Source organism: Brevundimonas sp. SORGH_AS_0993 (assembly GCF_030818545.1).
Taxonomy (GTDB): Bacteria; Pseudomonadota; Alphaproteobacteria; order Caulobacterales; family Caulobacteraceae; genus Brevundimonas.
The window spans coordinates 2,472,652-2,528,145 of record NZ_JAUTAH010000001.1 but is presented as its reverse complement, the minus strand read 5'-3'; the positions used below and the strand labels follow the sequence as shown (position 1 = coordinate 2,528,145).

Genomic DNA, 55,494 nt, shown 5'->3' with positions numbered 1-55,494 from the left:
CATCCGTTGACAGAGCGACTGTCGAAAAGCCGCTGCGAAAGGTTCACGAACGGCAAAGCTGGCGTTAAACCTCGTGGGCTAGACCTTACCGGCTTTGAGGTGGGGACCGCGATGCCGCTGATCGGTGATTTCGTCGACTTGATCGCGCCGGTGGCCCCGACCGCCTCGGGCGCCGAGGTGTTCGAACGATTTCAGGCCGAACCCAACACCCTGGCCCTGGCCGTGGTCGCCGACGACGGCAGGCCGCTGGGGCTGATCGAGCGCAACGCCTTCACCCTGCGCATGGCGGCCGAGTTCGGGCGCGCCCTGTATGCGCGCAAGCCCGCCGACAGCCTGATGGACCGCAACGCCCCCGTGGCCGAGGCCGCCACCAGCGCCGAGACCTTCTTCCACGCCTATGGCACGGCCGAACTGGGCGCCTTGCTGGGCGGGTTCATCGTGGTGTCGGAGGGACGCTACATCGGCGTCGGCACAGCCCTGCAGGTCGTTCAGGCCGGCGCCGCCCTGCACCGCCAGCGGGCCGAGGAGATGGGGGCCCTGGCCCGCGATCTGGCCGCCGCCGAGGCCGAGGCCGTCGCCTCCAGCCGCGCCAAGTCCGAGTTCCTGGCGGTGATGAGTCACGAGATCCGCACCCCCCTGAACGGCGTGCTGGGCGTCGCCGCCCTGATGGACAGGAAGCTGGAGCAGCAGGAACTGCGCCCCTACGTCCGCACCATCATCGATTCGGGCCAGAGCCTGCTGCGCCTGCTGACCGACGCCCTGGACATGTCGCGCGCCTCGGCCGGCATGCTGACCCTGGAGGAGGAGCCGCTGGACCTGGCGGCCGTCGCCTTCGACATCGACGCCCTGTGGCGCGCCCGCGCCGAGGAAAAGGGCCTGGCCCTGCGCGTCGAACCGCGCCTGGCCGCCCCGTGGGTGCAGGCGGACGGGATGCGACTGAAGCAACTGCTGAACAATCTGATCGGCAACGCCCTGAAGTTCACCACGCAAGGCGAGGTCGTGGCCCGTATCGAAAGCCGGGCGGACGGTCAGGTCGTCCTGACCATCGACGACAGCGGCCCCGGCGTGCCCGAGGCGGCGGCGGCCGGCATCTTCGACCCCTTCAACACCGGCAAGGCGGGTCGGGAAGGCGCAGGCGCGGGCCTGGGCCTGGCCATCTGCCGTCAGATCGCCGAGCGGATGGGCGGCGCCATCGGCCTGTCGACCTCGCCCCAGGGCGGCGCGCGGTTCCAGGTGCGGCTGCCCCTGCGGCCCGCCGCCTCCCCGACCGCCGTGGCGACGCCGCCGGCCCCGCCCACGCCCCACGACACCCTTCATGTTCTGGTGGTCGACGACAACGTCACCAACCGCTTCGTCGCGGCCCGGGTGCTGGAGATGTTCGGCTGCACCCTGGAGACGGCCGAGAACGGCCGACAGGCGCTGGAGGCCGTCGCCGCCCGCCCCTTCGACCTGGTGCTGATGGACATCAACATGCCGGTCATGGACGGCATCGCCGCCACCCGCGCCATCCGCGCCCTGTCCGGTCCGGCGGCGCATCTGCCGATCCTGGCCCTGACCGCCAACGCCGACGAACATGACGCCCTGGACTATCGCGCCGCCGGCATGGACGGCGTGGCGCAAAAGCCGATCCAGCCGGACGCCCTTCTGAACGCCATCCGTCAGATCATGACCGCGGCCGCAGCCGAAGCCGCCTCGGCCCCTTGCGCCGCATAAGGTCGATCACCCCTCCAGGGCGTCCGTAAGGACGAACGCGGAACGCCGACGCACGACGACGCGACGCCCCGACAACGAAGAACGCCCGCCCCGGCGAAGCCGGAGCGGGCGTCAGTCTTGTTCGCCATGCGCGTGATGCGGTCGTTCGCGGCTTGAGCGACGCCGGCGCGATCCGGCTTAGGCCAGGGCGGCGCGGACCTTGTCGGCGATGGCCTTGAAGCCGGCGCCGTCGGCAGCGATGGCGGCCAGAACCTTGCGGTCCAATTCGATGCCGGCCTTGTTCAGGCCGTTGATGAACTGGCTGTAGGTGAAGCCTTCGACACGGGCGGCGGCGTTGATGCGCTGGATCCACAGGGCGCGGAAGTTGCGCTTCTTGGCGCGACGGTCGCGATAGGCGTATTGCCCGGCGCGGTCGACGGCGGCCTTGGCCGTGCGGATGGTGTTCTTGCGACGGCCCTGGAAGCCCTTGGCCTGCTCCAGAACCTTCTTGTGCTTGGCGTGCGAAGTTACGCCACGTTTGACGCGAGCCATGATGTTTTTCCCTTTGGGAAGTCCCTATCGCGCGCCGCGCGGCGGCTTGCTGCTTGAGGGACTGTTGTTCAAATTCAGTGCGGAAGATCGTCTGTGAACCCGGCGCCGATCAGGCGTAGGGCATGTAGGACTTGATCTTCTTGGCGTCGGCGTCGGACATCGTCTCGGTGCCGCGGTTCTGGCGGATGTATTTCGAGTTGTGGCTGATCAAGCGGTGACGCTTGCCCGCAACCCCGGCCTTCACCTTGCCCGTGGCCGTGAATTTGAAGCGCTTCTTGGCGCCCGACTTCGTCTTCAGTTTCGGCATTTCAGTCTCCTTTTTGAGGGGCTACCGCTCTTAGAGCTGCTTGAGCCCGTCTTTCGGTGTTTCCTCAGAGTTTAAGAACCGCCCAGGCATGCCTGTTCGCCCGGCGGTTCGGTACGCGAAGGCGCGGCTTCTACGCGAAGACCGCATCCGGCGCAAGATGAGTCTCAGGACGGGGATTGCGAGAGCGCCGCATCGGTCTTCCGGCCGCGCTGGATCGCCCGGCCCGCATTGATCGCCATCACCGCCGCCGGAATCGTCAAGAGGGCGCCGACCAGGAAGGGCCAGTCGTGTCCCAGGCCCGAGAACAGGGCGCCGGCGACCATGGGGCCGAAGATGCGCGCGATGGAGCTGGAGGCCATGTTCAGCCCCAGCATGGCGCCCTGGCGGTCGGGCGGAGAGGCGCGGCTGATCATGGCCGAGATATTGGGCATGGCCAGCGACATGCCGCAGGCCCCCACCGCCATCACGATCGGAACGATCCAGCCCTGCACGACCGGGATCGTCAGGGCGCCGATCTCCAGCCGCATGGCCGGAAACCAGGCGACGGGCGCCACGACCTGCAGCACCAGCGACGTCCCGAACAGCAGCATCCCCGTCGCCAGCACGCGCGATTCCCCGAACCGCCGCGCCAGCCGCCCGGCCAGGAACCCCTGGTTCAGCACCGAGACGAGGCCCACGATCATGAAGCTGAGCCCCACCTCGCGCGCCCCCCACGCATAGCGCTGCTCGGCCCACAGGCCGAAGACGCTCTCCATGGCCGAAAAGCCGGCCATGTAGATCAGGGTCACGACCAGCACACGCGACACCACCGGATTGGTCCGTGCGTCGCGCAGACCGGACAGGAAGGCCGGGCGCGGCGCGGCCGGATCGGCCTTGGCCCGGCTTTCGCGCAGGAAGACGATCACCCCCAGCGCGGCCAGGGCCGCCAGAGCCGCCGCCAGGAAGATGGGCAGTTGGTATCCGATATGGCCCAACTGCGGCTGGGTCAGCAGCCCGCCCAGCCCCGGCCCGACGATGAAGCCCAGGCCGAAGGCGGCCCCGATCAGACCCATCCGTCCGGCCCTCTGCTCGGGCGGGGTCACATCGGCGACATAGCCCTGGACCGTCGAGATGTTTCCCGCGCCCAGGCCGGTGAACAGCCGCACCGCGATCGCCAGCCAGATGTTGGGCGCGAAGGCCAGCATCACATAGCCGACCGCATTGGCCGTCAGGGTCGCCAGCAGCACCGGCTTGCGCCCGATCCGGTCCGACAGCCGCCCCCAGAACGGCTCGGCGAAGAACTGCCCCAGCGAATAGGCCGAGAACATCAGGGTGATCTGCCACGCCTCGGCCTTCAGGCTCTGGGCGAAGAAGGGCAAGAGCGGCACCACCAGCCCGAACCCGACCAGATTGATGAACACCACCGAAAACAGCACCGCCAGCACGGGGGCGCGGACCTTGGGCGAACCAGGAGACGTCGTCATGCCGATGATCTAGCCCGACGCCGGCCGACTAGCGAGGCGGATTGTTCGCTTCCAGAAAGCGCACTGTCTCGCGCAGGGCTCTCAGCCGGGTCTCGGCCCGCGACATCCAGTGGTCCTCGCCCGTCAGCTCGATCAGCTCCACCGGCTTTGCGGCGCGCCGCATCGCTTCGGCCATGACGCGGCTCTGCTCGATAGGCACGACGGTGTCGTCGCGGCCGTGAATCAGCAGCAGGGGCTTGTCCACCGTCTCGGCCAGAAAGGCGGGCGACAGGGCGTCCACCGCCCGGTCGTTCAGGCGGGCCGCGCCCATGAATCGGTTCCAGTAGCGCACCGTCTGATTGTCGCGCCGTTCCTGTTGCCGGGCTTCCCAGTTGACCATGCGCCGTAGGTCGGAAACCCCGGCGTAGGACACCGCGCAACGATAGACGCCGCGATCCAGCGTCAGACCGGCCATGGCGGCGTAACCGCCATAGCTGGCGCCGACGATGCAGACGCGCTCGGGGTCGATCATCCCCTGGCCCGCCAGCCACCGGACGCCGTCCGACAGGTCGGTCTGCATCTTGCGGCCCCATTCGCCATAGCCGGCTTCCAGGAAGGTGCGGCCGTAGCCTGTGGAGCCGCGGAAATTGGCCTGCAGGACCGCATAGCCGCGCGAGGCCAGGGCCTGGGCCTGCCAGTCGAAGCCCGACACGTCGCGCGACGCCGGCCCGCCGTGCGCCAGGACGATCAGCGGCAGATTATCGGCCGTCTCGACACCGGGCGGCAGGGTCAGATAGCCGGAAATCTCAAGACCATCGGCGGCGGCGTACCGGATCGGACGCACGGCGCCGACCTGCTGGGGCGTGATCGTCGGATAGGCCTCGGCCAGCACGTCGGCGACGCCGCGGTCGAAATCGACCAGTTGATACAGGCCGGAGTCTTCCGTGTCGGTGAAGATCAGGATGCGTCTCAGGTCGTCGCTCCACGACACCAGACGGGCCGGCTTGCCCTGCAACGCACGCTGGATCGAACGCCAGCGGCTTGCCGCCGTCGGTTCAATGAACTCATAGTGTTCGCCGTCCTCCTCGACGCGAGCGGCGCCGATCAACAGACGGGTCTCAGGGTGGTGCAACAGCTGGTCGGGATCGTGCTCGAACGGTAGGCGGGTCCATTCCCCGGTATCGACATTCACCTCGAACAGCACCGCGCCTTCGGCCTCGGGGTCGCTGCCGGTCAGGTCCGGTCGATCCGCCCCGACCACCACCGTGCGGGGCGAGCGGCCCATGCCCAGGAATTGCGGCGTGTCGATCGGCTCCGTCACGGACCAGGCGTCGCGGAACCGGCCGTCGCGCGGCAACTGCATCGTCCACACACGGCTTCTCTCGACATAGCGCGCCCGCGCCAGCAAAGCTCCGGTGCGGTCCAGCACATAGTCGCCCGTCTCCCGATCCATCGGCTGCACCGCCCGGCCTCGGCCGTTTCTGAGGTCGATCCGGTAGAGGTCGATCGCATCGGAGGTGACGGTCACGCCGCGCACGAACACGGTCTCGCCCGCGTCGGCTTTTCGCACCGAAGCCGGCCCGTAAAGCACGGGCAGGACATCCTCGGTCCGGTCCAGCACGCGGACCAGCTTGCCGGTGGCTAGGTCCGCGATGACGCCGAAGTAAAGCTCCGATTTCGGCACGCCCAGCATGGGAATGGCGCGCGTTTCGGACGCCACGACCAGCACCCGTTCCTCTCCGATCCAGGCCAGGTCGCGCACCTTGGAGTCGCCCAGGGTCGCGGTGAACAGAAGTTGGCCCGTGTCCAGATGGGTGACGGCGATCACCCGCTCCTCACCCGCCACGGCGACCCGCGCGACCCGCTTTCCGCTGGGCGACAGCGCCATCAGATCGACGGCGGGCGAGGCGGCGTAAGCCTCAAGCTCGGGAGCCTCAAGCGCGGGCGGCGCGGGCTGGTCGGGCGCGGGGTCCGCCTGGGCGGGGCGTCCGACGACGCAAAGGACCAACAGCCCGCCCAACGCCGCAAGCCGTCTGGCCCGCCCGAACTTCCGCATCGACGCCCCCATCTCCACGGTCAAGCTCAACCAGAAGACGAAGGATCAGACAACCCGTTGCGTCCGAAAAACAAAAAACGCCCCGGTCTTTCGACCAGGGCGTTCGATGTTCAGCGAGGGATCGCGATCAGCGCGGGGCCAGGATCATGATCATCTGGCGGCCTTCCATTTTGGGCGCGAACTCGACCTTGGCGACCTCGTCGAAGTCGGCCTGGACCTTGTTCAGCAGCTTCATGCCCAGTTCGGGGTGCGCCATTTCACGACCGCGGAAGCGCAAAGTGACCTTCACCTTGTCGCCCTCGTCGAAGAAGCGGTGCATGGCCTTGGCCTTCACCTCATAGTCGTGGGTGTCGATGTTGGGCCGGAGCTTGATTTCCTTCAGCTCGACGACCTTCTGGCGCTTGCGCTGCTCGGCCTTCTTCTTCTGCTCCTGGAAACGGTGCTTGCCGTAATCGAGGATCTTGGCCACCGGCGGTTCGGAGGTGGAGACGATCTCGACCAGATCCATTCCGGCCTCTTCGGCGGCTTCCAGCGCGGCGGAGGTCGGCATGACGCCCTGCTTCTCGCCGTTCTGATCAATGAGCAGAACGCGGGGCGAGCGGATATCCTGGTTCATACGCGGCCCGTCCTTCACGGGCGGCGCTTGCATGGGACGGCGAATGGGCGTCGTTTCCTTATGTGGTCAGATAAAGCGTGTGTCGTGATGAGCGGAATGGCGCGGCCTGCGCCACGTTCCCCTCAAGCCCGGCAATATGCGCGCGAAGCCCCGGTTTTTCAAGGCGTCGCAGGCGTTTCGCCGATGTAGGCGTCATGCAGGGCCAGGACCGCCTCGAACACATGATCGACGGTCAGGGCCTCGATCGGGGCGAACTGACCCCGCGTCTCGTTCGAGGCGACGGTGCGCGTCTTCGGGCCCCACGGACCGTACAGCCACCATTCCGTCGGCCCGAACAGGCCCAACGTCGGTCGGCCCAACGCCGCCGACACATGCATCAGGCCGGAATCATTGCCGACGAACAGGTCGGCCCGGTCGATGGCGGCGGCCGAGGCCAGAATGTCGCCCTTGCCGACGAAGTCGATCCCGCGCGGCCCTGCGGCTTCGAGCGCCGGCGTGGCGGGCGGCCGGTCCCCCGGCCCGCCCACGGGCATGAAGCGCCAACCATCGAACCGCGGCTCGGCCTTCAACTTCTCGACCAACGCGCCCCAACGGTCGGCGGGCCAGCTCTTGCCCGGCTGATGCGCGATGGGCGCCAGGGCCATGATACGGGTGGCGATGATCGGGCCGGGCCCGGCGCCCTCCGCCAGCTGCGAATCGATAACGGCGGCGGCCTCGGCCCGCGCCTGATCGTCCAGGAAGATTTCGGGATCCAGCGGCGTCGGCGAGCCCATCAGCCGCGACACCATCTCGACCTTGCGCAGGCCCGTCTCCCACGAGCGGTTATAGACGATGCGCCGCTTCGCCGGGATCAGATAGGCCAGGGCCGAGCCCCGGATGTCGATCACCAGGTCCCAGCGCGTCCCCGCCACCTGCCGCCACAGGTCCAGCCAGTGTCCGGCCATTTTCTTCTTGTCGAGCACGATGGTCCGCACCACGCCGGGCGCCGAACGGAAGAAGGGGGCGGGCGGACGCCCGCAGGCCACGGTGATCTGCGCCCCCGGAACCTGACGCGCGATCTCGCGGATCACGCCCGACGAGATGACGCAGTCGCCGATGCGGTTGGAGGTGACGAACAGGACTTGAGGCGATTTCGGGGGCGCGGACACTTATTCCTCCGTCATCCTCGGGCTTGACCCGAGGATCGGCGGCGCCGCGCGAGAACTGCGGGCGCAGGGTTACGGCCGGGGCCGCCTTCAGTCGTCCGTGTGCGTCACGCCCGATCCTCGGGTCAAGCCCGAGGATGACGAACCGGGTCAAGGCCGAGGATGACGCAAGAGAAAAGTCGAGGCACAAGACCGTCCATGACCGACATCCAGCACCTGTCCCGCCCCGACGGCGAAACCCTGGCCTATCGCCGCATCGACGGCTCCGGCCCGACTGTGATCTGGTTCGGCGGCTTCCGCTCGGACATGGAGGGGACCAAGGCCCTGGCCCTGGACGCGGCGGCGCGCGAACGCGGCTGGAACTACGTCCGCTACGATCATTTCGCCCATGGCCAATCCTCCGGCGACTGGAGACAGGCCACCATCGGCCGCTGGCGCGAGGACGCCGTCGCCCTGATCGACAGCCTGCCCGGCCCGATCATCCCGGTCGGCTCCTCGATGGGCGGCTGGGTTTCGCTGCTGGCCGCCCTCGCGCGGCCCGAACGGATCAAGGGCCTGGTCCTGGTCAATCCGGCCCAGGACTTCACCGAAAGGCTGATGTGGCCTGGCCTGGCCGATCATGAGCGCCAGGCCATCCTGCGCGAGGGCGAGACCCTGATCGTCGAGGACGGTCTGGGCGAATACGTCCTGACGCGGCGCATGTTCGAGGAGGCTCAGCCCTGGCTGCTGCTGTACGGCCCCATCTCCATCGCCGCCCCCGTCCACATCCTGCAAGGCCGCGCCGACGATGTCGTGCCCTGGCGCCATCAGGTCGAACTGGTCGAGCGCCTGACCGGCGGCGACGTGCGCCTGGACCTGATCGAAGGCGGCGACCACCGGCTGTCGTCGCCCGCCGACCTGGACCGGCTGGTCACGGCGGTGGAGTCGATGCGTCCCTAAAATCCTCCCCCGCTGACGCGGAGGAGGATCAGGTCAGCGCCCGCCCGTCAGCGCCCCATACAGGTCCGTCCGACGATCCCGGAAAAAGCCCCAGGCCGCGCGATACCGATCCAGTTCGTCCAGGTCGAAGCGGTGGACCAGCACCCCCTCTTCCTCGGCGCCCAACTGTTCGACCAGCGCCCCCTGCTGATCGGCGATGAAGGAATGGCCGTAGAAGGTCTGGCCCACGTCCGTCACCGTCTCATGCCCGATCCGGTTCGCCCCGACCACGGGCACGGCGTTGGACACCGCATGGCCCTGCATGGCCCGGCGCCACGGCTCGGCCGTATGCAGGGTCGCGTCGTGCGGCTCGGTGCCGATGGCGGTCGGATACATCAGGACGTCGGCGCCCATCAGCATCATGGCCCGCGCGCATTCCGGGAACCACTGGTCCCAGCAGATGCCGACCCCCACCTTGCCGAAGCGCGTCTTCCAGACCTTGAAGCCCGTGTCGCCGGGCCGGAAATAGTATTTCTCCTGATAGCCGGGGCCGTCGGGAATATGGCTCTTCCTATAGACGCCCAGCGCCTCTCCGTCCGCGTCCAGCATGACCAGGGAGTTGTAATACTGCGGCCCGTCCTTCTCGAAGATCGAGACCGGAATCGCCACGCCCAGGTCCTTGGCCACCGACGTCAGGGCCGTGACGCAAGGATGCTCGCGCCACTCATAGGCGTGGCTGAACCAATGCTCCTCCTGCGACACGCAGAAATACGGCCCCTGGAACAGTTCCGACGGCAGGATCACCTGCGCACCCCTGCCCGCCGCCTCGCGCACGAAGGCGATGGTCTTGGCGATATTGGCCTGCATGTCCTCGCCATAAGAGGTCTGGATGCCGGCGACGGTGATGGTTCTCGGAGTGGCGAGTGGCGAGTGGCGAGTGGCGAGGGAAGTCATTTCGTGCGCTCCTCGAGCTTGGAGATGAGGCCGGAAAGCATACGGCTGATTTCGTCGGCGGCTTCGAGCAACCGCGTGAGTGCGGCCTCCTCGATATAGGCCAGCCTCTGGGCAAGGATGAGCTGGGTTTCCACCTCGGCCAGAGAGCCGCGGGCGATGGAAAGGAAGCGCAGAAACTCGGGCGTGCTGCGACGCGCGCAACCTTCGGCAATGTTGGACGGCACGGACACAGCCGCGCGCCTGACCTGACTGATCAGGCCGAACCGCTCGTCGGATGGCCAACTGCGGCTGTCCGCATAAACAAGCTCAACCCACGTCAGGGCTTTTTGCCAGACCAGCAGGTCGCGGTAGTGGCGGACCTCGCCACTCGCCACTCGCCACTCGCCACTCATTCCGGCTCCTGCTGGGAGATGCAGTGGAACGAGCCGCCGCCCGTCAGGATGGCGTTGGACCGCAGGGGAACGATCTCGCGGTCGGGGAAGACGTCGGCCAGGGCGGCGCAGGCGAACCGGGCGGCTTGGTCGTCGCCATAGGTCGGCACGATCACGGCGCCGTTGGCGATCAGGAAGTTCATGTGGCTGGCCGGGATCGGGCGTTCGTCCTCGTCCAGAACCAGGCCCGGAGACGGGATGCGCACGACCTTCAGCCTGCGCCCGGCAGCGTCCACGACCGCCGCCAGATCGCGCGCCGTGGCGTCATAGACCTCGGCGTTCGGATCGTCCTTGCCCCAGGCGATCGGGCAGGCCGCCACGCCCGGTGCGACGAACCGCGCCAGGTTATCGACGTGCCCGTCCGTGTGGTCGTTCAGCAGGCCGTCGCCCAGCCAGACCACGACCTTGGCGCCGACGGCCTTTTCCAGGGCGGCGGTCGCCACGGCCTCGTCCTGGTTCCAGGCCGGGTTGCGGTTGGGGTTCAGCAGGCACTGGCGGGTGGTCAGGACCGTCCCCTCCCCGTCGTGATCCAGCGACCCGCCCTCCATGACGAAGTCGTTCCAGGTCAGTTCGACGCCTGAATGTTCGCCGATCTGGCCAGCGACCCGATCATCGCCGGGCATGTCGTATTTGCCGCCCCAGCCGTTGAACCGGAACGCCGCCGCCGTCTTCGAACCCGCGCCGAAGATCGGCCCGGTGTCACGCAGCCAGACGTCGCCGAAGGTTCCCGCGACGACCTCGACGTTCTCGACGCCGGCAAAGCGGGCCTGGGCGTCGGCCAGAACCTCGCCCTTGCCGACCATCAGCCTGACCTGCTCGCGGCCCGGCCCGGCCAGCGCCCGCACCAGCCCCTCGACCTCGTCCTGCGCCTGTTCCAGCGCCTCGAACCAGTATTCCGCATGGCTGGGCCACCCCACCCACATGGCGCGGTGCGGCGCCCATTCTGCGGGGATGGCGGCGGGAATGGCGGCGGGGCTGGGAGCGGTCATCGGCGAACGGATCCTGTCTGTGCGGCCCAAGGCGTCCGCGGGCGAAACGCGAGCCGCGCCATATGGCCCCAAGCGCCCCCGACTTCAACGCCGGGCCGCATCATCTCCCGAGGCAAGAAAAAGGGCGGCCCGCGAACGGACCGCCCCTTCCATTGTCGATATGGACGTCAGATCAGAAGGCGTAAGTGACCGTCGCTTGGATAGTGCGCGGGGCGCCACGGTAAGCATAGGTAGATTTGGTAGCGTCCGTCGCACCAGAAATGGAACCGAAGTATTTCTCGTCGAACAGGTTCACAACATTCAGTTCAAGACTGGAGTTCTTGTACCCGAAGTAACCCAAATCGAACTTGGCATCGGCATTAACAACCGTATACGCATCCGTATACAGGTCATTGACGTCAGTTACCCAACGCTCGCCGGTGTACTTGACCTGAGCGCCCAGTTGCAGCGGGCCGGTTTCGTACTGGACGCGACCACCGAAGGTCCAATCCGGCGTCTCGGTCAGCGACTTGCCGCCCGTTTTGATCAGGTTCGTGCCGTCGAGATAGTCGTTGGCGATTTCCGAGTCCGTGTACGAAGCCGTGGCGTACAGCGACAGACCTTCCATCGGCGACCAGCCGACCTGCGAGTCGAAGCCGTACAGCTTGACGTCACCGACGTTCGAGTCGAACGAAACGCCCAGATCCTGGTCGTAGCGCGACACGATGCGGTTCTTGAACTCGGTGTACCACACGTTGGCCGAGGCGATCAGGGTCCCCGTCTGGTAACGGTAGCCCAGGTCGTAGGTCGTGGTCTTTTCCGGCGCGGTGATCGGCGAGGTGATTGCACCCTTAGCGTCGAAGAAGACGGTGTACAGGTTGTCGGTGCGCGGCAGGGTCAGCGACTGAGCGAAAGAGGCGTAGACCGACTGAGCGCCAGAGAAGTTCCAGCTGACGTTCACGTTCGGCAGGACGTCATCGAACTTCACGTCACGCGAATATGGAGCAATGTAGCTCTGCGTGCGCGTGCCGACTTTGTAGGTGCCGTCCGTCTGTTTGACCGCAGTTTCGGTCGTGCAGACAACCGCGCTGCTCTTGGACTGCGAGTAGCAGTTCTGGTTCATCTCGCGCTTGAAGTACGGCACGCGCAGCCCGACGTTCACGCGCACGGTGTCTTCCAAGAAGCGGCCAGCATATTCCAAGGCGAACTGGTTCAGTATGGCGTAGGATAGACGGTCGCGCGCGCGCAGTTCGTAGCCATCTAGGTTGACGATGCGATGAGCATCGTCATGCAAGCCGGCGAACGGATCGAAGAAGCGCGGCTCAGACGGGTTCGAGAAATCAATCCGACCATAGAGGCCGGTCTGACGGTGGCGGGCGTCGTCCAGCGTATAGGCGGCGCGCAGGGTCTGCGTGTCCGACAGCTTCCAGATCAGCGAGGAGCTGATGCCGTAACGCTGAGTATGCGTCACGTTGGTTGAGTGAATGCGGACGCTGTCCAGCGTGTCGCCGTCACCGTTCAGGTCAACGCCGCCCGTGGTCTTGGAGCCGCGGATCAAACGGTCAATTTCCGACAGGACGAACTGACCCGATCCACCGGTCGCCAGCGTGTACTGGAACGACGGGTCGAAGGTGAAGATCAGGTTGTCGAGCAGGGTGAAGCGCGACTGGGCGCGAAGGTTGCCGGTGTCCGAGGGATTCTGACGCAGAGCCCAGAAACGGTTGCCGTTGCCGTCGACATCGGCCTGGCCGTTGCGATAGGTCGGAGCCGTGTAGTTCGTGTCGAAGTCGCTGTTCCAGGTCAAACCATTGGCCAGGCTGGCCGAACCGTCAGCGTTGCGTTGCAGTTGCAGGTCCGCATAGTTGTTGTTGCGGTTGCGGTTCCAGTGACCGGCCAGCGAGACGAAGTCGCCGTTGTCGCGGATCGGCTGGAAGATCTTGAAGTTGTACTGCGTCTTGTTCAGGTCACCCCGACCCTTGTACTTGTCGTACGACTGGTCCGAATAGGCCAGCCAGGCACGAGTGCCGAAGGGACCGACTTCGCCCGTGTTCAATTGAGCGAAGACCCGACGGTAATCGCTGTCGCCCAGCGAGCCCTTGATGCGGCCTCCAAACTCGGACGGAACAGCGATCGAAGACATGTTGATGGTGCCGCCCGAAGCCGAGGCGGTCGGGGAATCGACGTCGGTCGTGCCGGTGTTGACCGAAGCGGAACCGATCAGTTCGCTGTCGAGCATCTGGTTGGTATAGAGCGAATAGTTGCCAGAGTCGTTTAGCGGCATGCCGTCGAAGGTCTGGGCGATGCGAGGACCGTCGAAGCCGTGCAGGCGAATATTGCCGCCCGACGAACCATAGGCGTCGTTGTTGGTGAAGCTCATCCCCGGAACCAGGTTCAGAATTTCGTTGATGCTCTGACCGGCGGCTTGAGTTTCGATGAATTCCTGCGTGACCGTCGAGCGCGACTTGCCGACGCTTTCCGCAACGATGGCGCCGTCGATGGTGCGCGGTCCGCGCGTGCCGGTGACGACCACTTCTTGGACTTCCGTCGCCTGAGTGCCGGTGGACTGGGCCGAGGCGGCGCCGACGAAGACGAGCGAACTGGCAAGAGCGGTGGTCGCCCAGATGAGGCGCTTACGGTTGGTCATTGCATCTATCCCCAGATGGAAAGGCGTGAAGGTGGCAAGTGTGAGTCACCTGCCTCTATGCTGCCCCCTCTACGTCCTATGTCCGAATGTCGGACGACAGTTATGTGACATTGATATGACAGCACAGAGGGGTGGTGCGGGCGCCACACCCGGTGACGGTCAATCGCTGGCTCGCTCGAACACGGCGGCGACGCCGGCGGCGGTGCGCGGAATGGCGCGCGGCTCGTGGAAGTTTCCGTTCACCTGGCTCTGGGCGATCACATGGGCGCGGAAGCGGGCGAACAGGGCGGCGTCCGGCGCCTGGGGCGCGCTCCAGAAGGCGTCCAGGGGCTTCTGATCCGTGAGCCCTTCGAAATCGAAGAAGGCGTCGCCCAGCACCTTGACCGGCGTGTGGAAGCCCAGGGCCGACAGGGCCGCGCTGGAATTGTTGACGATCATGCCGCGCGAGGCCCGGCACAGGGCCGCCAGATTGCCGCCGTCGATGAAGTCGACCCGATCCTCCACGCCCCGCTCGGCCGCCAGACGGCGCGTCACCGCCTCCAGATCCACAAGACCTGGGTCCAGCGGGTGGTTTTTCACGATCAGTCGATCTTCGGGTCGCGCCTGCCGTGCGAAACTGGTGATGACGGTCGCCAGGAAGGCCGTATTGTCGGCATAACGCGAATAGCGCAGCAGTTGAGCGTCGCCCTCGCGCTGGAGACAGGCGATGAAGAAGGGACCGCGCGCGGCGATCAACTCCGTCTCGCAGGATTTCCGCGAACGGAAGGCCAGGCCCAGATACCGCCGGACATGGCCCAGACACTGGGTCAGCGGCGAGGCGGTGTAATAGTTCACATAGCGCGGGAACAGGACGGCGCCGAGCGCCTGGGCCACATGATAGGCGCTGATGTTCACGACGTGATGCGGCAGAATCTTGCCGACCGACATAGGCTCGACCAACGGCGGCGCAGGCGCCGGATAGCCCTGGGCGAACCGGGGCAGGGCGCTGGAGCCGTTGACGCCATTGCGCTCGACCGTGATCCAGTCGGGTCGGAAATAGCCGTTTTCCATCACCCATATGCGCGCGTCCAAACGGTCGCCGGCCGTGACCACCGCGCGATTGTAGGCGCCGCCTTCTCCGAACAGGACGATATCCGTGAAATCCTGGGCGATGCGCCCAAGACGCTCTCCCCAGGCCTGGGCGCAGCCTCTGAAGACGATCCCGCCGCGTCGGCGCCAGTTCATGGCGTCGCCGGCGTTGAAGATCATCCGATTGACCGAGGCGCCTCGGGCCTCGAGCACGTCCGCCAGAGCGCCCGAAAAGGGACCGAAGGGCGCCGTGACGATCAGAAACCGGCGCCCGGCCAGGGCGACGGCGCCCAGATCGACCTTTGAAGGCGCGCTCGCCAGGAGGGGCGATACAGCCGGCGCTCTTGCCCGCGACGGCGCCCTGACGGCGGCTTCGGCGCGGAGCCGATAACGGCCCCGACGACGCCCGTGAAAGGCCCCGGAGGACTGGCGGACATCGGCCATCAGAACGAAGACCCCGTGTCGACGCTCGCATCCGTCATGCAATCAGCACGTTTGTAACCCTTGGCCATCAGGGGGATTATCTCGCCCGCCAGGTCGCGGCGATCAACCGGAAAAGCCCCAGCCCTGCACGGCGTCGCACAAGTGATGCAGAATAAAAACACACCGGCTCCGGCAAAAGAAAACCGCCCCGCCCTCTCGGGTATCGGAGCGGTTCTCCACCTTATCGACCTTCTTGGTCCCGTTTGGATGTCCGGCCCGGAAGGGCTCCGGGCCGGATGTCGTTGGGGTTTTAGAAGTTGATGTCGACGGTCGCGCGACGGTTGAGCGGTTCGCGCACGCCGTCGGCGGTCGGCTTGGCCAGGTTGGTCTCGCCCTTGCCGTCCAGGGCGATGACGCCCCGCCGTTGACGCCTTGAGCGACCAGGGCGTCGGCCACGGTGCGGGCGCGACGGTTGGACAGGCCCAGGTTATAGGCGGCCGAACCCGAGGTGTCGGTGTAGCCGACGATCAGCACGCGGGTTGGGCTGCCCGACTTGGCGTAGTTGGCGGCCTGGGTCACGACCGAGCGGGCTTCCGCCGTCAGGTCCGAACGATCCCAGTCGAAATAGACCACGAACTGACGCGCGGCCGGCTTCTGCACCACCGGCGGCGGCGGGGGAGGCGGCGGCGGGGGCGGGGGAGGCGGCGGGGGAGGCGGCGGGGGCGGAGGCGGCGGGGCCTCTTCGGCGCCGAAGCTGTAGCGCAGACCCAGGGTCACGGTGTGCGACTGATCGTAGTCGCCGTCCCAGGTGCCGAAGCTGGTCGCGCCGGCGCCCGTGCCGACCGTGCTCGAATCCCACGAGGCGTCGCCCGTCAGATAGCGATAGGTCAGGTCGATGTTGGCGCGGTCGCTGATCGCCCAGGCCAGACCGGCGATCGCCTGAGCGGCGAACTTGGTCGAGGTGTCGTCCGCAGCGAAGCTGGCGCCGCGGTTGGCGCGGAGCGCGCCGACCGTATCGACCTTCACGCGGTTCACGCCGGCGCCCAGGCCGACGAACGGACGCACGCCCCAGGCTTCGTAACCGAAGTCATAGATGACGTTCGCCATCAGGGTGGCCGATTCGATGTCGCCTTCGGGCGAGAAGCAGCCGCCGGTGGCCGGCGTCAGGTTGCACAGGCCCTGCGTGCCCGAAACGGCGCGCACGGTGCCGATGTCGCCCGAGCGATAGCCGCCTTCCAGTTCGACGCGCCAGTTCGGGTTGAAGCGATAGCCCAGGCGCGCAAACGCGGCCCAGCCGTCGTTCACTTCCCAGTTCCAGTTGGCGCCCGTCGTCGACGACTCGGCGTTGATCTTGTCGATCCACTGATAACCGGCGTCGACCGCGCCGTACCAGCCGTTCGGTTCCGCCGACGCCGCACCAGCTGCGAACAGCCCGACGGTTGCGACGGAGGCGAGAAGAAGGTTCTTCATATGCATCCTCACTCAATGAAAATTTGCCCGAAGCCGAGCTGTTGCACGGCGTTCCCGAGCCGAACGGCGTCAGCGAGGGGCGGTTCCCGCTTATAGCGACGATTGTGGCGACTGTGGCGCCATTCCAACACAATAAACGGCAGTGGAACGCCAAAATGACGAAGACCGGCGATGTTTCGGCCGCGCTTGCCTTGGTTAAGACCTTGCCTTGACGCGGGGTGAGGGGCCTAGGGTTCGAAAGGCACAGCCGACGCCGCATTCAAGCGGCGCGAACAGGAAGGAAGCCCCATGCGCGAAGCCGTCATCGTCTCCACCGCCCGCACACCCATCGGCCGCGCCTATCGCGGGGCCTTCAACGACACCCAGCCCCAGCAGCTGGGCGCCCACGCCGTGCGCCACGCGGTCCAGCGCGCCGGCGTCGATCCGGCCGAGATCGAGGACGTCGTCATGGGCGCGGCGCTGCAACAGGGCGGAACAGGCACGAACGTGGCGCGCCAGATCGCCCTGGCCGCTGGCCTGCCCGCCAGCGTTCCGGGCATGAGCCTGGATCGCCAGTGCGCCTCGGGTCTGATGGGCGTCGCCACGGCGGCCAAACAGGTCCTCTTCGACCAGCAGAAGATGGCGGTCGGCGGCGGGCTGGAGAGCGTCTCCCTGGTGCAGAACCAGAACATGAACCTCTATCGCATGAAGGACGAGGCGCTGCTGAAGCTGTCGCCCCACATCTATATGTCGATGCTGGAGACGGCCGAGGTCGTCGCCCGACGCTATGGGATCAGCCGCGACGCCCAGGACGAATACGCCCTGCAGTCCCAGCAGCGCACGGCCGCCGCGCAGGAGGCCGGACGGTTCGACGCCGAGATCGTGCCGATGACCACCTCCATGCTGGTGATGGACAAGGCCACGGGCCAGACCGCATCGAAGCCGATCACCCTGTCCAGGGACGAAGGCAACCGCCCCGACACCACCCTGGAGGGCCTCAGGGCGCTGAGGCCCGTGTTCGGCGGCGGCGAGGAGATTCAGCAGGGCGCGTTCGTCACCGCCGGCAATGCGTCCCAACTGTCGGACGGCGCCTCGGCCTGCGTGGTCATGGAGGCCGGCGAGGCGGTCAAGCGCAACCTTCAGCCCCTGGGCGCCTATCGCGGCATGGCCGTCGCGGGCTGCGAGCCGGACGAGATGGGCGTCGGCCCGGTCCATGCCGTGCCCAAGCTGCTGAAGCGCCACGGCCTGACCATCGACGACATCGGCATCTGGGAGCTGAACGAGGCGTTCGCGGTGCAGGTCCTGTATTGCCGCGACACCCTGGGCATTCCCGACGACCGGCTGAACGTCTCGGGCGGCGCCATCTCCATCGGCCACCCCTATGGCATGTCCGGCGCGCGCATGACCGGCCACGTCCTGATCGAAGGCAAACGGCGCGGCGCCCGATACGGCGTCGTCACCATGTGCGTCGGCGGGGGCATGGGCGCGGCCGGGCTGTTCGAGATTTACTGAGGCGAGTCGTTCGCTCCCTACCGCGTCATCCCAGGGCTTGTCCCTGGGATCCAGACGCCCGGCGTTCGAAGGCGACGCACTCTGCGGACGCACCGAGTAGGAATCCTCGCCACGAGGGCGAGGATGACGAAAGAAAGAAGGGCGACCGCCTTCAAACCTTCTCGCTGATCCTGATCGCAGCCTTGCAGCCGACCTTGATCACGCTGGACAGCAGGCGATAGGCGGGCGCCTCGCGGCTGCCGTGCGCGATGGCGTGGTCGTGGTGGGCCAGTTCCTCTTCGCGGAACTGTTTCAGCTCGGCCGCCAGGGCCGGGTCGCGCTCGCCGATCTCGGCGATCTGATCGGCGTAGTGTTTCTCGATCACGCTCTCGACCGCCTCGGTGCAGGCGTGGGCCGCCTTTTCCCCCATCAGGGCCGTGCCGGCGCCCAGGGCCGAGGCCGCCAGCCGCCACAGGGGCGTCATCGCCGTGGGGCGCACCCGCCGCGCGTTCAGCAGCCGGTCGAACCGGGCCAGATGGACGGCCTCCTGATCCTGCATCTCGGCCAGGTCGTGGACGACGCCGTCCCGGCCCTTTCGCCCCTCGAACACGGCGCGCTGGGCGCGATAGATCAGGACGGCGGCGTATTCCCCGGCATGATCGACGCGCAGAATCTCGTCCATCCGGGCCTTGTCGGCGCCGGCGCCGGGGCGCGGCAGAGGGATGTGGGCGGCGTCGCTCATGCGGCTCAGCTCTTTTCGATACGGGGTGCGCGGGCGTCCTTGGGGCGTTTGGCGGCCAACAGGCTGAACACCGCCAGCGCGGCCGAGATCAGAGCGTTCCATCCGGCCATCGACAGGCCCCAGCGCCAGGCCACGTCGCTGCAGCCGATGACCTTGACGGCCGGCCCCGTGCCCAGGGCCAGGGCCGTCAGACTGTCCAGATCGACCTTGCCGCCGACCGAAGCGCAGGTCGCCGGCAGCGCCCACCAGCCATATTCCCCGCCCATGTGGAAGACGGCCGTGATCGTTCCGGTGGCGAAGACGGCGGCCAGCAGGAAGGCGGCGATCCGGGGCGTGCCCCGCCGTCCGCCGCTGAACAGGGTCCAGCCCGTGGCCAGGGCCGCCACGGCGACCGCGCCCCAATAGACCTCGCGCTGTTTCAGGCACAGGTTGCACGGCGCCAGTCCGCCGAACTGCTCGAACGCATGGGCCGCGCCCAGCATGGCCAGCGACGCCGCCAGGGCGAAGGCGGTCCACCAGCGGGTGAGAAGGCGATACAGGTCTCTCATCGTGTGCCGGTCATACTCCGCCGCCGCCCCGCCGTCGACTTACAGAAGCTTCAACAGCAGGAAACCGCCGATCAGAAGCACCAGCCCGATCACGAACGACAGGGCCAGGCGGCGCTCCACGATCTTCAGCATCGGCGGCCCCCAGGTCTTCAGGATCCAGGCTTCCAGGAAGAACCGCCCCGACCGGGTGATCGCCACCGCCAGGATGAACAGGCCCAGATGGAAATGCGCCATCCCCGCCGCCACCGTCACCAGTTTGAACGGCACCGGCGTCAGCCCCTTGGCCAGGATGACCAGAAACCCGTTCGAGGCGAACCACGACTGATAGACGGCCATGTCCACGCCGTGGCCGAAGATGTCCAGCAGCCGCACCGCCACCGGCTCCAGGAACACCCCGATGGCGTAGCCCAACAGCCCGCCCAGCAGCGAGGCGATGGAGCAGACCGCCGCATAGCGATAGGCGCGCTCTGGCCGCGACAGGATCATGGGCGCCAGCATGACGTCCGGCGGTATGGGAAAGAACGACGCCTCGGCGAAGGACACCGCCGCCATGGTCCGCTCCGCATAGGGCCTGCGCGCCTGTTCGAAGACCCAGTCGTAGAGTTTGCGAAGCATGCATGTCCCTGTGGCGGCGCGGGTCCGTCTAAACCGATCAGGCTCTAGCAACGCGCGGCGCCGACGTCACGGCGTCGTGACGCCTCAGACGCGCTTTCCGAAGGGGCGGCTGGGCGCCACGCCCGGATCATAGGCCGGCCGCTCCCATCCCGCGATCGCCCCATGGCCGTGCCCAGAAGGCGGCCCCGAAGCCGTTCCCCAAGTCGTTCCCGAGACGGGCGACGCGGCGACGGCGCTCTGGCTCAGACCGCGACGGGCCTCTTCGAACAGGGCCTCCAACCGCGCCTCGTCCAGGGCCAGGCCCGAGGCTGGGGCCAGGCCCGCCGACGGCGCCAGGGTCAGACGGCGCGGATCCGGCCCGAAGCGGTTGTCACCCGCCGAGCCGGGCAAAAGGGTCAGGATGAAAAGGATCAGGCCGCACACCTGCGCCAGCAGGGCCATCACCCCGGCGCCGCCCAGGGCGGCCAGAAAGGCCGGCGCGGCCTCGCGGGCGTCCACGCCCTGGACCGCATGCTGGATCGCCCCGCCGAACGCGCCCGCCGCCAGAACCACGGTCAGGACATGAGGCGCCAACAGCATCAGACACCAGGCCGACTTTCCGCTGTCATGCAGGCGACGTGTCAGAACCGCCCAGTTCGGGATCAACAGCCCCACGGCCATCAGGCCCAACAGGCCCAGCCCGCCCGACAGCGCCAGAACCGCCAGTCCGCCGCCCAGCCCGCCCCCGTGGCCGTCCTCGCCCCGGATCGCGCCGACCATCAGCGCCAGCACCAGGCCCGCGACCATATACTGCAACAGCATGAAGCCGAAATACTCGCGGCGCGAGGCCCGCCCCTGGAAATCGGCGTAGCGGAGAAGAGGACGAAACAGGATCGACATGGCGGCTCATAAAGGTCTGGACGTCGCGCCATTTAGAAGAACGCCGATCAACCAAGACTGAAGCATCACGGTTAATCTTCCGGGCCTGCGCTTATCGTCGGACTTCGGGCGCGACCACGTCGACTGCGGGACGATGCGGAACCTGCGTAGGGTCGCCCGCAGGCCCGATGTGACCGTGCCGAACCTCAAGGGGCGGGCCGCCCGAGCCCCGATCATCACGTCCCTGTGGCTGCGTCTTGGCTCCGTCGTCTTCTGTGACTAGGTTCCGCGCCAGTCGGCGGCCCCCGTTCGGGTTCGGTCGCCTCAAAAGCCACGCGGGAGACGCGCCATGAACGACATGACCCAGGTCCAGACCGAGGGCCAGCCGACGGCCCGGCAGATCGACCAGGACAATCCCCTGGGCGTCGACGGCTTCGAATTCGTTGAATTCACCGGCCCCGAACCCGAGGCCATGATTTCGCGCCTGGAGCTGATGGGATTCACCCAGACCCATGTGAACCCGACCACCGACGTCGTGCGCCTGAAGCAGGGCGACATCACCCTGCTGGTCCACCGTTCGCCCCAGGGCCAGGCGGCGGACTTCGCCCGCGACCACGGCCCCTCGGCCAACGGCATGGCCTTCCGCGTCGCCGACGCCAAGGCCGCCTACGAAGGCGCCCTGGCCCGCGGCGCCGTGGCCGCGACCGATGCGAAGGGCGGGGCCCTGGGAAGCGGGGTCCTGGGAAGCGGGGAATCGGGCCGGGACTATCCCTATATCCTGCAAGGCATCGGCGGCAGCCTGCTCTATGTCGTCGACCAATATGGCGACGCCGGCTCCCTCTATGACGCCTGGGACGAGATCGAGGGCTGGGAAGAGGCCGAGCGCAAGAATTCGATGGGGCTGGAGGTGCTGGATCACCTGACCCACAACGTCCGTCGCGGCCAGATGCGGACCTGGTCGGGCTTCTACGGCTCGGTCTTCAACTTCGAGGAGCAGAAGTATTTCGACATCAAGGGCAAGGCGACCGGCCTGTTCTCCCAGGCCATGATCGCGCCCGACCGCGCCATCCGCATCCCCCTGAACGAAAGCCAGGACGAGAACTCCCAGATCGAGGAATTCATCCGCCGCTACAACGGCGAGGGCATCCAGCACATCGCCCTGACGACCGAGAACATCTTCGAGACGGTGGAGGCCATGCGCGAACGCGGCGTGGAATTCCAGGACACCATCGAGACCTATTTCGAGCTGATCGACAAACGCCTGCCCAACCACGGCGAAGACGTGGAGCGGATGCGCAAGAACCGCATCCTGATCGACGGATCGGACGAAGAGGGCCTGCTGCTGCAGATCTTCACCCAGGACACCTTCGGCCCGATCTTCTTCGAAATCATCCAGAGGAAGGGCAACGAGGGCTTCGGCAACGGCAACTTCCAGGCCCTGTTCGATTCCATCGAGTTGGACCAGATTCGTCGCGGCGTCATCAAGGTCGACGCCTGAATGCGGATGCGGCCGCCCGCCTGGCTGCCCTGGCTCGGCCCGGTCCTGGCGGCCGGCGCCGGGGCCCTAGCCGGCGAATACTGGCTGGGCGGCGGCTTCTGGATGGTCCTGATCGCCGCCCTCCTCTGCGGCTTCACCCCCATCGTCGGCTATCAGGTGTGGAAGCGGCTGCATCACCGGGGGTGATGCGCGCCCTCTGGCGTCAGCGGAGCGGGGTGTAGCGACAGGTGAAGCTCGGATCGCCGGACATCGGACGCGGCGTCAGGTGGATATGCATCCGCCGGGCCTGGGCGGCGGCATCCAGCGCGAAAGCCTGCTCCGCCTCGTACATCTCGTCGCGATGGGCGTCGCTCCAGCCCGACGCCAACTTTATGGCGCGTGACTTGGCGGACTGAACCGTGGCGGCGACGACGAAGACGTTGCGGTGCTGCTCGGCGAAGGACACGCCGTCGTAACCGCCCAGGTTCACATAATAGAGCTTTTCCTCACCGGCGTAGGGCTCGGGACGCAGGCTGACGTCATAGCCGTCCGCGTGCGAAACCTCCGACCAGCAGTCGATGTGCAGACTGCCTGTCTTGCCCCACCATTGCGCACGCAAGGTGTCGTAGGTGGCCTCTATCGAGGGGGCGGCGATGAAGCGCATGTCATGCACTTCGATGTTGGCGCCGAGGTGCTCCCCGCCGATGTAGATCGCAAACAGCTTCATCAGGTCTCGCTTCAGGCCGCCGAGGCGGCGGGATGGGGCGTTCGCTTGTCGCCTTCGACCACCAACGCCAGCCTGCGCCCCACGATCCCCCCCATTTCAAAGGAACTGGTGATCCCCTGGGCGAAGGGGTGGCGGCCCATCAGGAACGGCAGCGTCAGACAAAAGAGTCTATCCGGCGGCAAAGGCGCATCGACGGGCCGAAAGACCTCGTCGACGGCGATGCCACGGACCACGTCGGGGGCGTCATTGGCGATCTCGTCGCGAACGATGCCCTGTTCCAGCAGCGAAAGGAACGGAAACTGGATCGCGGCCAAGGCTTGCTGACCCGTCGCTTCGATGAACACCGGAAAACGCCGGGTGCGTCCGGCGATCGTGACGTCGGCCCCGCTTGGGGGATTGTGGGTGTCGATGTCGTAGTCTTCGCCTAGGGCCAGCACTTCCAGCTTGTCGGCCTGGTGCAAGGCCAGCATCCGCTCGATCGATTCGTGCGGGACGCCGGCGTAGACGTCGACGAAGATCGGTTTGAACACGCGATTGAAGCGGTCGAACTGCGCCGCATCCAGATGGGGCACGATCACGGCGACCACCTCATGCATGCGAAGGATGGCGTCGCGCCACGCCACGGTGATCTTGGAGGCGTGATTGGCCCGCGCCTCCTCGAGGTTAAGCGCGGCCCAGATGAACGGGTCGCTGGTCGCCCGCCGCGCGAAATAGGCCTGGGCGAACGTCTCCAGCGTCGCCTCGCCCAGCCCGGTCTGTGCGGCGTAGTCGGGATCGACATGGATCAACTCACGCCGAAACAGGTCGAACACCTGGTCCAGCAGCTGGCCCGTGTTCTGGTCCGTCAGGGCCGCGACCGCCTCTGGGGTGCAGATTTCGAGCGGCGCGTGCGGAAGCGGAAAATAGAAGTCCGCTTCCGGCAGGATGCCCTTGCGCGACATCATGGTCAGGCGGAAGGGCTGGGCGTCCGGCGCGGGCTCGTAAACCAGCCGTCCTCCGCGTCGCACGAACGCGCCGTGCGATCCCGCCAGTGCGACGGCGGTGTCGATGGCCGTCAGGGACGAGCCGCGGATGCCGATATCTGTCGCCGGAACGTCCGCCAGCGCGGAGGCCGGCCACGGGCTGAGGAAATAGCCGGGTCGTCTCTGCTGGCGCGATGGCCACTGGTGGCCGGTGGCCAGCACCACATGGTCGAAGACCGCCTTGGTCGCGCGAAGCGAGGGCGGCGAGACGAACGTCAGTTCGATTCCGTCGCGCGTATTGGCGGCGTCGACGACGCGACAGTCGGTCATGACCTCGATGGCGACGCCGTCGGCCCGCGCCCGCTTCACGATGGCCGCGAACTGGTCCTCGAAATAGCGGCCCAGTGCGATACGGGGCACGAAGCTGCGCTCGTCCAGCGAGGCGGCGTCCACATCAAGCGCCTTCAGCTCGGACCGGGTGCGCGAAGCCAGCCATTCCGCCAGGGTTTCAGTCACGGGAGGAATCTCTACGCTGGCGATGTTCGAAAGCATCGCGCGGTCGTTCCATTCAGCGCTATAGGGGCTGCCCGCTCCTGCGGAGCTACGCGCCTCGATCACGGTGATCCGCGCCGGGACGGCGCCTTGGGACAGCAGCGCGTGAAGGGCGTAGAGGGTGGTAGGTCCCGCGCCTACAAAGGCGATTGATGGCGTCATGGCCCCACAATGCGCAACACGCCCAAAGGCGCCACGACGAGCGGTTTTTCCAGCGCGAACAGCCACCTCGGGCCAGCCAGCGCGTCCGATCTGCGCGATATCGCACACGGAATGTCGCCAAGGCCGCGTAGGCGTCATCGTCGCCGATCCGCTTTTTCTTTGCGTGATCGGCCTGACACGGACGAACCTTGGGCTACAGTGGCGAGACCACGTCCTGCCGACGACGGGCGCCCCGCGCCCTGCTCGGGCGCCCGGAGGAGTTTCGTGATGCGCGCGGCCATCTCCCTGCTGACTGCACTCTTTGCGCTGTGTTTTGCATCGGCCCAGGCGCAGGAGACGCCGCGCTGGTCGCTGGCCATCCACGGCGGGGCGGGCGTGATCGAGCGGCCCAGCCTGACGCCCGAGCAGGACGCGGCCTATCGCGCGGCGCTGCAAGGCGCGCTGGACGCGGGTTCGGCGGTGTTGAAAGGCGGCGGCTCGGCGCTGGATGCGGTCCAGGCCGCCGTCCAGGTCATGGAGGACGACCCCCTGTTCAACGCCGGGCGCGGGGCGGTCTTCACCGCAGCGGGTCGTAACGAGCTGGACGCGGCCGTCATGAACGGGTCGGACCTGACCGCCGGGTCCGTCGCCGGCCTGACCACCACCCGTCACCCCGTCGCCGCCGCCCGCGCAGTGATGGAGCGTTCGCCCCACGTCATGCTGATCGGCCCCGGCGCCGACGCCTTCGCCGCCTCGGTCGGGCTGGAGCAGGTCGATCCGGCCTTCTTCTTCACCGAGCGGCGCTGGCAGTGCCTGGTCAAGGCCCTGACCGAGGCCGGCCAGCCCATCCCCGACCGCCCCGCCGGCGCCCCCTCACCCCACGATCAGGGCGCCGAAATCGCCCCGCCCCTGAACGAGAAGAAGTTCGGCACGGTCGGCGCCGTGGCGCTGGACACCCAGGGCCGCCTCGCCGCCGCCACCTCGACCGGCGGCATGACCGCCAAACGCTGGGGCCGGGTCGGGGACGTGCCGATCATCGGCGCGGGGACCTACGCCTCCAACCGCGACGGCTGCGCCGTGTCCGCCACCGGCGACGGCGAATATTTCATCCGCGCCACCGTCGCCCGCGACATCTGCGCGCGGATTGCGGGAGGCGCGGCGACGCAAGCCGCAGGTCAGGCGGAGATCGCCGACGCCGACAGTCTGGGCGGCAAGGGCGGCGCCATCGTCATGAGCCTGGATGGCCGCCCCGCCTTCGCCATGTCCACCTCGGGCATGTATCGCGGCGCCATCTCCTCAACCGACCCCGCCCGCGTCGCCATCTATGCCGATGAACCCTGAGCGCCCGTTCAGACAATTAGACGAATTAGACTCTCTTTTTCCCCAGACCGAGACCCATGCCTGCATCCGACGACGAACTGACCGTGATGGCCAACGAGGAGCTGGACGCCGCCTGCGCCATGCCCTTCGTCGAGGTCAGAAAGATCACCCCCTGGGGCGACAGCTATGAGGGGTTCGCCCCCTCGGGTCGCACGGTCGAGGTCGAGCGCCGCTACCTGTGGGCTGTCGAGCCCGAGGGCGGCGTCATCGTCGAGGTCGAGGTCCGCGACCGCGCCGCCCGCACCGGCGCCGAGGCCCGCGCCCTGCTGACGCCCGCCGCGTGAGCGGCGTGTGATCGCCGCTCAGTTTCCAACCGCATCAAATCCGTCTAGGCCCAAGTCATGAAACTCGCCTCGCTCAAGCACGGCCGCGACGGCCGCCTCGTGGTCGTCTCAAAGGACCTGAACTGGTTCACCGACGCCTTTCTGATCGCCCCCACCCTGCAGGCGGCGCTGGACGACTGGGACGATTGCGGTCCCCGGCTTCTGGCCCTGGCCGAGAGCCTGGAGCACGAGGGCGTGCCGCGCGGCCGCTTCCACGAGCGCGACGCCGCGTCCCCCCTGCCCCGCGCCTATCAGTGGGCCGACGGCTCGGCCTATGTGAACCATGTCGAGCTTGTGCGTCGCGCGCGCGGCGCCGAAATGCCCGACAGCTTCTGGACCGATCCGCTGATGTATCAGGGCGGATCGGACGGCTTCCTGTCGCCGCGCGATCCCATCCCCCTGGCGGACGAAAGCTGGGGCTGCGACCTGGAGGCCGAGATCGTGGTCGTGACCGGCGACGTGCCGCAAGGGGCGACGCGCGAGGAGGCCCTGGCCGCCATCCGCCTGGTCGGCCTGGTCAACGACGTGTCGCTCAGGAACCTGATCCCGGCCGAACTGGCCAAGGGGTTCGGCTTCGTCCAGTCCAAGCCCGCCAGCGCCCTGTCGCCGGTCTTCGTCACGCCCGACGCCCTGGGCGACCGCTGGCGCGACGGCAGGCTGCACGGGACGCTGTCGGTCCAGTTGAACGGCCAGGACTTCGGCCGCGCCGACGCCGGGGTCGACATGACCTTCGACTTCGGAACCCTGATCGCCCACCTGGCCAAGACCCGGTCGCTGGTCGCCGGGACCATCATCGGTTCGGGCACCGTCTCCAACAAGGACGCCGACGGCGGCCCCGGCAAGCCCGTTTCGGAAGGCGGCCTGGGTTATTCCTGCATCGCCGAGGTCCGCACGGTCGAGACCATCCTGCGCGGCGCGGCCGAGACGCCCTTCCTGAAACACGGCGACACTGTGCGGATCGAAATGCTGGACGACCGCCACCACACGATCTTCGGCGCCATCGAACAGACCGTGGCCCCGCTTTCCAGCGCGGGTTGACGGCGCTACGCTGATCGCCGCGGCCGTGGGGGGGCCGACCCGGTCTTTGGGGAGAGACGACGTGCCGCCTGAAAAACTGATCCCGCTGCTCATGATCCCGATCATGCTGGGGGTGCTGCTGCTGAAGAACCGCAGGAAGCGGGTGCTGAAGCCGCAGTTCCTGTGGGTCATGCCGGCCATCGTCCTGCCCCTGATCGGCCTGGGTCTGTGGGGCATGGCCCAGAATCCGAACATGGCCCATGCGCCCTTCGGCCCCGACGCCTGGGCGGTTCTGGCCGTCGGCGGCCTCTTGGGCGGCGTCGCCGGCTGGTATCGCGGCAAGACCGTCACCATCGAAAAGGAGCCGAACGGCGTCCTGATGGCCCAGGCGTCGCCCCTGGGCCTGATCCTGCTGGTCGCCCTGTTCGCCGGCCGGTCCTTCTTGCGCGACCTGGTCGAAAGCCACGCCGCCGCCTGGCATCTGAACGCCCTGGCCGTCACTGACGCCTTCCTGGTCTTCGCCATGGGCCTGATCGTCATGCAGCGCGTTGAAATCTACATCCGCGCCCGCCGCATCCAGGCTGGCGGCACGGATGGGCATGTGGAGGTGGTCGCGTGAAGAAAGCCGCAGTCGCTCTCGCCGTCGCCCTTTCGGCCGGCTCAGCCGTCTCGCAGGATGCGGCGAACACCGGCGAAGACTGGGATCTGGTCAAGGACGCCCGAAAGAAATCCACCATCGCTTACGTCACGACCACGCCGGGGCTGTCGATCGCGACCCGCTGCATGGACGGCGCTTATTCGGCGCTGCTGTTCGGATTGCCGGAGGTGACCCGCCGGACGAAAACACGCCCGATCACGATCATTTTCCGAGACGAAGAGGCCAAGGAATGGCGCTGGAACGTCACGACAGATCGTGCGGGTGCAGTCGCCGATTTTCCAGCGCCTTTTGCGCGCGAACTTCGCCAGGGCGGGCGTATTCAGATCATCGTGCCCGATGGCGGCGGCGCGGGCAGAAACCTACGCTACGACCTCGAACTGCCTGCGTCCGGTTCGGCGATCGACGAAACCCTGACGGCATGCGGCCGCCCGCTTGTTGACCCCCGCGACCAGGAACTCGACGCCATCTCCGAGGAAGGTTTGCAGGTTGGAATGCGATGGGCGCGCCAGATCCGTCCGCGCTATCCGGCCACCAACTATTCGGAAGGTTTCGCCGTGGCGACATGCGTCGCCCAGTCTGACGGCCGCCTGCGCGACTGCGTCATCGAAACCGAACATCCCGCCGACGGTCGTTTCGGCGAAGCGGTGCTCAAGGCGGCCCGCGACGCCACCGTCGCCTACGACGGCGACCAACCGACCGCGCCGCGCATGATGGCCTTCCGCGTCAACTTCATCATGCAGTGACACAAAGGCTGGACCCGCCTCGCCCCTCTGTGGCATGAGGCGGTCCTTCCGCTGCGGGCGTGGTGGAATTGGTAGACGCGCTGGACTCAAAATCCAGTTCCGAAAGGAGTGCCGGTTCGACCCCGGCCGCCCGCACCACTCTTCGTCGGTTCAGCCCAGCTGCCGGTGGAAGAATCCCGTCACATCGGCCAGCACCGTCGCCTTCCTGCGGAACAGGGGCGAAAAGGTCGCGATCAGGTCGGCATGGTCCAGGCCGGGATAGAGCTTGGCCTCAGAGCGTCCGCCCACGGCGCGCATCCTTTCGTCCAGAATGACCGTGTCCTCGTCGTGGACCACCGTGTCGGCCGTGCCGTGCCCCAGCCACAGCGGCGGGGCGTCGGGCCGCACGAAGGTCACGGGCTGGGTCAGGGTCGGGTCGGGCGCGCGGCCGAAGGCGTTTCGGGACGCCGCCACGTCGAAAGGCAGGAAGTCGTAGGGCCCCGCCAGTCCCGCCGCCGCCTTGATCAGATCGGGCCGCTCGACGGCGGCCATGTAGCGCCGGTCCAGCGCGATCATCATCGCCAGGTGCGCGCCCGCCGAATGGCCCAACACGCCCAGCCGGGCGGGGTCGCCGCCATAGGCGCCCGCCAGGTCCGCCGCCTTGGCCGTGGCGGCCGCCGCATCTTCGACGAAGGCCGGAAACACGACTGACGGAACCAGCCGATAGTCGGGCAGGACGACCACGAACCCTTGCGCCGCCAGGGCCTGGGCCGCCCAGCCGTACAGGTCGCGCGATCCCGAATCCCAGCCCCCGCCATAGAAGAACACCAGGGTCGCATAAGGCCCCGCCCCCTTTGGCGCATAGACGTCCAGCCGCTGGCGCGGATCCTCGCCATAGGCCAGGTCGCGGGCCACGCGCCGCACGCCGCGATCGCGTGGTCCCACCGCGTTGAGCAGGCCGAGCGGCGAGCAGGCGGCGGCCAAAAGGCCCAGCGCCGGGGCGAACAGGCCGCGTCGGGTCATGAGGGATCATCCATACCGGCCTCTACGTCCGACGGGCCGCTTCGGTCTTCGGCGACGGACAAACTAGCGCGCCCCCGCCATCAGCCGACCGCAGTCGGCGTCTTCCGCCAGGCCGGGATCGACGAAGGCGAACAGGGCCGTGACCGGCGCCACCACCGTTCCCAACAGGCCCGCCAGCCCGCCCTGTGACGCCACCGCGCCGGCGTCCACCCCGATCCGGGGCGCGGTCAGGGGGCCGGACACGGTGATCGGCGCCCACAGTCGCAGCAGGCGCGGCTTCTTGGATTCGCCCTCGATCCGCAGGTTCAGGCTCTCGGCGCCCAGGTCGATGCTTCCCTTGCCCTGGGCCAGGACCACGTCGGTGTCGATGACGAAGGTGCGCGCCTGGGCCTTGCCGCCGCGCACGTCGAAGTCGGCGACGGCGCAGCGGATGGCGCTGACCGACTGATCTCCGCTGAGCAGTTTCAGCAGGCCCGCGCTGGCGTTGACGCCCAGCAGTTCGGCGAAGGCGGCGCGCATCCGGCCGTTGGGCACGATCAGGCTCATCGACCCGTTGGACGAGGCCGCGAACTCGTGGATGGACGCCCCAGGCCCCTCCAGCCGCGCCCGGCCCAGGGCCAGGCCGCTGATGGGGACCGAACCGTTCCGCGCCGGCACGACCGACTCCAGCGGATAGCCGGCCAGACGCAGATCGACGGTGTTGCGCGGCGTGGCTTGCCGCGCGTCGATCCGCGCCGTGCCGTTCAGGGAACCGCGATCGAAGTCGAAGCTGATGGGGTCCAGCTTCAGGACGCCGTCCTTCAGCACCGCGCCCAGATCGACCTTGCGGACGTCCAGTTCATTGGCCTTCACCGCCGCCGCGCGATAGGTCAGGCTGCCGTCCATGGCGCGCAGACGATCCGTCTGCAGCTTGGCGTCCGGCAGCAGCTTGCCGCCCGCCACCACCGGCGTCTCCGTGTTCCGGCCCGCCGGATCGGTGCGCACCCGCGCGCCCAGAACGGCCGCCAGATCGTCGATGTCCAGCCGCCGCGACGCCAGTTCGGCGTCCACCCTCAGCCGCCCGCCGCCCTCGACCCGCACCTGGCCCGACAGGTCCGAGGCCCCGACCCGCCCGTCGAAGTTCTTGAAGGTCCAGACCCGCCCGTCGCGGTTAAGGGCGCCCGACAGCCGATAGGGCGGCGTATTGGGCAGGGTCACGCCGGTCAGCAGATAGAGGTCCGACAGGTCCCGTCCCTCCAGCGTCATGGCCGCGTCGAACCGGCCCAGATCGAACGGCCGAGTGATCCGCCCCCGCGCCGTCAGGGCCGACCCCGCGCCCTGCACCTCGGCCTGGAAGGCGTAGGGCCGGTCGCGGCGGATGTCGACGAAGGGGCCGCCCTCGATCCGCACCGTCAGGGGCGATCCGCGCACGGCGCCGCGCCCGTCCAGGACGAAGCCCGCCTGGCCGCCCGCCGTCTCCTGGGCGTCGACGGCGGCGTTCAGGGTCAGGCCCCGCCGCTGCTCCTCGAAGGTCAGGACGCCGTCCCGGATGATCAACCGCTGGATGGGCGGCAGCTTGGCGCCCCGCCCATCGTCCGGTCGGTCGGCGTTCAGCCGCCAGCTCTGGCGGCCCTGACGGTCGGTGATCATCACCACGCGCGGCCGGCTGATGCTGAGCAGCGGCATCTCCACCCGTCCGACCAGCAGGGGCGCCAGCCGGACCGAGGCCCGCACCTCGTCCACATCGGCCGTGTCGCGGTCCCTGGCCCAGTCGGGTCCGCCGACCTTCAGCCCCCGCACCACCACCGAGGGGGTCCAGCTCAGCAGCCTCACGTCCAGGTCGCCGGTCAGGGCGATCTGCCGGTCGTATTTGGCCGAGGCCCAGCGCCCGATCGGCCCGCGCAGCAGATTCCAGTCGAACAGGGCGGCGAACAGGACCACCGCGACCACCAGGACCAGCAGCACGCCGCCCACGCTCCGGGCCGGGGGGGCCATGCGCCGCGCCGCCGCCCGCATCCGCGCGCGGTCCTGGAGAAAGGCTCGGGCCATGCGCAGACGGACCCCCGCCGCCGCGACGGCGCGGCGCGCGGGCGGGGCGATCCGTCTGTCGTACCAGTCGCTGAACACGCGCGGCTCCTTTCAGGACTGTCCGAACGCGCCAAGGCCCGTTTGGCGCCGCACGAAAAAGGGGCGCGATCCGCGACCGCGCCCCTTGATCCGCCGAACCAGGACCCGAACCTACTGCGCGGGCGTCAGATGCTTGTTCAGCCAGCCGAACACTTCATTGTGCCATTGCAGGCTGTTGGCTGGCTTCAGCACCCAGTGGTTCTCGTTGGGGAAGACGACCAAACGGCTGTCTATGCCGCGGCGTTGCAGGGCGGTGAAGGTCGACAACCCTTGCGCGGTCGGAATGCGGAAATCCAGGTCGCCCTGCACCACCAGCATCGGGGTCTTCCAGTTGTCGACGTGGTTGGCCGGGTTGAACTTCTGATAGCCCTCCGGCTTGTCCCACGGCGTGCCGCCGTATTCCCACTCCGTGAACCACAGCTCCTCGGTCGAATAGCCCATGCCGAAGGTGTCGAAGACGCCGTCGTGGTTGACCAGGCATTTGAATTCGTTCGACCAGTTGCCGGCGATCCAGTTGATCATATAGCCGCCGTATGAGGCGCCCAGGGCGCAGGCGTTGTCGCCGTCCAGGAAGCTGTATTTCGCTTGAGCCGCCGCCCAGCCCTTCTGCAGGTCTTCCAGCGGGCGGTCGCCCCAGTGCTGGCTGATCGCATCGGTGAAGGCTTGACCGTAGCCGGTCGAGCCGTGGAAATCGATCATCACCACCGCATAGCCCGCGCCCGCATAGGTCTCGGGGTTCCAGCGATAGGACCAGCCGTCGCCGAACGAGCCCTGCGGCCCGCCGTGGATCAGGAAGGCGACCGGATATTTGCGGCCTTCGACGTATCCGACCGGCTTGATGACATAGCCGTGGACCGTCTCGTTGTTCCAGCCGGGGAAGCTGAACTGTTCGTATTCGCCGAACGACTTGGCGGCGAAGGCGGGGTTGGACTGCGTCAGGCGACGGGGCATCTCGCGACCCAGATAGGTCTTGAAATACAGGTCGCCCGGCTCGCGCAGGCTGTCCTGGGCGAAGACGAAGCCAGAGGGCGTCTGCTGGAAGGCCGAGACGTGGCCCGACCCCGTGACCGGCGTGACCACGCCGTTGCGCGTATCCACCGAAAACAGCTTGGTCGTGCCCACGTCGCCGGCGATGGTGTAGAGGGTGTGCCCGTCGAGCGACCATTGCAGCGTATCGGCCGATCGATCCCAGTTGGAGGCGATCTCGCGCTTCTGACCCGTCGCCACGTCCATCAGCACGATCTGATAGCGATCGGCCTCGAAGCCCGGGCGGGCCATGGCGCGATAGGCCAGGGTGCGGCCGTCCGGCGAGAACACCGGGCCGGCGTCCCACGCCTTGTTGTCCGCCGTCAGGTTGGTGAAGGTCCCGTCGCCCGACAGGCCGTTGGTCTTCCACAGGTCGAAGTTGGTGCTCCACGGCTCGGTCTGGCCCGCCAGACGCGCGGAAAAGACCACGGCGTCGCCGGCGGGGGTGAAGACGAACTCGCTCTCGTCGCCGAAGGGCTTGGAAGGCGTGTCGCCGTCGAAGCCCTTGGTGATCCAGACCGGCGTCCCCGTGGCCTTGCCGTCGCGGCCGATCGACTGGACGAACAGATGGTTCTGGGTGTGGTCGTTCCAGGTGTCCCAATGCCGCACGAACATCCGGTCATAGACCTGGCCGGTCGATTTCCGATCCGCCATCGCCTTGCCGATCTCGACCGAGGCGTTCAGGTCGGCCGCGTTCGGATAGACGGCCAGGGAGGTCGCCACCTTGTCGCCCGTCGGGCTGATGCGATAGGCGTTCACCTCCAGCGGCAGATTCGTCACCTGCACCGGCGCCGCCGTGGGCGAGGCGACGCGCCAGACCTGGCTGGTCCCCGACTTGCCCGACAGGAAATACAGATTGCCGTCCCCGCCCCAGCGCGCGGTGTTGGCGCCCTGGTCCGAGATGGCCAGGCGGCGCGGCGCGGCGTCCGGCGTGTTCAGGTCCAGCATCCACAGGCTGCCAGCGCGGCTGTTCGCCGCCACGTCCGTCGTCGTCACCGAATAGACGACGTAACGCCCGTCCGGCGACACCTGCGGATCGCCCAGCCGGTTGGCCGAGATCATGTCCTGATAGGTGAAGGCGTCCGGCGTCGCGGGCGCGGCGGGAACCGGGGCAGGAGGCACCTGAGCCAGGGCCGGGACGGCGCTCACGAGCGCAACGGCCGCGCAGGCGGCGGACAGAAGGGAACGGTGACGCATCAAGCTCTTCCTCGGAAATCTTGCTGCGGCAAGGCGTAGCACCGCCGCCCGCCGGACGAAAGTTGCCGTGAACGACAGGCTTAGCTAAACTCCTTGGTCCAGGGAGCGCGACATGACCACCGTCACCGTCCACCACGCCAAGACCCACCTGTCCAAACTGATCGCCGCCGCCGAACGCGGAGAAGAGGTCGTCATCGCTCGCGGCGACAAGCCGGCCGTGCGGATCGTGCCTTTCGAACCCGCCGCGAGGCCGGATCGCAAGCCGGGGCGGCTCAAGGGGCTCGTCGCCATGGATGACCGCTTCTTCGATCCGCTGCCCGAAGACGAACTGCGCCTGTGGGAGGGTCGCGGCGAATGAGGCTGTTGCTCGACACCCACGCCCTGATCTGGTGGATGTCCGGCGAATCCGGTCTCAGCGCCACCGCGGAAGCGGCGATAAGGGACAGCGGCAACACCGTCTTCGTCAGCGCGGTTTCGGCCTATGAAATCGCCCTCAAGCACGGCATGGGGCGGCTGCCTCAGGCCGCGCCGCTGGCCGAACGGTTCGAGGCCGAGGTCGAGATCGAAGGGTTCGCCATCCTGCCCATCACCGCCCGCGAGGCGTCGCAGGCCGGACGCATGGACAACGCCCATCACGATCCGTTCGACCGGCTGCTGATCGCCCAGGGCCTGCTCAACGCACTGACGCTCGTCTCCAACGAACGGCTTTTCGACCGTTTCGGCGTCGCCCGCATCTGGTGACGAATCCCGCCGCCCCGTAGCGCCCTTTGGGTGTCGTATCGCCGGGCGCGACGCATCCGGCTTGCCCCTTCGGACCGAACCGGCGACAAGCGGTCTTCCATGGATTCAGCCGCCCTTCCCGCCCGACGCCGACCGCACATCGTCGATGTGCTGATCGCCGAACGCGCGCCGCGCCTGACCGCCTCGCCGCTGTGGCCCGTGGTGCGTCCGGCGCTCTACGGGGTGCTGGGCTATGGGGCGGCGGTCAGGATGGCCGACGCCATCCGCGACCTGTCGGGGACCGAGACCTTCGACTACGTCTCGAACCTGCTGCGGCTGAAGGTGACGACGACGAACCTGGACCGCCTGCCCGCGACCGGCCGCTGCGTCGTCGTCTGCAACCACCCCACCGGCATCGCCGACGGGGTCGCCGTCTTCGACGCGATCAGGCAGCGGCGCAAAGACATGATCTTCTTCGCCAACGCCGACGCCATCCGCGTCTCGCCCCGGTTGGACGAGACCATCATCCCCGTCGAATGGGTCCACGACAAACGCACCCGCCAAAAGACCCGCGCCACCCTGAACGCCGCCAGGGAGGCGTTCGAGGCCGAACGCTGCGTCGTCATGTTCCCCGCCGGTCGTCTGGCGCGCGAGAAGAACGGCGTCCTGACCGATCCCGAATGGGCCCCGACCGCCGCCTCGATGGCGCGCAAATACGGTGCGCCGGTCGTGCCCATGCATGTCGCCGGCCCCTACAGCCGCCTGTTTCACCTGTTCGACAAGGTCTCGCAGGAGCTGCGCGACGTGACCCTGTTCCATGAGTTGCTGAACAAGGCTGGCAAGCCGTTCGGCGTCGATGTCGGCCGACCCATTCCGGCCGACCGGCTGGACGTGGACGCGGCCAAGGCCACCGAGGCGCTGAAGACCTTCACCGAACGCACCCTGGCCGCCGATCCTGACGCGGTGTTCGCATGAAGATCGAACTGCCCGACGCCGAGGCCACCACCCGCCTGGGCCAGGCCATCGCCCCCCTGCTGGCGCCGGGCGACAGTCTGCTGCTCTACGGGCCGCTGGGCATGGGCAAGTCGACGCTGGCGCGCGGCCTGATCCGCGCCCTGACCACCCCGGACGAGGACGTGCCCAGTCCGACCTTCACCCTGGTCCAGTTCTATGAGTCTGACCCGCCCGTCGCCCATTTCGACCTCTATCGCCTGACCCGGCCCGAAGAGGCGTTCGAGATCGGTCTGGACGAGGCGCTGGACGAGGGCTGCGCCGTCATCGAATGGCCCGAGCGGCTAGGCGACGATCCCGGCCGGTTCTTAGGAGCGGACCAGCTCATCATTCATCTGTCCGAGATCACGCTCGACGCGGCCTCGGAACGCCCTCAAGCAGACGGGCTCCGCGAGCCCGTCGATAGGGCTCTGCAAGGAAGGCTTGCGACCGTTTCCGGCGTAGGCCGATGGGAAACGGGGCTGAAGGAACTGCATGTCTGACCGCGAAACCCTCCGTCTCGACTTCCTGAAGGCCGCCGGCCTGGCCGACGCCGTGCGCGCCCCCCTGCCCGGCGACGCCTCGACGCGCCGCTACGAGCGGCTGACGCCGACGACCGGCCCGACCCTGATGCTGATGGACCAGGCGCCCGCCGCCGAAAGCCAGCCCTGCGATCCGCGCTGGACGCCCGAGCAGCGTCACGCCGCCGGCTGGAACGCCGTGGCCCGCCTGTCGGCCGGCCGGATCGAGGCTTTCGCCGCCGTCGCCGCCCATCTGAAATCGCTGGGCCTGTCCGCCCCCGAAATCCCGGCGCTGGATGCGCAGAACGGTCTGGCCGTGCTGGAGGATTTCGGCGACGCCCTGTTCGCCCGCGTGATCGCGGACGGCGCGGACGAGACGCCGCTTTATCTGGCCGCCATCGAGGCGCTGGCCGTGCTGCACGAGGCGGGCGATCCCCCCGCGACCCTGCACGGCCCCGGCGGCGACTGGCCGCTTCTGACCTATGACGAGACGGCGCTTCAGGGTGGGGCCGATCTGTTCGTCGACTGGCTGCCCCGGCTCGACGATCGCGTTCGCTTCGACGACGCGGCCGTCGCCGACTGGCGCGCGGCCTGGGCGCCCCTCGTCGCCTCGGGCGCGGCCGGGGCCTCGGTCATGGCCCACCGCGACTATCACGCCGAGAACCTGATCTGGCTGCCCCAGCGCCACGGCGCGGCCCGCGTCGGGATGATCGACTTCCAGGACGCGGTACGCGCCCACCCCTCGTGGGATCTGCACTCCCTGCTGCAGGACGCCCGCCGCGACGTCTCGCCCGCGCTGGAGGCCGAGGCGCTGGACCGCTATTTCGCCCTGCGCCCCGGCGTGGACCGCGCCGCCTTCATGGCCGATTACTCAGGGCTCGCCGCCCTGAACCAGGCGCGGATCATCGGCATCTTCGCCCGGCTGATCGCCCGCGACGGCAAACCCCGCTATCGCCAGTTCCTGCCGCGCATGTGGCGGCATCTGAACGCCAATCTGGACCAGCCGTCGTTGGCGCCCATCGCCCGCTGGTTCGACCGTCACGTGCCTGCAGAGGTTCGCGCATGACCGCTGTTACAAAGACCGCGCCCAAAACGGCGATGGTCCTCGCCGCCGGCCTGGGCACCCGGATGCGTCCCTTGACCGACGACCGGCCAAAGGCCCTGGTCGAGGTGGGCGGCCGCGCCCTGATCGACCATGTGCTGGATCGGCTGGCCGAGGCCGGGGTCGAACAGGCGGTGGTCAACGTCCACTGGTTCGCCGACCGGCTGGAGGCGCATCTGGCGGCGCGCGGTCGCGGCCCCGACATCGTCATCTCCGACGAACGCGCCGAACTGCTGGAAACCGGCGGCGGTCTGAAGAAGGCCCGCCCCCTGCTGGGCGACGATCCCGTCTTCGTCGCCAATATCGACAGCGTCTGGATCGACCGAGGCGACGCACTCGCCGACCTGGTCCGCCTGTGGAACCCCGAGACCATGGACGCCGCCCTGCTGCTGGCCCGCCGCGAAGGCTCCATCGGCTTTGAGGGCCACGGCGATTTCTTCCTTGCCGAGGATGGCCGCCTGACCTTCCGCGGCGACGCCCCGTCCGCCCCCTTCGCCTATATGGGCGTCCACATCACCCGGCCCGGTTATGCCGACCACGGCCCCGCCGGCGCCTTCTCCCTCAGCCCCCTGTGGCGCAAGTCGGCCGCCGAGGGCCGCCTGTTCGGCTGCGTCCTGGACGGCGACTGGATGCACGTCGGCGACCCGCAGGCGCGGGCCGAGGCCGAGGCGAAACTGGCGGGAGAGGCGTGAGCCTGTTCGATCCTTTTTCGGACCTCCCTCAAGCAGCCGACCGCCGCGCGGTCGGCGCTAGGGAAACAGGAATGCGCCCCCGCTGGTACGCCATTCCCGCCCACCGGCCGTTCCTTGAGGACCTGGCGGCGGGGGTTCTGGCGTGGCTGGGCGACCGACCGCCCGAAACCCTGTCGGACGCGACGATCCTGCTGCCCAACCGCCGGGCCGCCCGCGCCTTCACCGGCGCCCTGTCGCGCATCGCCGGCGACCGGCCCGTGCTGCTGCCCCAGGTCCGTCCGCTGGGCGATCTGGAGGAGGACGAGCCCCCCTTCACCCCCGGCGCGCTCGGTCTGGACCTACCGCCCGCCATCGCCCCCCTGACCCGCCGGTTCGAGATGGCGCGGATGATCGTCGAACGGTTCGACGCCGACCTGACGCCGATGCGCGCCCTGGACCTGGCGGATGCGCTCGGCGGCTTCCTGGATTCCTGCCAGCTGGAGGACGTTCGGAACCCCGAGCGGGTCGCCGCCCTGGTCGAGGGCGAAATGGCCGAACACTGGGAACGGTCGGCCGAGTTCCTGAGCCTGGGCGTCGTCGCCTGGCCCGAACGCCTGGCCGAGTTGGGCCTGGTCGATCCGGCCTGGCGACGCGCGACCCTGCTGAAGCGCCTCGCCGAACTGTGGGACGCCGATCCGCCCGGCCAGCCGGTCATCGCCGCCGGCTCCACCGGCACGGTCCCGGCCGCCGCCGACGTCCTGGGCGCCGTCGCCCGCGCGCCCCAGGGCTGCGTCGTCCTGCCCGGCCTGGACCTGGATCTGGACGAACGGGTCTGGGCCCAGATCGACGCCGACAACGAACAGCATCCCCAGCGCGCGCTGAAGCGCCTGTTGGAACGGCACGACATCCCCCGCGCCGCCGTGCGCCCCTGGTTCCGCCCCGCCGTCGCGCCCGCCAGCGAGGCGCGCGGCCTGGCCCGCCAGCGCCTGTTGAACGAGGCCCTGCGTCCCGCCGACGCGACCGGCGACTGGCGCGCCGCCATCCGCGACATCCGCGCCCGCGCCGCCCAGGCGGGTCGCGCCGCCGACCCCATCGCCGAGGGTCTTGAGGGCCTGTCGGTCCTGACCCTGCGCCACGAGGAAGAGACCGCCGCCGCCATCGCCCTGATGATGCGCGAGACGCTGGAGACGCCCAACGCCGACGGAACGGGCCGGACCTGCGCCCTGGTCACGCCGGACCAGGCCCTGGGCCGCCGGGTCGCCGCCCGGCTGGAGCGGTGGGGGATCATCCCGGACTCTTCCGCCGGTCAGCCGCTGGACCGCATGCCCGCCGGCGTCCTGGTCGGCCTGTGCGCGCGCTGGATGGCCGCGCCGACCGATCCCCAGGTGCTGCTGGGTCTGTTGAAACACCCGCTGACGCGGCTGGAGCTGGAGGGCGTCGATATCGCCCATGCGGCCGAGGCGCTGGAACGGCTGGGTCTGCGCGGCCCCCGCCAGCCCCGTTTCGACCGGCTGAACCAGCGGCTGGACAAGGCCCTGAAGCCCGACCGCGACGGCGCGCCCCCCTCCGAGGGCCGGATCGAACGCCACGCCGCCGCCCGCGCCCTGTCGGCCCGACTGGAGGCCCTGGTCACGGCCGCCCGCGCGCCCTTTGCGACGGATGATCCGCAGAAGGACAAGGCCCCGCTGGACGCCGCCGCCCGCGCCCTGACCGCCCTGGTCGAGGCCCTGGCCGGTCAGAACGCCTGGGCCGGGCCGGACGGGGAATGCGCCGCCGGCCTGCTGTCCGACCTGATCGCGGGCGGCGCCGCCCTGGGCGCCGTGACCCCGGCCGACCTGGTCGAACTGGTCGCGGGGCTGCTGGCCGAGGCGGTGGTCCGCACCGGCGGCGCCACCCACCCCTCGCTGCGGATCCTGGGCGCCATCGAGGCGCGCCTGGTCCGGGCCGACCGCATGATCCTGGCCGGGCTGGAGGAAGGCGTCTGGCCCCAGGGCGCGCCGGTCGATCCCTTCCTGTCGCGGCCGATGCGCGCGGCCCTGGACCTGCCGCCGCCCGAGCGCCGCATCGGCCAGAGCGCCCAGGACTTCGTCCAGGCCGCCTGCGCCGACGAGGCGATCCTGGTCCATACCGAACGGCGCGGCGGCCAGCCGTCGGTGCGGTCGCGCTGGCTGTGGCGGCTGGACATGCTGACGCGCGGCGCCGACGCTCCCGCCACACCCGTCGCCGTCTCCGCCCCGACCCGCATCGCCACCTGGACCCGCGCCCTCGACGCGCCCGCCCGCGCCACGCCCGATTACGCCCGTCGTCCCGCCCCGACGCCGCCGGTCGCGCGTCGCCCGCGCGAACTGCCGGTCACGGGGGTGGAGCGCTGGGTCCGCGACCCCTACGCCGTCTACGCCCAGCGCATCCTGGGACTGACGGCGCTGGACCGGCCCGGCGCCTCGGCCGAGGCGATGGCGCGCGGCGACGCCGTCCACGCCGCCATCGAACAGGTGGTCCGCACCTGGCCCCAGGCCCTGCCCGAAGACTGCGCCGGCCAGATCGAGACCTTTCTGATGGACGCCCTGACCGAGGCGGGGTTCGAGGACGCCGCCCTGGCGCGCGAACGCCCCTTGGCCCGCAACTGCGCGCGCTGGCTGGCCGCCTTCGAGCGGGAACGCCGCGCGCGGGGCGCGTCCCTGATGATCGAACAGTCCGGAGCCATGACCTTCGACGCGCCCGGCGGCCCCTTCACCCTGACCGCCCGCGCCGACCGGATCGAACTGGACGCGACCGGCGCCGCCGTCATCGACTTCAAGACCGGCGCGACCCCCAGCCAGAAACAGGTGGTCCAGGGCTTCGCGCCGCAACTGACCCTGACCGCCGCCATCCTGGCCGACGGCGGCTTTCCCGCCCCCCCGACCGAGGCGACCGAACTGCTCTATGTCAAGGTCACGGGCCGCAGGGAGCCGGGCGTCGTCACCGACGTCTCCAAACAGGGCCGCAGCAACAGCCTGACCGCCGCCCAGTTGGCCGAGCGCGAGCTGGACCGGCTGAAACAGGGCGTCGCCGCCTTCGACGATCCGTCCACCCCCTATCGCTCCTGGGTCGCGCCGCAGTTCATGGGCGGCTTCGGGGGCAATTACGACCATCTGGCGCGCGTGTGGGAATGGCACGTCGTCGGCGGCGAGGACGAGGCGCCGGAATGACCGACCTGTCCCCCGTCGATATGGCCCGCGCCCATCAGGCGACCGCCGCCGATCCGACCCTGTCGGTCTTCGTCACCGCCAACGCCGGCTCGGGCAAGACCACCACCCTGGTTGCTCGGGTGGCGCGCCTGCTGCTGAAGCGGGTCAAGCCGGGCGAGATTCTGTGCGTCACCTACACCAAGGCCGCCGCCGCCGAGATGCAGGCCCGCCTGTTCGAGCGTCTGGGCCGCTGGGCCGTCGCCGACGACCGCGCCCTGGCCGCCGATCTGGCCGCCCTGGACGGGCGCGATCCGGACGGCCTGAGCGACGCCGAACTGTCCGAGGCCCGCGTCCTGTTCGCCCGCGCCCTGGAGACGCCGGGCGGGCTGAAGATTCAGACCCTCCACGCCTTCTGCGAAAAGCTGCTGCGCCGCTTCCCTCTGGAGGCGGGCGTCGCCCCCGGTTTCGAGGTGCTGGAGGATCAGGCCGCCGCCGCCCTGTCCCACGCCGCGCGCGAGGACCTGGCCCGCTACGCCCTGAACGACGGCGACGGGCCGGTGGGCGCCGCCTACGCCCATTTCGCCGTCGAACTGGCCTGGAGCGACTTTCACGCCCTGCTGGACACGCTGGAGGCCCGGCGCGAGCCGCTTCTGGACTATCTGGCCCGGATCGACGCCGGAACCGCGCCGGGACCGCACGCCCTGTGCGGGGTGACGACGGACGAAACGCCCCAGACCATCGAGGCCGACTTCCTGGCCTGGCTGAACCCGGCCGACTGGCTGGCCGCCGCCGAGGGCTTTGCGGCCGGAAGCGCCAACGACCAGAAGCTGGCGGCCCAGATGCGCGCGGCCGCCCCCCCCGACACGACGCTTCAGGCCATGACGCCGATCTTCATCGACTCCAAGGGCGTGGCCCGCGACAGGTTCGGCACGGCCAAGGCCCCGCCCGGCGCGACGACCTATCTGGCCGATGTCGCGTTGAAATACGCCTCGGCCCTGGACCGGACGCGCGCGGCCCGCGTCGCGGACGAGACGGCCAAGGTCCTGACCCTGGCCCGCGTCCACGCCGCCCTCTACGAGACCGCCAAGCGGGCGCGCGGCGCCCTGGACTTCACCGATCTGGTCGGGCGCACGGTCGACCTCCTGACCCGTCGCGCCACCGCCGCCTGGGTGCTGTACAAGCTGGACGGCGGGATCGAACATGTGCTGATCGACGAGGCTCAGGACACCGCCCCGGATCAGTGGGCCATCGTCCGCGCCCTGACCGAGCCCTTCTTCGCCGGCGCCGGGACCGACCGCCGCGACGCCGCCCTGCCGCGCACCGTCTTCGCCGTGGGCGACGAGAAACAGTCGATCTACTCCTTCCAGGGCGCCCGGCCCGAGCGGCTGCGGCAGGAGGCCCGGGTCTATGACGCCCTGGCGCGGGGCGCGGGCGCCGCCTTCCAGGAGACGCCGCTGGACACCTCCTTCCGCTCGACCGAAGAGGTGCTGGCCTTCGTCGATGCGGCCTTCGACGCCCCCGAGCGCGCCCGCGCCCTGGTCGGCGACGCCGGCGACATCGCCGTCCACCGCCCCGCCCGGCTGGGCCAGCACGGGACGGTCGATCTGTGGCCCCTGTTCGAGGACCCCGCCGCCCCCGAGCGCGAGGCCTGGAACGCCCCCGTCGACAAGGAGGACAGCCGCAGCGCCCGCAAACAGCTGGCCCAGGCCCTGGCCCGCGACATCGCACGCCAGGTCGAGAGCGGCGTCGTCCTGCACGACCCCCGGCGCCAGGGCGAGACCCGCCCCGTCCGCTACGGCGACTTCCTGGTCCTGGTGCGCCGGCGCGACGCCACCTTCGAGGAGATCATCCGCGCCCTGAAGACCGAGGGCGTCCCCGTCGCCGGGGCCGACCGGCTGAAACTGTCCAGCCACATCGTCTTCGACGACCTGATCGCCCTGGCGCGCTTCGCCCTCTTTCCCCAGGACGACCTGTCCCTGGCTGCGATCCTGCGCAGCCCCTTCTGCGACGTGCCCGACTTCGGCCCGGACCACGCCCTCTATCCGTTGGCGGACAAGGTCGAGCGCCGGGGCCGCAGCCTGTGGCGGACGCTGAAGGACCGCGCCCACGAACAGCCCGCCTGGGCCGAGGCCCGCGCCCTGATGGAGGCCCTGATCGCCGCGCGCGACCGCGACCCCTTCGCCTTCTTCTCCACCGCCCTGAACCGGATCGGCGCCGACGGCCGCACGGGCCGGGCGCGCATTCTGGATCGGCTGGGGCGAGAGGCGGAAGAGGCCGTCGACGAGACCCTGGCCCAGGTTCTGGCGGCCGAGGAACGCGGCGGCCGCGATCTGGAGACCTGCCTGGCCCTGTTGGAACAGGCCGATGTCGAGGTGAAGCGCGAGATGGAGGGCGCGCGAGACGAGGTGCGCGTCATGACCGTCCACGGCTCCAAGGGGCTGGAGGCGCCGATCGTCATCCTGCCCGACACGACATCGAGGGCCAAGCCGCAGGGGCCGACCCTGATGCCCGCCGCCCTGCCTCCTCCTTGGCCGGACGGGGCCGAGGGATGGCTGATGTGCCCGTCCAGCGCCAAGGCCGACTGCGCCGCCTCGACCGAGGTGCGCCAGGCGCGGGTCGCGCGCACCGACGCCGAATCCCTGCGCCTGCTCTATGTCGCCCTGACCCGGGCGCGCGACCGGCTGGTCGTCATGGGCCGCAAGACCCGCTCGCCCAAGGCGGGGTTCGAGGCGGGCAGTTGGTGGGACGTGATCGCCGGAACCTTCGACCGCCTGGCCGACCAGGGCCGGGTGCGCGACCTGGAGGACGGCCGCCGTCGCTTCGGCGTCGATCCCCAGGTCCGCACGGCCGAGACGGCCCAGGCCGCCGCCGACGTCGCCCTGCCCGACTGGGCGCGTCGCGTCCCGCCCGCCGACGGGGCCGCCCGCTTCGCCGCCCCTTCGCGGATGGAGGGCCAGGTCCGCATCCCCGCCCCCTCGCCCCTGGCCGTCTCCCCGGCGGGCGGCGCCGCCCTCGGGCGTTTCCGGCGCGGCGACCTGATCCACCGGCTGCTGGAGCGCCTGCCCGAGATCGCCCCCGCCGACCGGCCCGACGCCGCCCGCCGCCTTCTGGCGCGCGAGCGGGACCTGGACGAGGCTCAGCGCGCCGAAATGATCGCCGCCGCCTTCTCCATCCTGGCCGACGCCCGTTTCGCCCCCGTCTTCGGCCCCGGCTCGCGCGCCGAGGTCGCCCTGACCGGGTCTGCGCCCGGCCTGCCCTCCGGCGTGGCCGTCAACGGCCGCATCGACCGGCTGGTCGTCACGCCGGATCGCGTGCTGGTGGTGGACTACAAGACCAACCGCCCCGCGCCCGCCGCCATCGACGCGGTCGATCGGGCCTATGTGCTTCAGGCCGCCGTCTATGTCGCCGTGCTGCGCCGCCTCTATCCCGACCGCCCGGTCGAGGCCGCCCTGGTCTGGACCGACGGGCCGCAGTTGATGCCGATCCCGCCGGCCCTGCTGGACGCTGCTCTGATGGGCGGTTGATTTGCCCGCGATTCGCACCCACATCTGCGACCGAACCCGGACGCATCCGGCCAACCCCATTCGCGCTCTAGCAGCGAGCCCCCGCGGGCCGAGCGACAGCGCCCCAAGGAGCCATTCATGGCGACGGTAAAAGTCACCGACGAGAGCTTCGACTCCGACGTCCTGAACGCCTCGACCCCGGTGCTGGTCGATTTCTGGGCCGAATGGTGCGGCCCCTGCAAACAGATCGGCCCGGCGCTGGAGCAGATCGCCGACGAACTGGGCGGTCAGGTCAAGGTCGCCAAGATCAACATCGACGACAGCCCCATGACCCCGTCCAAGCTGGGCGTGAAGGGCATCCCCACCCTGATGCTGTTCAAGGACGGCCAGATGGCCTCGATGAAGGTCGGCGCCATGCCCAAGGGCAAGATCGTCGAATGGCTGGCCGAGGCCGGCGTCAAGACCGACGCCTGATCCCTTCGCCCGCCCGAAAGATCGAACGCCCGCCGGTTCCAACCGGCGGGCGTTCTTGCTGGAAGACCGCCCATGAGCGACGAAACTCCGCCCGCCGACCTCCCCGGCGACATCCCCGGCGACATCCCCGGCGAAACGCCGGTTCAGAAGGCCCTGCGCCTGAAGACCGCCCGGCTGGACGCCCGGCCCAAGCCGCCGCGCGGCGGCCGCTTCCAGCGCGAACAGGCCGCCCGCGTCGCCGCCGGCAAGTCCAAGCCCTGGATGACGAAATAGGGTCGAACGGATCACCGCTCGCCTTCGGCGCACCCAACGACGTGGGCGTGGGGGGGCGCGCCTCGACATCCGGGCCGCGCCGGGTTAGCCTGCGCTCGTTCTCCGGGGGGTCGTGATCGAGCGGCTGAGATTGGCGTAGTCGCCTGACCCGTCGAACCTGATCCGGGTCATGCCGGCGAAGGGATGAGTTCTTGTCATCCCCGCGACAGCGGGGACGGTCCTCGCGCCACAGGACCCTCGCGCCCGACGTCGGCGGACCTCAAACCGTTTTGAGGCCGCCATGAACATCCAAGTCGCCCCGCCCGCCCTGCCCGAAGAGCCCAACGTCGATCTGGCGCTGAAAGACGCGCGCGACCAGGTGATGAAGGAGACCCGCGCCATCCCGACCGGCGAGCGGGCCGGATCGAAGAAGGTCTATGTCGCCGGCCGACTCTATCCCGACATCCGCGTCCCGTTCCGCGAGATCGCCCTGCATCCGTCGGCGAACGAACCGCCCGTCACCGTCTATGACTCCTCGGGCCCCTACACCGACCCGACCGTGACCATCGACATCAAGCGCGGCCTGCCCCGCGTGAAGTCGTCGTGGCAGCTGGATCGCGGCGACATCGCCCCCGTCCTGAACCCCCGCGAGGTCAAGCCCGAGGACAACGGTCACGCCTCCGGCCGCCACCTGGCCCCCCGCTTCGACACCTCGAACCACCGCGTCTTCAAGGGCGTCGAGGGCCGCCCCGTCACCCAGTACGAATACGCCAGGGCCGGGATCATCACGCCCGAGATGGAATATGTGGCGATCCGGGAGAACCTGCGCAGGGAAGTGGCGAGTGGCGCGTGGCGAGTGGCGAGCGAAGGCGCCCAGACCATCACCCTTGCCGACGGCTCTACCGTCCCTGTCCCCTCTTCTTCCTCGCCACTCGCCACGCGCCACTCGCCACTCGAACGCGACGGCGAATCCTTCGGCGCCTCGATCCCCGACTTCGTGACGCCCGAGTTCGTGCGCTCCGAGATCGCGCGCGGCCGCGCCATCATCCCGCACAACATCAACCACCCCGAAGTCGAGCCGATGATCATCGGCCGCAACTTCCTGGTGAAGATCAATGCGAACATCGGCAACTCGGCGGTGCTGTCCAGCGTGGACGACGAGGTCGACAAGCTGGTCTGGGCCACCCGCTGGGGCGCAGACAACGTCATGGACCTGTCGACGGGCCGCAACATCCACAACATCCGCGACTGGATCATCCGCAACTCCAGCGTCCCCATCGGCACCGTGCCCATCTATCAGGCGCTGGAGAAGGTGAACGGCATCGCCGAGGACCTGACCTGGGAGGTGTTCCGCGACACCCTGATCGAACAGGCCGAACAGGGCGTGGACTATTTCACCATCCACGCGGGCGTGCGCCTGCCCTTCGTGCCGATGACGGCCAAGCGCGTGACGGGCATCGTCAGCCGAGGCGGCTCCATCATGGCCAAATGGTGCCTGGCCCACCACAGGGAGAGCTTCCTCTACGAGCATTTCGAGGACATCTGCGACATCATGCGCGCCTATGATGTCAGCTTCAGCCTGGGCGACGGCCTGCGCCCCGGCTCCATCGCCGACGCCAATGACGAGGCCCAGTTCGCCGAGCTGCGCACCCTGGGCGAACTGACCAAGATCGCCTGGGCCAAGGGCTGCCAGGTCATGATCGAGGGCCCCGGCCATGTGCCGATGCACAAGATCAAGCAGAATATGGACGAGCAGTTGAAGCACTGCCACGAGGCGCCCTTCTATACGCTTGGCCCGCTCACCACCGACATCGCGCCGGGCTATGACCACATCACCAGCGCGATCGGGGCGGCCATGATCGGCTGGTTCGGCACGGCCATGCTCTGCTACGTCACGCCCAAGGAGCATCTGGGCCTGCCGGACCGACAGGACGTCAAGGACGGCGTCATCACCTACAAGATCGCCGCCCACGCCGCCGACCTGGCCAAGGGCCACCCCGCCGCCCGCCTGCACGACGACGCCCTGTCACGCGCCCGGTTCGAGTTCCGCTGGGAGGATCAGTTCAACCTGGGCCTGGACCCCGAAACCGCCCGCAAATACCACGACGCCACCCTGCCCAAAGAGGCCCACAAGACCGCCCACTTCTGCTCCATGTGCGGCCCCAAATTCTGCTCGATGAAGATCAGCCAGGACATCCGCGACGCCGCCAAGGCCCAGAACGACGCCGGCGCCTCCCTGTCGGAAGCCGAAGCCGGCATGGCCGAAATGAGCGCGAAGTTCCGGGCGGGGGGTGGAGTGGTGGAGGTGAAGGTCTAGGCAAGAGCTCGCGCCATGGTAGAACGACCAAAACCATGGAGCGAAAGCCGTGAAGGCAAAAATTCAAGCTACCGCTGCGCAGCTCAACATCCCGAACCTTGTGCACTTTACACGCGCGAGCAATATCCCACTGATTATGCAGCACGGGCTTCAGCCCGTCGCAGCATTTGAAAAGCTTCAAATAGCGCCAGCCATCAACGACGAACTCAGACTGGATGGGCGTCTTCCCGGCATCTCCACGTCAGTGGGCTTGGCTAACGACAAAATGTTTTACAGTCTGCGCCAGCAAAATCCTGGCGTGGAGTGGGCTGTGTTGGCGATCTCGCGTAAGGTTCTTTGGGAGAAAGACGTGCTGTTTTGTCGTCACAACGCAGCAGATGCGCGCATTTCGAAACTTGGAGACAACGAGTTGCGAAGCCACGAGGCCTTCCTCTCTATGTTCAGCGAGATTGACGGCCATCCCAGCCGAGGCGATCAAAAGCTAAAGCCGTTCGACCCTACTGACGTGCAAGCCGAGGCACTGGTCATGGAGCCCATCCAAGTGGATTTCATTCTCGGTGCAGCCTTTGAGGACGCCTCTACAAAGGCGAAATACGAAGGGCTCTTTAAGAAGACGCTGCTCAACGGAAAAGGCAAAGGTTACTTCGCCAACCGAAAATACAACCGAGAGTACGGTCAGTGATATGGCAGTTCGGCCAGTATTTTTAGCTAGATTTCGAGAATCTCCCGCACTAGTGGTTAGAACGGTTGATTTCACTTGGCATCCGGGACTCTCAGTTTCTCAGAAGAAAAAGTCCGTGAAGTCTCTGCACGAGGCGGCGTGCCGAGAGCTAAATACATGCAGAATTCTTGAGATATCAACAAAGTCTGAAGATGATATCGGCGTAGCTTTAAGCGCATTTAACTTAAGCTTTACCACTCGTAAACATCAAATACGAGTAACGGTTGAGTCGGCGTTTCAGGGAAGCAAGGTTTTTGAGAGCGGCGGCCCCTATACGGATTTGTATACGTGCGACTCCAAGTCCGCGAAAATTGACCAGCGTATACGGACTTCTGGGCGCCTAGTGGCCTTTCGATTTTTTGGAGCGGAGTGGCCATTGAAACCCGTTACGGCCTTCTATGACTGGCTCTATCTCAATGCCCTGGCAAAAAACCCTAGCCTCTCAGAGAGACTATCTGACTATGATGGCTTTACCGATATAGAATTTAACCCTGACAAATCCTTGAACTGCCAAGCCTACTCTGCGGCATTGTTTGTATTCCTGAGTTCAAACGGAACTATCGATGATGCTCTTGCTTCACCCGAAGCGTTCTTAAAAACCGTAAGCAGCATTCCCGGCTATGGGATTGTTTCTAACCGAGCGCTGGATTTCATCTAGCAAAACTAAATGCCCACCCTCGTTCTCCTTGCCGGGCCTAACGGCGCCGGCAAGACCACCTTCATCAACCGCTTCTTGCGTCAGCGGGCGGAGGCGTTTCGGTTCGTGAACCCGGACGAGGTCGCGCGCGGTCTTGCGGGCGAAGGCGCGGCGCGCGATCTGGCGGCGGGGCGGCTTGTGCTGGAGCGGTTGGACGCCCTGTTTTTCGAGCGGGCCGATGTGGTGCTGGAGACGACGCTGGCCACCCGCTCCCACGCCCCGCGTCTCCGCCGGTTCAAGGCGGCCGGATACCGGGCCGAACTGATCTATCTGCGCCCGCCCTCGGCTGACTTCTCCGTCGCCCGCGTGGCGCGCCGTGTGGCCCCTAGCGAAGGCTTCGCCTTCGCGGAACTCCAGAATGGGGCGGGCACGACATTCCCGAGGACACGCTGCGTCGCCGCTTTACGCTCAGCCTCGACTATCTGGAGACGACCTACAAACCGCTGGTGGATGCGTGGGAGGTCTATGCGAGTAGCGACGATGGCCTCGAACTGTTAGATTGGGGTCCGAAATGAACACGCTCTTCGACCGAGAAACCGTTCTGAAAGCCGGACGCGACGCCGCCCGGATCGCGCGCGAGGGCACGCGCGAGGAGAAGTCCGGCAAGTTCCTGCCGCCGCCCGGCTGGAAGGGGCATCTGGTCACGGCCGCCGACGCGGCGCCGGCGCCCCGGAAGAAGAAGACGGCCTGAGCCCTCTCTTTCGTCAGCCTCCGGCAAGCCGCGTCTTCGCGGCGACCACCGCACGTCCCGACCGCGTCGCGCCCGCTGGGATGTCCATCGGGATCGCGGTGACGGACCCGGTCGCCGCATCGCGGTCCGGACCCGCCGCTCGTCCCCTAATTCGCCGTCGTCGCCCTCTGATTTTCCTCGGCTTTTCCGGCTTGGACGACAATCGACCTAACACCCCTTTTCACCGCTTCATAATGGCCGGCGGCCCCGCGTGGGGCGGATGGGCGAACAGGAGGCGTGGATGGACGGCAGGGGATCGGATTGGGAAGCGGCCTGGGCGGCGGCCAAGGAGGCGGATCAGCGTCCGGACGACACGGTCTATTATGACGGGCGCGTGACCGACGCCGACTTCGCCGATCCGCCGCCGCGCTGGGCGGACGAGGACGCGGATCCCGCCCCCGAAACGCACACGGACGGGCGGCCCCTCTATGCCGGGCGGCCGGGGCGCGATCCCTATCAGCGGGGCGGCGGCTATCGTCAGACCTCGCAGGAAATATGGGACGCCATCCGCGACGCCTATCTGGCGGGCGAATCCGGGGCCTCGGTCGCCGCGCGGTTCGGCATGGCGCGCTCGACCTTCTTCGCCCACGCCCGCGAGCAGGGCTGGCTGCGGCAGGACCAGCCCGCGCCCGCGCCGGCCCCGGCCTGGGTCGACGAGCCGGTGGATCTGGAGGCGGAAACGGCGGCGGGCCTGCCCGACTATGGCGTCCTGGCGGCCCACGCCCTGGTGCGGATGGAGCGGGCCATTCTGAACGGCCGGGCGATGGAGGCGGGGCGCTGGCTGCGGCTGCACACGCAACTGTCGGCCCTGGCGGAGCGGAAGGCCGAGGCGGAGACGGCGAACGCCGGCGCCCGCGAAGGGATCGCGCCCTCCCCCGCGCCGTCCCTGAAGAAGAAGCCCCCCACCCCTCAGGCCCCCGACCCTCAGACCGCGGCCCTCAGCCGGATGCGCACGGTCCAGACCCTGGCCCGCGCCGCCGCCAGCCTGAACCCCGAGGATTCCGTAGGCCGCATCCTGCTGAACAAGAGCCTGGCCATCCTGGACGCCCTGGACCCGCCGCCCGTCGACGCCCAATCTTCGGTCCCGCCGTCGGTCGAACCGGCCAAATCGGCCAGATCGCCCAAATCGGACTGTTCGGACTGTTCGGACTCCGTTTTTCCGTCCGACCCGCCGCCGTGATCCAAAACCCGCCGCCGCCCCCGTCATTCCGGGGCGTCCGCAGGACGAGCCCGGAACCCAGGAGGCTCCAACGGACGCCAAAGGCATCGGCCGACGATTCGGCCCTGGGTTCCGGGTTCTTCGCTTCGCTCCGCCCCGGAAGGACGACGGAGCGCGCGCCCGCTCGCCGCCTCACCCCTCGCGGGCGATCTGGCGCAGGGCCTGTTCGAACACCGGGGCCGGCTGGCCGCCCGAGATCAGATACTTGCCCTCGACCACCACGGCCGGGACCGACGTAATGCCCCGCGCCCGCCATAGCGCCTCGGCCTGGCGCACGGCCTGGGCGTAGCGACCCGAGGCCAGCACCTCGGCCGCCTCGGCCCGGTCCAGACCCGCGGCCTCGGCCGCCTCGGTCAGGACGCGGGCGTCGGTCAGGTTCCTGTTCTCGGTGAAGTGGGCGGTGAACAGGGCCTGTTTCAGAGCCTTCTGCTTCTCGGGCGCCGTCTCGTGGGCCCAATGCAGCAGGCGGTGGGCGTCGAAGGTGTTCCAGATGCGGCTGTCGTCGGTCATGCGCATGTCGAAGCCGCTTTCGGCGGCCCGCTCGCGGATCATGGCCCGGTTAGCGGCGGACTGCTCGGGGCTTGCGCCGTATTTGCGGCCGATGTGTTCGACGATGTTCTCGCCCTCGGGCGCCATCCGGGGGTTCAGCTCGAACGGCTGAAAGGCGATGTCGGCGGCGACCCCCTCCGCCTCCAAGGTCTCCAGCGCCGTCTCCAGCCCGCCCAGGCCCACGACGCACCAGGGGCAGACCACGTCGGAGACAAAGTCGATCTTCAAGGTCTTGGGGGCCGGTTGGGACATGACGAAGGGCTTTCTGGAACAGCAGGTGTTGCTTTACGGATATGGCCACGCCCCGCCGGGGCGGCAAGGCCCGCCTCGGTGTTCGGCCTCCGTGTCGGCCCTAGGCCTGGGCCTGGGCCGCCGGCAGCTCCAGCACGGCCTTCAACCCGCCCAGGTCGCTGTCGGCCAGGGTCAGCCGCCCGCCATAGGCGCGCGTGAGGTCGTCCACGATCGACAGGCCCAGGCCCGAGCCGGGCGCGCTCTCGTCCAGCCGCGCGCCGCGCTTCAGCACCTCCTCGCGGCGGTCGGCGGGCAGGCCGGGGCCGTCGTCCTCGACCACGGCGACCATCAGCCCCAGGCCGTTGTCCCCGGCCGAGACGCGCACCCGGCGGCGACTGAACTTGGCGGCGTTCTCGATCAGATTGCCCAGGATCTCCTGCAGGTCCTGCCGCTCGCCCAGGAAGGCCAGGTCGTCGGGCGCGCGCCAGTCGATCTCGACCGCCTTGTCGCGGAACACCTGTTCGATCATGACGGCCAGTTCGTCCAGCACCTCGGCCACGGGGGTGGTCTCGCCCAGGCCGTGGGCGGCGCGGGCGGCGGCGCGGGCGCGGCGCAGATGGTGATCGACCTGGCCCTGCATGATCCGGGTCTGACGCCGCACCAGTTCGGGCAGGGCGCCGTCGGCCGTCCCCGCCTCGGCCAGCATGACCGAGATGGGCGTCTTCAGCGCATGGGCCAGGTTGCCGACATGGGTGCGCTGGCGCTCCACCACCTCCTGGTTATGGTCCAACAGGCGGTTGACCTGCTCGGCCAGGGGCTGGATTTCCAGCGGATAGGCCCGCTCGATCCGCGCCGCCCGGCCCTTGCGCACCGCCGCGATCTCGTTCCTCAGGTCGAACAGGGGCCGCAGGCCGAACCGCACCTGGATGAAGACGGCCGAGACCAGCCCCGCCCCCATGACCAGCAGGGCCACCCAGGTCAGGGTGGCGAACTGGCGGGTGTCGGCGTCCACCTCGGACCGGTCGAGGGCGGCCAGGAAGATCACCGGCCGCTCGTGCCGGGGGATCGACTTCATCGTGGCCGCGACGCGCAGGGGTTCGGGCCGTTTGGGGTCGTCCTTAGGCCCCACGGTGTTGAAGGTGATGACGTCGCCGAACGCCTGGTCCAGCCGCCCCGTCAGCCCCGCCGGCAGGCTGAGGTCATAGTCCCACAGCGAGGTGGAGCGCGCCAGCGACCGCAGCCGCCCGTCCGGCTCCACCTCCAGTATCTGCCAGTATTTGCCCGACAGCAGGCGCAGGGTGCGGGCGTCCTGTATCTGGCCAATCGGCTCTCCGGCGGGCGTGCGGCTGGCGGCGACGACGATCTCGTCCACCGTCTCGTTCAGCATGGCGCCCAGGCGGCGCAGGGCCGATTCCTGGAACGCCTGGGTCAGGACCAGGGCCGCCACGACCAGGGCCACCAGGATCCAGGCCGAGGCCAGCCAGATCAGGCGCCGCGTCAATGACCGACCCGGCCGTCCGAACCAGCGTCCCCAGTCGCGCCCCCCAGGCCCTGCTCCCGGTCCGCCGCGGCGACGCCTCCGTCGTCACGCCGCCTCGGTCTCGCCCGGCAGGGGCGTCAGCCGATAGCCCAGGCCGCGCACCGTCTCGATCCGATCCGGCCCGACCTTCTTGCGAACCCGGCCGATGAAGACCTCGATGGTGTTGGAATCGCGGTCGAAGTCCTGATCGTACAGATGCTCGACCAGCTCCGTGCGGCTGATGACCCGGCCCTGGTGCATCATCATGTAATGCAGCAGCCGGTACTCCAGCGAGGTCAGGCGCAGGGGCTCGCCATTGACGTTGGCCCGGGCCGCGCGCGGGTCCAGCCGCAGCCCCCCGCACGACAGGGTCGCCGAGGCGATGCCGGCCGAGCGGCGCAGCAGGGCCCGCAACCGCGCCAGCAGCTCCTCGGTGTGGAAGGGCTTGGTCAGATAGTCGTCGGCTCCGGCGTCGAAGCCCGACACCTTGTCCGACCAGGCGCCGCGCGCCGTCAGGATCAGGACCGGGGTGGTCTTGCCCTCGCGCCGCCAGCGCTCCAGCACCGACACCCCGTCGATCTTGGGCAGGCCCAGGTCCAGCACGATCACGTCATAGGGTTCGGTGTCGCCCAGGAACCAGGCGTCTTCCCCGTCCGCCGCATGATCCACCGCATAGCCGGCGTCGGCCAGGGCCGTCTTCAGCTGCCGCGACAGATCGACGTCGTCTTCAACCAGCAGGACGCGCATCAGTTGGGCCTGCGCCGTTGATCGTCGCCGCCGGAATCGCCCTGGCGCGGCCGGCCCGTCTGGCCGTCCACGACCACGTCGCGCACACGCCCGTCGCGTTCGACCAGAACGCTGTAGTTCCCGTCGCGGCGCGGCTGGGTGTCGATGGGCCGACCATAGGGGGCGGCGCTGCGGCGCGCCTCGTCCGGGCTGACGCGCGGGGGCGGCGGGCGGCGGTCGTCGCTCGCGGGCTGACGGGGATCGCGCGCCTGGGCGACCGCCGCCGTCGTCAGGACAGGGGCGAAGGCCAGGGTCGCGACGGCGACGATGAGACTGGCGGTTTTCCTAAACATGGTCGCCTGTCTAGTCCGGCTGTTCTGAACGGGTGCTGAATGACCAGTATAGGCCATCCGCAGGCCGCCACGCCAGCGCCGCCGTCCCCTGATCGTCCTCGGCCATGCGCCGCCGGATATCCATGAACGAAACCTGACCCGCCGTGTTCAGGTTCGGCTCAGTCGCGCTCTGGTCTCGTGGCCTCCTCACGGTCGATCCGATCGACGCCGACACCAAGGAGACGTTCTCATGCGCAAGGTCATCACCCCCGCCCTGATTCCAGCCCTGATCCCCGCCCTGATTCTGGCCGCCGCCGCGGTCGCCCTGCCGGCCGCCGCCCAATCCTATCACGGTCCGGCCCATCACGGCCCCGCCCGCCATGGCCCCGCCTATCACGCCCCCGCCCATGGCGGCTGGCAGCCCCTCAATGTCCGTCAGGCCAGTCTGGACCGCCGCATCGACCAGGGCGTCCGCAACGGCCAGCTCAGCCGCCGCGAAGCCGTCCGGCTGCGGAGCGAGTTCAACAGCCTGCTGCGGCTGGAGGCCAACTATCGGCGCGGCGGCCTGACGACCTGGGAGCGCGCCGATCTGGATCGCCGCTTCGACCGCCTCTCGGCCCAGATCCGCCACGAGCGCCGCGACCGTGACCGCCATCGCGGCTAGCCCCAGCCCCTCAGAAGCAGCGCGCGGCTCCGAAAGGGGCCGCGCGTTCGCTGGCGCCCGCCGGCGACAGGTCGTGGCGGGCGCGAGGAGGTCGATCCGCAGCCTTCGGATCGACGTCCCGACGCTTGCGGATCAGAACCGCTTGGTCAGTTGCACGCC

At 68.5% G+C, this 55,494-nt stretch carries 53 protein-coding genes, 1 tRNA gene, 1 pseudogene and 1 riboswitch (1 of these 56 only partly in view); of the genes and pseudogenes, 29 read left to right on the top strand and 26 right to left on the bottom strand.

Features of this window, described 5'->3' with window-relative positions; all coding sequences use genetic code 11:
* The first annotated feature begins 111 nt into the window (after positions 1 to 111).
* Positions 112 to 1,713: an ATP-binding protein gene (locus QE389_RS12515; protein ID WP_307367807.1), complete on the top strand. Its 1,602-nt coding sequence runs from the start codon at positions 112 to 114 to the stop codon at positions 1,711 to 1,713.
* A gap of 177 nt (positions 1,714 to 1,890) precedes the next feature.
* On the opposite strand, the gene rplT is transcribed toward QE389_RS12515, so the two are convergent.
* The 6 genes from rplT to QE389_RS12485 form a co-directional block, all read right to left on the bottom strand.
* Positions 1,891 to 2,244, bottom strand: a complete 354-nt coding sequence (gene rplT / locus QE389_RS12510) for a 50S ribosomal protein L20 (protein ID WP_307367805.1) — start codon at positions 2,242 to 2,244, stop codon at positions 1,891 to 1,893.
* A 109-nt stretch (positions 2,245 to 2,353) separates the two neighbouring features.
* Positions 2,354 to 2,551 (bottom strand): 50S ribosomal protein L35, encoded by a 198-nt coding sequence (gene rpmI / locus QE389_RS12505; protein WP_054766748.1) that lies wholly within the window; start codon positions 2,549 to 2,551, stop codon positions 2,354 to 2,356.
* Between the two features lie 164 nt (positions 2,552 to 2,715).
* On the bottom strand, positions 2,716 to 4,014 hold the full coding sequence (locus QE389_RS12500) for an MFS transporter (RefSeq protein ID WP_307367796.1): 1,299 nt from the start codon (positions 4,012 to 4,014) through the stop codon (positions 2,716 to 2,718).
* Between the two features lie 28 nt (positions 4,015 to 4,042).
* Complete coding sequence (locus tag QE389_RS12495; RefSeq protein ID WP_307367794.1) at positions 4,043 to 6,049, bottom strand: S9 family peptidase; 2,007 nt, start codon at positions 6,047 to 6,049, stop codon at positions 4,043 to 4,045.
* A 127-nt stretch (positions 6,050 to 6,176) separates the two neighbouring features.
* Positions 6,177 to 6,698 (bottom strand): translation initiation factor IF-3, encoded by a 522-nt coding sequence (infC, locus tag QE389_RS12490; RefSeq protein WP_307367791.1) that lies wholly within the window; start codon positions 6,696 to 6,698, stop codon positions 6,177 to 6,179.
* A gap of 125 nt (positions 6,699 to 6,823) precedes the next feature.
* Positions 6,824 to 7,813: a glycosyltransferase family 9 protein gene (locus tag QE389_RS12485; RefSeq protein ID WP_307367787.1), complete on the bottom strand. Its 990-nt coding sequence runs from the start codon at positions 7,811 to 7,813 to the stop codon at positions 6,824 to 6,826.
* A gap of 195 nt (positions 7,814 to 8,008) precedes the next feature.
* Between QE389_RS12485 and QE389_RS12480 the strand changes: the two genes are divergently transcribed.
* Entirely contained in the window at positions 8,009 to 8,749 is a 741-nt protein-coding gene (locus QE389_RS12480; protein ID WP_307367785.1) for an alpha/beta fold hydrolase, read from the top strand.
* A gap of 33 nt (positions 8,750 to 8,782) precedes the next feature.
* On the opposite strand, the gene aguB is transcribed toward QE389_RS12480, so the two are convergent.
* From aguB to QE389_RS12450, 6 genes and pseudogenes are all read right to left on the bottom strand, one after another.
* Complete coding sequence (gene aguB, locus QE389_RS12475; protein WP_307367782.1) at positions 8,783 to 9,682, bottom strand: N-carbamoylputrescine amidase; 900 nt, start codon at positions 9,680 to 9,682, stop codon at positions 8,783 to 8,785.
* Entirely contained in the window at positions 9,679 to 10,074 is a 396-nt protein-coding gene (locus tag QE389_RS12470) for a four helix bundle protein (RefSeq protein WP_307367780.1), read from the bottom strand. Before QE389_RS12470 ends, aguB begins: the two co-directional genes overlap by 4 nt.
* Positions 10,071 to 11,078, bottom strand: a complete 1,008-nt coding sequence (locus QE389_RS12465) for an agmatine deiminase family protein (RefSeq protein WP_307369085.1) — start codon at positions 11,076 to 11,078, stop codon at positions 10,071 to 10,073. Before QE389_RS12465 ends, QE389_RS12470 begins: the two co-directional genes overlap by 4 nt.
* Before the next feature lie 196 nt (positions 11,079 to 11,274).
* Positions 11,275 to 13,725, bottom strand: coding sequence for a TonB-dependent receptor (locus QE389_RS12460; RefSeq protein ID WP_307367777.1), 2,451 nt, complete (start codon positions 13,723 to 13,725; stop codon positions 11,275 to 11,277).
* 159 nt (positions 13,726 to 13,884) lie between these two features.
* Positions 13,885 to 15,237 carry a capsular biosynthesis protein gene (locus tag QE389_RS12455; RefSeq protein WP_307367776.1) on the bottom strand — a complete coding sequence of 451 codons (1,353 nt, stop codon included), beginning with the start codon at positions 15,235 to 15,237 and terminating at the stop codon, positions 13,885 to 13,887.
* A 289-nt stretch (positions 15,238 to 15,526) separates the two neighbouring features.
* A pseudogene (locus QE389_RS12450) lies at positions 15,527 to 16,686 on the bottom strand (OmpA family protein).
* 23 nt (positions 16,687 to 16,709) lie between these two features.
* On the opposite strand from QE389_RS12450, the gene QE389_RS12445 reads away from it, so the two are divergent.
* Together QE389_RS12445 and QE389_RS12440 are read left to right on the top strand one after the other, a co-directional pair.
* Positions 16,710 to 16,898: a hypothetical protein gene (locus QE389_RS12445; protein WP_307367773.1), complete on the top strand. Its 189-nt coding sequence runs from the start codon at positions 16,710 to 16,712 to the stop codon at positions 16,896 to 16,898.
* 76 nt (positions 16,899 to 16,974) lie between these two features.
* Positions 16,975 to 18,177 (top strand): acetyl-CoA C-acyltransferase, encoded by a 1,203-nt coding sequence (locus QE389_RS12440; protein WP_307367771.1) that lies wholly within the window; start codon positions 16,975 to 16,977, stop codon positions 18,175 to 18,177.
* A 151-nt stretch (positions 18,178 to 18,328) separates the two neighbouring features.
* Here QE389_RS12440 and QE389_RS12435 read toward each other — a convergent pair whose 3' ends face one another.
* The 4 genes from QE389_RS12435 to QE389_RS12420 form a co-directional block, all read right to left on the bottom strand.
* Positions 18,329 to 18,898 carry a demethoxyubiquinone hydroxylase family protein gene (locus tag QE389_RS12435; protein ID WP_307367768.1) on the bottom strand — a complete coding sequence of 190 codons (570 nt, stop codon included), beginning with the start codon at positions 18,896 to 18,898 and terminating at the stop codon, positions 18,329 to 18,331.
* Positions 18,899 to 18,903: 5 nt separating this feature from the next.
* A complete protein-coding gene (locus QE389_RS12430) occupies positions 18,904 to 19,446 on the bottom strand; it encodes a disulfide bond formation protein B (protein WP_307367765.1) in 543 nt (180 codons plus the stop codon).
* A gap of 39 nt (positions 19,447 to 19,485) precedes the next feature.
* Positions 19,486 to 20,061, bottom strand: coding sequence for a YqaA family protein (locus tag QE389_RS12425; RefSeq protein WP_307367763.1), 576 nt, complete (start codon positions 20,059 to 20,061; stop codon positions 19,486 to 19,488).
* A gap of 84 nt (positions 20,062 to 20,145) precedes the next feature.
* Positions 20,146 to 20,940 (bottom strand): DUF805 domain-containing protein, encoded by a 795-nt coding sequence (locus QE389_RS12420; protein ID WP_307367760.1) that lies wholly within the window; start codon positions 20,938 to 20,940, stop codon positions 20,146 to 20,148.
* Between the two features lie 328 nt (positions 20,941 to 21,268).
* On the opposite strand from QE389_RS12420, the gene hppD reads away from it, so the two are divergent.
* Positions 21,269 to 22,417 (top strand): 4-hydroxyphenylpyruvate dioxygenase, encoded by a 1,149-nt coding sequence (hppD, locus tag QE389_RS12415; RefSeq protein ID WP_373458315.1) that lies wholly within the window; start codon positions 21,269 to 21,271, stop codon positions 22,415 to 22,417.
* Positions 22,418 to 22,423: 6 nt separating this feature from the next.
* Complete coding sequence (locus tag QE389_RS12410) at positions 22,424 to 22,603, top strand: hypothetical protein (RefSeq protein WP_307367757.1); 180 nt, start codon at positions 22,424 to 22,426, stop codon at positions 22,601 to 22,603.
* A gap of 16 nt (positions 22,604 to 22,619) precedes the next feature.
* Here the strand turns inward: QE389_RS12410 and QE389_RS12405 are convergent, their stop codons facing one another.
* Together QE389_RS12405 and QE389_RS12400 are read right to left on the bottom strand one after the other, a co-directional pair.
* Entirely contained in the window at positions 22,620 to 23,123 is a 504-nt protein-coding gene (locus tag QE389_RS12405; protein ID WP_307367754.1) for a DUF1543 domain-containing protein, read from the bottom strand.
* Between the two features lie 11 nt (positions 23,124 to 23,134).
* Positions 23,135 to 24,799, bottom strand: a complete 1,665-nt coding sequence (locus tag QE389_RS12400) for an FAD/NAD(P)-binding protein (RefSeq protein ID WP_307367751.1) — start codon at positions 24,797 to 24,799, stop codon at positions 23,135 to 23,137.
* Positions 24,800 to 25,066: 267 nt separating this feature from the next.
* Here QE389_RS12400 and QE389_RS12395 point away from each other — a divergent pair, with 267 nt between their 5' ends.
* From QE389_RS12395 to QE389_RS12370, 6 genes are all read left to right on the top strand, one after another.
* Positions 25,067 to 26,119 (top strand): isoaspartyl peptidase/L-asparaginase family protein, encoded by a 1,053-nt coding sequence (locus QE389_RS12395; RefSeq protein ID WP_307367748.1) that lies wholly within the window; start codon positions 25,067 to 25,069, stop codon positions 26,117 to 26,119.
* A gap of 56 nt (positions 26,120 to 26,175) precedes the next feature.
* Positions 26,176 to 26,442, top strand: coding sequence for a hypothetical protein (locus QE389_RS12390; RefSeq protein ID WP_307367745.1), 267 nt, complete (start codon positions 26,176 to 26,178; stop codon positions 26,440 to 26,442).
* A 57-nt stretch (positions 26,443 to 26,499) separates the two neighbouring features.
* Positions 26,500 to 27,519 (top strand): fumarylacetoacetate hydrolase family protein, encoded by a 1,020-nt coding sequence (locus tag QE389_RS12385; protein ID WP_307367742.1) that lies wholly within the window; start codon positions 26,500 to 26,502, stop codon positions 27,517 to 27,519.
* A 61-nt stretch (positions 27,520 to 27,580) separates the two neighbouring features.
* Positions 27,581 to 28,117, top strand: coding sequence for a CcdC protein domain-containing protein (locus QE389_RS12380; RefSeq protein WP_307367740.1), 537 nt, complete (start codon positions 27,581 to 27,583; stop codon positions 28,115 to 28,117).
* Between the two features lie 164 nt (positions 28,118 to 28,281).
* Positions 28,282 to 28,899, top strand: a complete 618-nt coding sequence (locus tag QE389_RS12375) for a hypothetical protein (protein ID WP_307367737.1) — start codon at positions 28,282 to 28,284, stop codon at positions 28,897 to 28,899.
* A 53-nt stretch (positions 28,900 to 28,952) separates the two neighbouring features.
* A tRNA-Leu gene (locus tag QE389_RS12370) sits at positions 28,953 to 29,037 on the top strand.
* A 12-nt stretch (positions 29,038 to 29,049) separates the two neighbouring features.
* Here the strand turns inward: QE389_RS12370 and QE389_RS12365 are convergent.
* From QE389_RS12365 to QE389_RS12355, 3 genes are all read right to left on the bottom strand, one after another.
* Positions 29,050 to 29,901: an alpha/beta hydrolase gene (locus QE389_RS12365; RefSeq protein WP_307367734.1), complete on the bottom strand. Its 852-nt coding sequence runs from the start codon at positions 29,899 to 29,901 to the stop codon at positions 29,050 to 29,052.
* A 63-nt stretch (positions 29,902 to 29,964) separates the two neighbouring features.
* Positions 29,965 to 32,007, bottom strand: coding sequence for an AsmA family protein (locus QE389_RS12360; protein ID WP_307367732.1), 2,043 nt, complete (start codon positions 32,005 to 32,007; stop codon positions 29,965 to 29,967).
* A 111-nt stretch (positions 32,008 to 32,118) separates the two neighbouring features.
* Positions 32,119 to 34,230, bottom strand: a complete 2,112-nt coding sequence (locus QE389_RS12355) for a S9 family peptidase (RefSeq protein ID WP_307367729.1) — start codon at positions 34,228 to 34,230, stop codon at positions 32,119 to 32,121.
* A gap of 112 nt (positions 34,231 to 34,342) precedes the next feature.
* On the opposite strand from QE389_RS12355, the gene QE389_RS12350 reads away from it, so the two are divergent.
* The 16 genes from QE389_RS12350 (at position 34,343) to QE389_RS12275 (ending at position 51,275) form a co-directional block, all read left to right on the top strand.
* A complete protein-coding gene (locus tag QE389_RS12350; RefSeq protein WP_087121034.1) occupies positions 34,343 to 34,588 on the top strand; it encodes a type II toxin-antitoxin system Phd/YefM family antitoxin in 246 nt (81 codons plus the stop codon).
* Positions 34,585 to 34,971, top strand: coding sequence for a type II toxin-antitoxin system VapC family toxin (locus QE389_RS12345; protein ID WP_307367726.1), 387 nt, complete (start codon positions 34,585 to 34,587; stop codon positions 34,969 to 34,971). The genes QE389_RS12350 and QE389_RS12345 overlap by 4 nt, the downstream gene beginning before the upstream one ends.
* Positions 34,972 to 35,070: 99 nt before the next feature.
* A complete protein-coding gene (locus QE389_RS12340) occupies positions 35,071 to 35,925 on the top strand; it encodes a GNAT family N-acetyltransferase (protein ID WP_307367723.1) in 855 nt (284 codons plus the stop codon).
* A complete protein-coding gene (gene tsaE / locus QE389_RS12335) occupies positions 35,922 to 36,443 on the top strand; it encodes a tRNA (adenosine(37)-N6)-threonylcarbamoyltransferase complex ATPase subunit type 1 TsaE (RefSeq protein WP_307367721.1) in 522 nt (173 codons plus the stop codon). The genes QE389_RS12340 and tsaE overlap by 4 nt, the downstream gene beginning before the upstream one ends.
* Positions 36,436 to 37,527 carry an N-acetylmuramate/N-acetylglucosamine kinase AmgK gene (gene amgK / locus QE389_RS12330; protein ID WP_307367718.1) on the top strand — a complete coding sequence of 364 codons (1,092 nt, stop codon included), beginning with the start codon at positions 36,436 to 36,438 and terminating at the stop codon, positions 37,525 to 37,527. The genes tsaE and amgK overlap by 8 nt, the downstream gene beginning before the upstream one ends.
* Positions 37,528 to 37,559: 32 nt before the next feature.
* On the top strand, positions 37,560 to 38,255 hold the full coding sequence (gene murU / locus QE389_RS12325; RefSeq protein ID WP_307369078.1) for an N-acetylmuramate alpha-1-phosphate uridylyltransferase MurU: 696 nt from the start codon (positions 37,560 to 37,562) through the stop codon (positions 38,253 to 38,255).
* A gap of 71 nt (positions 38,256 to 38,326) precedes the next feature.
* Positions 38,327 to 41,422, top strand: a complete 3,096-nt coding sequence (addB, locus tag QE389_RS12320) for a double-strand break repair protein AddB (protein ID WP_307367717.1) — start codon at positions 38,327 to 38,329, stop codon at positions 41,420 to 41,422.
* On the top strand, positions 41,419 to 44,925 hold the full coding sequence (gene addA / locus QE389_RS12315; protein WP_307367714.1) for a double-strand break repair helicase AddA: 3,507 nt from the start codon (positions 41,419 to 41,421) through the stop codon (positions 44,923 to 44,925). The genes addB and addA overlap by 4 nt, the downstream gene beginning before the upstream one ends.
* Positions 44,926 to 45,042: 117 nt before the next feature.
* Complete coding sequence (trxA, locus tag QE389_RS12310; protein WP_307367711.1) at positions 45,043 to 45,378, top strand: thioredoxin; 336 nt, start codon at positions 45,043 to 45,045, stop codon at positions 45,376 to 45,378.
* A 72-nt stretch (positions 45,379 to 45,450) separates the two neighbouring features.
* Positions 45,451 to 45,651 (top strand): hypothetical protein, encoded by a 201-nt coding sequence (locus tag QE389_RS12305; protein ID WP_307367709.1) that lies wholly within the window; start codon positions 45,451 to 45,453, stop codon positions 45,649 to 45,651.
* Between the two features lie 93 nt (positions 45,652 to 45,744).
* Positions 45,745 to 45,853: riboswitch (TPP riboswitch) on the top strand.
* A gap of 78 nt (positions 45,854 to 45,931) precedes the next feature.
* The gene (gene thiC, locus QE389_RS12300; RefSeq protein ID WP_307367707.1) at positions 45,932 to 47,947 is read left to right on the top strand and encodes a phosphomethylpyrimidine synthase ThiC; all 2,016 of its coding nucleotides are present in this window, start codon (positions 45,932 to 45,934) and stop codon (positions 47,945 to 47,947) included.
* A 49-nt stretch (positions 47,948 to 47,996) separates the two neighbouring features.
* Positions 47,997 to 48,629, top strand: coding sequence for a DarT ssDNA thymidine ADP-ribosyltransferase family protein (locus QE389_RS12295; RefSeq protein ID WP_307367704.1), 633 nt, complete (start codon positions 47,997 to 47,999; stop codon positions 48,627 to 48,629).
* Position 48,630: 1 nt separating this feature from the next.
* Entirely contained in the window at positions 48,631 to 49,326 is a 696-nt protein-coding gene (locus tag QE389_RS12290; RefSeq protein ID WP_373458314.1) for a hypothetical protein, read from the top strand.
* Positions 49,327 to 49,335: 9 nt separating this feature from the next.
* Positions 49,336 to 49,863, top strand: a complete 528-nt coding sequence (locus QE389_RS12285; RefSeq protein ID WP_307367699.1) for an AAA family ATPase — start codon at positions 49,336 to 49,338, stop codon at positions 49,861 to 49,863.
* Between the two features lie 13 nt (positions 49,864 to 49,876).
* Entirely contained in the window at positions 49,877 to 50,056 is a 180-nt protein-coding gene (locus QE389_RS12280; RefSeq protein ID WP_307367696.1) for a hypothetical protein, read from the top strand.
* Between the two features lie 280 nt (positions 50,057 to 50,336).
* The gene (locus QE389_RS12275; protein WP_307367693.1) at positions 50,337 to 51,275 is read left to right on the top strand and encodes a hypothetical protein; all 939 of its coding nucleotides are present in this window, start codon (positions 50,337 to 50,339) and stop codon (positions 51,273 to 51,275) included.
* A gap of 171 nt (positions 51,276 to 51,446) precedes the next feature.
* Here the strand turns inward: QE389_RS12275 and QE389_RS12270 are convergent, their stop codons facing one another.
* From QE389_RS12270 to QE389_RS12255, 4 genes are all read right to left on the bottom strand, one after another.
* A complete protein-coding gene (locus QE389_RS12270; protein WP_307367690.1) occupies positions 51,447 to 52,115 on the bottom strand; it encodes a DsbA family oxidoreductase in 669 nt (222 codons plus the stop codon).
* Between the two features lie 100 nt (positions 52,116 to 52,215).
* Entirely contained in the window at positions 52,216 to 53,595 is a 1,380-nt protein-coding gene (locus QE389_RS12265; RefSeq protein ID WP_307367687.1) for a sensor histidine kinase, read from the bottom strand.
* An 84-nt stretch (positions 53,596 to 53,679) separates the two neighbouring features.
* Positions 53,680 to 54,360 carry a response regulator transcription factor gene (locus tag QE389_RS12260; protein ID WP_307367684.1) on the bottom strand — a complete coding sequence of 227 codons (681 nt, stop codon included), beginning with the start codon at positions 54,358 to 54,360 and terminating at the stop codon, positions 53,680 to 53,682.
* The gene (locus QE389_RS12255) at positions 54,360 to 54,692 is read right to left on the bottom strand and encodes a hypothetical protein (RefSeq protein WP_307367681.1); all 333 of its coding nucleotides are present in this window, start codon (positions 54,690 to 54,692) and stop codon (positions 54,360 to 54,362) included. The genes QE389_RS12260 and QE389_RS12255 overlap by 1 nt, the downstream gene beginning before the upstream one ends.
* 229 nt (positions 54,693 to 54,921) lie before the next feature.
* Here QE389_RS12255 and QE389_RS12250 point away from each other — a divergent pair, with 229 nt between their 5' ends.
* Positions 54,922 to 55,335, top strand: a complete 414-nt coding sequence (locus QE389_RS12250; protein WP_307367678.1) for a hypothetical protein — start codon at positions 54,922 to 54,924, stop codon at positions 55,333 to 55,335.
* A 132-nt stretch (positions 55,336 to 55,467) separates the two neighbouring features.
* Here QE389_RS12250 and QE389_RS12245 read toward each other — a convergent pair whose 3' ends face one another.
* Positions 55,468 to 55,494, bottom strand: partial view of a TonB-dependent receptor gene (locus tag QE389_RS12245; protein ID WP_307367676.1) — the 3' portion only. The gene runs 2,211 nt beyond the window's last position; the window shows 27 of its 2,238 coding nt (coding positions 2,212–2,238); its start codon lies beyond the right edge, outside the window — the gene reads right to left on this strand; the stop codon is at positions 55,468 to 55,470.

What these genes read in the sequence shown, in the direction of transcription:
- QE389_RS12515 (WP_307367807.1), top strand. Translation starts at nt 112, where the DNA reads ATGCCGCTGATCGGTGATTTCGTCGACTTGATCGCGCCGGTGGCCCCG.
- rplT (WP_307367805.1), bottom strand. Translation starts at nt 2,244, where the DNA reads ATGGCTCGCGTCAAACGTGGCGTAACTTCGCACGCCAAGCACAAGAAG.
- rpmI (WP_054766748.1), bottom strand. Translation starts at nt 2,551, where the DNA reads ATGCCGAAACTGAAGACGAAGTCGGGCGCCAAGAAGCGCTTCAAATTC.
- QE389_RS12500 (WP_307367796.1), bottom strand. Translation starts at nt 4,014, where the DNA reads ATGACGACGTCTCCTGGTTCGCCCAAGGTCCGCGCCCCCGTGCTGGCG.
- QE389_RS12495 (WP_307367794.1), bottom strand. Translation starts at nt 6,049, where the DNA reads ATGCGGAAGTTCGGGCGGGCCAGACGGCTTGCGGCGTTGGGCGGGCTG.
- infC (WP_307367791.1), bottom strand. Translation starts at nt 6,698, where the DNA reads ATGCAAGCGCCGCCCGTGAAGGACGGGCCGCGTATGAACCAGGATATC.
- QE389_RS12480 (WP_307367785.1), top strand. Translation starts at nt 8,009, where the DNA reads ATGACCGACATCCAGCACCTGTCCCGCCCCGACGGCGAAACCCTGGCC.
- aguB (WP_307367782.1), bottom strand. Translation starts at nt 9,682, where the DNA reads ATGACTTCCCTCGCCACTCGCCACTCGCCACTCGCCACTCCGAGAACC.
- QE389_RS12470 (WP_307367780.1), bottom strand. Translation starts at nt 10,074, where the DNA reads ATGAGTGGCGAGTGGCGAGTGGCGAGTGGCGAGGTCCGCCACTACCGC.
- QE389_RS12460 (WP_307367777.1), bottom strand. Translation starts at nt 13,725, where the DNA reads ATGACCAACCGTAAGCGCCTCATCTGGGCGACCACCGCTCTTGCCAGT.
- QE389_RS12455 (WP_307367776.1), bottom strand. Translation starts at nt 15,237, where the DNA reads ATGGCCGATGTCCGCCAGTCCTCCGGGGCCTTTCACGGGCGTCGTCGG.
- QE389_RS12440 (WP_307367771.1), top strand. Translation starts at nt 16,975, where the DNA reads ATGCGCGAAGCCGTCATCGTCTCCACCGCCCGCACACCCATCGGCCGC.
- QE389_RS12435 (WP_307367768.1), bottom strand. Translation starts at nt 18,898, where the DNA reads ATGAGCGACGCCGCCCACATCCCTCTGCCGCGCCCCGGCGCCGGCGCC.
- QE389_RS12430 (WP_307367765.1), bottom strand. Translation starts at nt 19,446, where the DNA reads ATGAGAGACCTGTATCGCCTTCTCACCCGCTGGTGGACCGCCTTCGCC.
- QE389_RS12425 (WP_307367763.1), bottom strand. Translation starts at nt 20,061, where the DNA reads ATGCTTCGCAAACTCTACGACTGGGTCTTCGAACAGGCGCGCAGGCCC.
- QE389_RS12420 (WP_307367760.1), bottom strand. Translation starts at nt 20,940, where the DNA reads ATGTCGATCCTGTTTCGTCCTCTTCTCCGCTACGCCGATTTCCAGGGG.
- hppD (WP_373458315.1), top strand. Translation starts at nt 21,269, where the DNA reads ATGAACGACATGACCCAGGTCCAGACCGAGGGCCAGCCGACGGCCCGG.
- QE389_RS12410 (WP_307367757.1), top strand. Translation starts at nt 22,424, where the DNA reads ATGCGGCCGCCCGCCTGGCTGCCCTGGCTCGGCCCGGTCCTGGCGGCC.
- QE389_RS12405 (WP_307367754.1), bottom strand. Translation starts at nt 23,123, where the DNA reads ATGAAGCTGTTTGCGATCTACATCGGCGGGGAGCACCTCGGCGCCAAC.
- QE389_RS12400 (WP_307367751.1), bottom strand. Translation starts at nt 24,799, where the DNA reads ATGACGCCATCAATCGCCTTTGTAGGCGCGGGACCTACCACCCTCTAC.
- QE389_RS12395 (WP_307367748.1), top strand. Translation starts at nt 25,067, where the DNA reads ATGCGCGCGGCCATCTCCCTGCTGACTGCACTCTTTGCGCTGTGTTTT.
- QE389_RS12390 (WP_307367745.1), top strand. Translation starts at nt 26,176, where the DNA reads ATGCCTGCATCCGACGACGAACTGACCGTGATGGCCAACGAGGAGCTG.
- QE389_RS12385 (WP_307367742.1), top strand. Translation starts at nt 26,500, where the DNA reads ATGAAACTCGCCTCGCTCAAGCACGGCCGCGACGGCCGCCTCGTGGTC.
- QE389_RS12375 (WP_307367737.1), top strand. Translation starts at nt 28,282, where the DNA reads ATGGACGGCGCTTATTCGGCGCTGCTGTTCGGATTGCCGGAGGTGACC.
- QE389_RS12365 (WP_307367734.1), bottom strand. Translation starts at nt 29,901, where the DNA reads ATGACCCGACGCGGCCTGTTCGCCCCGGCGCTGGGCCTTTTGGCCGCC.
- QE389_RS12355 (WP_307367729.1), bottom strand. Translation starts at nt 34,230, where the DNA reads ATGCGTCACCGTTCCCTTCTGTCCGCCGCCTGCGCGGCCGTTGCGCTC.
- QE389_RS12350 (WP_087121034.1), top strand. Translation starts at nt 34,343, where the DNA reads ATGACCACCGTCACCGTCCACCACGCCAAGACCCACCTGTCCAAACTG.
- QE389_RS12345 (WP_307367726.1), top strand. Translation starts at nt 34,585, where the DNA reads ATGAGGCTGTTGCTCGACACCCACGCCCTGATCTGGTGGATGTCCGGC.
- QE389_RS12340 (WP_307367723.1), top strand. Translation starts at nt 35,071, where the DNA reads ATGGATTCAGCCGCCCTTCCCGCCCGACGCCGACCGCACATCGTCGAT.
- tsaE (WP_307367721.1), top strand. Translation starts at nt 35,922, where the DNA reads ATGAAGATCGAACTGCCCGACGCCGAGGCCACCACCCGCCTGGGCCAG.
- amgK (WP_307367718.1), top strand. Translation starts at nt 36,436, where the DNA reads ATGTCTGACCGCGAAACCCTCCGTCTCGACTTCCTGAAGGCCGCCGGC.
- murU (WP_307369078.1), top strand. Translation starts at nt 37,560, where the DNA reads ATGGTCCTCGCCGCCGGCCTGGGCACCCGGATGCGTCCCTTGACCGAC.
- addB (WP_307367717.1), top strand. Translation starts at nt 38,327, where the DNA reads ATGCGCCCCCGCTGGTACGCCATTCCCGCCCACCGGCCGTTCCTTGAG.
- addA (WP_307367714.1), top strand. Translation starts at nt 41,419, where the DNA reads ATGACCGACCTGTCCCCCGTCGATATGGCCCGCGCCCATCAGGCGACC.
- trxA (WP_307367711.1), top strand. Translation starts at nt 45,043, where the DNA reads ATGGCGACGGTAAAAGTCACCGACGAGAGCTTCGACTCCGACGTCCTG.
- QE389_RS12305 (WP_307367709.1), top strand. Translation starts at nt 45,451, where the DNA reads ATGAGCGACGAAACTCCGCCCGCCGACCTCCCCGGCGACATCCCCGGC.
- thiC (WP_307367707.1), top strand. Translation starts at nt 45,932, where the DNA reads ATGAACATCCAAGTCGCCCCGCCCGCCCTGCCCGAAGAGCCCAACGTC.
- QE389_RS12290 (WP_373458314.1), top strand. Translation starts at nt 48,631, where the DNA reads ATGGCAGTTCGGCCAGTATTTTTAGCTAGATTTCGAGAATCTCCCGCA.
- QE389_RS12285 (WP_307367699.1), top strand. Translation starts at nt 49,336, where the DNA reads ATGCCCACCCTCGTTCTCCTTGCCGGGCCTAACGGCGCCGGCAAGACC.
- QE389_RS12280 (WP_307367696.1), top strand. Translation starts at nt 49,877, where the DNA reads ATGAACACGCTCTTCGACCGAGAAACCGTTCTGAAAGCCGGACGCGAC.
- QE389_RS12275 (WP_307367693.1), top strand. Translation starts at nt 50,337, where the DNA reads ATGGACGGCAGGGGATCGGATTGGGAAGCGGCCTGGGCGGCGGCCAAG.
- QE389_RS12270 (WP_307367690.1), bottom strand. Translation starts at nt 52,115, where the DNA reads ATGTCCCAACCGGCCCCCAAGACCTTGAAGATCGACTTTGTCTCCGAC.
- QE389_RS12260 (WP_307367684.1), bottom strand. Translation starts at nt 54,360, where the DNA reads ATGCGCGTCCTGCTGGTTGAAGACGACGTCGATCTGTCGCGGCAGCTG.
- QE389_RS12255 (WP_307367681.1), bottom strand. Translation starts at nt 54,692, where the DNA reads ATGTTTAGGAAAACCGCCAGTCTCATCGTCGCCGTCGCGACCCTGGCC.
- QE389_RS12250 (WP_307367678.1), top strand. Translation starts at nt 54,922, where the DNA reads ATGCGCAAGGTCATCACCCCCGCCCTGATTCCAGCCCTGATCCCCGCC.